The sequence below is a fragment of the Desulfitobacterium metallireducens DSM 15288 genome, assembly GCF_000231405.2.
Taxonomy (GTDB): Bacteria; Bacillota; Desulfitobacteriia; order Desulfitobacteriales; family Desulfitobacteriaceae; genus Desulfitobacterium_A; species Desulfitobacterium_A metallireducens.
In genome coordinates, this window is the sequence record NZ_CP007032.1 from 1,036,423 (window position 1) to 1,093,194 (window position 56,772).

The 56,772-nt window shown below is 42.7% G+C and carries 62 protein-coding genes and 1 tRNA gene (2 of these 63 cut by a window edge); 52 read left to right on the forward strand and 11 right to left on the reverse strand.

The genetic code is table 11. The annotated features are described in order from the left end of the window. The 4 genes in view from DESME_RS04975 to DESME_RS04990 are tightly spaced (at most 43 nt apart) and all read left to right on the forward strand, a layout consistent with a single transcriptional unit that may run on beyond the window. A protein-coding gene (locus DESME_RS04975) for a metal ABC transporter substrate-binding protein (protein ID WP_006714948.1) crosses the window boundary here: on the forward strand, window positions 1–838 show its 3' portion. The gene continues 104 nt to the left of window position 1, outside the view; only the last 838 of its 942 coding nucleotides appear in the window; its start codon lies off the left edge, out of view; its stop codon occupies window positions 836–838. 9 nt (window positions 839–847) lie between these two features. Continuing rightward, a complete protein-coding gene (locus DESME_RS04980) occupies window positions 848–1,624 on the forward strand; it encodes a metal ABC transporter ATP-binding protein (RefSeq protein WP_006714947.1) in 777 nt (258 codons plus the stop codon). Further along, window positions 1,618–2,442, forward strand: coding sequence for a metal ABC transporter permease (locus DESME_RS04985; RefSeq protein WP_006714946.1), 825 nt, complete (start codon window positions 1,618–1,620; stop codon window positions 2,440–2,442). The genes DESME_RS04980 and DESME_RS04985 overlap by 7 nt, the downstream gene beginning before the upstream one ends. A gap of 43 nt (window positions 2,443–2,485) precedes the next feature. Continuing rightward, window positions 2,486–2,932 carry a Fur family transcriptional regulator gene (locus tag DESME_RS04990; RefSeq protein WP_006714945.1) on the forward strand — a complete coding sequence of 149 codons (447 nt, stop codon included), beginning with the start codon at window positions 2,486–2,488 and terminating at the stop codon, window positions 2,930–2,932. A gap of 39 nt (window positions 2,933–2,971) precedes the next feature. Here DESME_RS04990 and DESME_RS04995 read toward each other — a convergent pair whose 3' ends face one another. Both DESME_RS04995 and DESME_RS05000 read right to left on the reverse strand, forming a co-directional pair. Next, the gene (locus tag DESME_RS04995; RefSeq protein ID WP_006714944.1) at window positions 2,972–3,172 is read right to left on the reverse strand and encodes a hypothetical protein; all 201 of its coding nucleotides are present in this window, start codon (window positions 3,170–3,172) and stop codon (window positions 2,972–2,974) included. Window positions 3,173–3,383: 211 nt separating this feature from the next. Beyond that, complete coding sequence (locus DESME_RS05000) at window positions 3,384–3,575, reverse strand: hypothetical protein (RefSeq protein ID WP_006714943.1); 192 nt, start codon at window positions 3,573–3,575, stop codon at window positions 3,384–3,386. Between the two features lie 176 nt (window positions 3,576–3,751). Here DESME_RS05000 and DESME_RS15865 point away from each other — a divergent pair, with 176 nt between their 5' ends. Then, complete coding sequence (locus DESME_RS15865) at window positions 3,752–3,907, forward strand: hypothetical protein (RefSeq protein ID WP_156922759.1); 156 nt, start codon at window positions 3,752–3,754, stop codon at window positions 3,905–3,907. A 103-nt stretch (window positions 3,908–4,010) separates the two neighbouring features. Here DESME_RS15865 and DESME_RS05005 read toward each other — a convergent pair whose 3' ends face one another. After that, window positions 4,011–4,280: a hypothetical protein gene (locus tag DESME_RS05005; RefSeq protein WP_006714942.1), complete on the reverse strand. Its 270-nt coding sequence runs from the start codon at window positions 4,278–4,280 to the stop codon at window positions 4,011–4,013. A 134-nt stretch (window positions 4,281–4,414) separates the two neighbouring features. After that, window positions 4,415–5,317, reverse strand: a complete 903-nt coding sequence (locus DESME_RS05010; RefSeq protein ID WP_006714941.1) for an RluA family pseudouridine synthase — start codon at window positions 5,315–5,317, stop codon at window positions 4,415–4,417. A gap of 100 nt (window positions 5,318–5,417) precedes the next feature. Here DESME_RS05010 and DESME_RS05015 point away from each other — a divergent pair, with 100 nt between their 5' ends. The 6 genes from DESME_RS05015 (at window position 5,418) to queG (ending at window position 11,888) form a co-directional block, all read left to right on the forward strand. Beyond that, on the forward strand, window positions 5,418–6,533 hold the full coding sequence (locus DESME_RS05015) for an aminopeptidase (protein WP_006714940.1): 1,116 nt from the start codon (window positions 5,418–5,420) through the stop codon (window positions 6,531–6,533). 41 nt (window positions 6,534–6,574) lie between these two features. After that, window positions 6,575–7,513, forward strand: coding sequence for a D-2-hydroxyacid dehydrogenase (locus DESME_RS05020; RefSeq protein ID WP_006714939.1), 939 nt, complete (start codon window positions 6,575–6,577; stop codon window positions 7,511–7,513). 57 nt (window positions 7,514–7,570) lie between these two features. Beyond that, window positions 7,571–8,452, forward strand: a complete 882-nt coding sequence (locus DESME_RS05025; protein WP_006714938.1) for a diacylglycerol/lipid kinase family protein — start codon at window positions 7,571–7,573, stop codon at window positions 8,450–8,452. A gap of 23 nt (window positions 8,453–8,475) precedes the next feature. Beyond that, entirely contained in the window at window positions 8,476–10,053 is a 1,578-nt protein-coding gene (locus DESME_RS05030) for a tRNA nucleotidyltransferase/poly(A) polymerase-related protein (protein ID WP_006714937.1), read from the forward strand. Between the two features lie 77 nt (window positions 10,054–10,130). Next, window positions 10,131–10,784, forward strand: a complete 654-nt coding sequence (locus DESME_RS05035; RefSeq protein WP_006714936.1) for a flavin reductase — start codon at window positions 10,131–10,133, stop codon at window positions 10,782–10,784. Between the two features lie 24 nt (window positions 10,785–10,808). Continuing rightward, window positions 10,809–11,888, forward strand: coding sequence for a tRNA epoxyqueuosine(34) reductase QueG (gene queG / locus DESME_RS05040; protein WP_025248674.1), 1,080 nt, complete (start codon window positions 10,809–10,811; stop codon window positions 11,886–11,888). A 130-nt stretch (window positions 11,889–12,018) separates the two neighbouring features. Here the strand turns inward: queG and DESME_RS05045 are convergent, their stop codons facing one another. Then, a complete protein-coding gene (locus tag DESME_RS05045) occupies window positions 12,019–12,249 on the reverse strand; it encodes a hypothetical protein (protein ID WP_006714934.1) in 231 nt (76 codons plus the stop codon). Between the two features lie 168 nt (window positions 12,250–12,417). On the opposite strand from DESME_RS05045, the gene DESME_RS05050 reads away from it, so the two are divergent. Together DESME_RS05050 and DESME_RS05055 are read left to right on the forward strand one after the other, a co-directional pair. Next, the gene (locus tag DESME_RS05050) at window positions 12,418–13,479 is read left to right on the forward strand and encodes a CotH kinase family protein (RefSeq protein ID WP_242837422.1); all 1,062 of its coding nucleotides are present in this window, start codon (window positions 12,418–12,420) and stop codon (window positions 13,477–13,479) included. 15 nt (window positions 13,480–13,494) lie between these two features. After that, on the forward strand, window positions 13,495–13,866 hold the full coding sequence (locus tag DESME_RS05055; RefSeq protein WP_006714932.1) for an SET domain-containing protein: 372 nt from the start codon (window positions 13,495–13,497) through the stop codon (window positions 13,864–13,866). A gap of 237 nt (window positions 13,867–14,103) precedes the next feature. Here the strand turns inward: DESME_RS05055 and istB are convergent, their stop codons facing one another. From istB to DESME_RS05075, 4 genes are all read right to left on the reverse strand, one after another. Continuing rightward, window positions 14,104–14,847, reverse strand: coding sequence for an IS21-like element helper ATPase IstB (gene istB, locus DESME_RS05060; RefSeq protein ID WP_006716269.1), 744 nt, complete (start codon window positions 14,845–14,847; stop codon window positions 14,104–14,106). Beyond that, window positions 14,847–16,388 (reverse strand): IS21 family transposase, encoded by a 1,542-nt coding sequence (gene istA, locus DESME_RS05065; protein WP_025248675.1) that lies wholly within the window; start codon window positions 16,386–16,388, stop codon window positions 14,847–14,849. Before istA ends, istB begins: the two co-directional genes overlap by 1 nt. Window positions 16,389–16,673: 285 nt before the next feature. Continuing rightward, entirely contained in the window at window positions 16,674–17,834 is a 1,161-nt protein-coding gene (locus tag DESME_RS05070) for an aminotransferase class I/II-fold pyridoxal phosphate-dependent enzyme (protein WP_006717979.1), read from the reverse strand. Beyond that, complete coding sequence (locus tag DESME_RS05075; protein ID WP_006717978.1) at window positions 17,831–18,325, reverse strand: Lrp/AsnC family transcriptional regulator; 495 nt, start codon at window positions 18,323–18,325, stop codon at window positions 17,831–17,833. The genes DESME_RS05070 and DESME_RS05075 overlap by 4 nt, the downstream gene beginning before the upstream one ends. Before the next feature lie 173 nt (window positions 18,326–18,498). Between DESME_RS05075 and DESME_RS15590 the strand changes: the two genes are divergently transcribed. The 5 genes from DESME_RS15590 (at window position 18,499) to DESME_RS05095 (ending at window position 22,234) form a co-directional block, all read left to right on the forward strand. After that, complete coding sequence (locus tag DESME_RS15590; protein ID WP_006717976.1) at window positions 18,499–18,717, forward strand: FmdB family zinc ribbon protein; 219 nt, start codon at window positions 18,499–18,501, stop codon at window positions 18,715–18,717. 22 nt (window positions 18,718–18,739) lie between these two features. Next, entirely contained in the window at window positions 18,740–19,201 is a 462-nt protein-coding gene (locus DESME_RS05080; protein ID WP_006717974.1) for a tRNA (cytidine(34)-2'-O)-methyltransferase, read from the forward strand. Window positions 19,202–19,266: 65 nt separating this feature from the next. Continuing rightward, on the forward strand, window positions 19,267–20,289 hold the full coding sequence (locus DESME_RS05085) for a glycosyltransferase family 4 protein (protein WP_006717971.1): 1,023 nt from the start codon (window positions 19,267–19,269) through the stop codon (window positions 20,287–20,289). An 89-nt stretch (window positions 20,290–20,378) separates the two neighbouring features. Then, complete coding sequence (locus DESME_RS05090) at window positions 20,379–21,335, forward strand: glycosyl hydrolase family 18 protein (RefSeq protein WP_006717970.1); 957 nt, start codon at window positions 20,379–20,381, stop codon at window positions 21,333–21,335. A gap of 194 nt (window positions 21,336–21,529) precedes the next feature. Next, window positions 21,530–22,234, forward strand: a complete 705-nt coding sequence (locus DESME_RS05095; protein ID WP_006717968.1) for a metal-dependent hydrolase — start codon at window positions 21,530–21,532, stop codon at window positions 22,232–22,234. A 123-nt stretch (window positions 22,235–22,357) separates the two neighbouring features. Here DESME_RS05095 and DESME_RS05100 read toward each other — a convergent pair whose 3' ends face one another. Then, a complete protein-coding gene (locus DESME_RS05100; protein ID WP_025248676.1) occupies window positions 22,358–23,011 on the reverse strand; it encodes an HAD family hydrolase in 654 nt (217 codons plus the stop codon). A gap of 163 nt (window positions 23,012–23,174) precedes the next feature. Here DESME_RS05100 and DESME_RS05105 point away from each other — a divergent pair, with 163 nt between their 5' ends. The 20 genes from DESME_RS05105 (at window position 23,175) to DESME_RS05200 (ending at window position 43,971) form a co-directional block, all read left to right on the forward strand. Beyond that, window positions 23,175–23,309, forward strand: a complete 135-nt coding sequence (locus DESME_RS05105) for a hypothetical protein (RefSeq protein WP_006717964.1) — start codon at window positions 23,175–23,177, stop codon at window positions 23,307–23,309. 2 nt (window positions 23,310–23,311) lie between these two features. Then, window positions 23,312–23,569, forward strand: coding sequence for an alpha/beta-type small acid-soluble spore protein (locus tag DESME_RS05110; RefSeq protein ID WP_006717962.1), 258 nt, complete (start codon window positions 23,312–23,314; stop codon window positions 23,567–23,569). 115 nt (window positions 23,570–23,684) lie between these two features. Beyond that, window positions 23,685–24,989 carry a DRTGG domain-containing protein gene (locus DESME_RS05115; protein ID WP_006717960.1) on the forward strand — a complete coding sequence of 435 codons (1,305 nt, stop codon included), beginning with the start codon at window positions 23,685–23,687 and terminating at the stop codon, window positions 24,987–24,989. A 76-nt stretch (window positions 24,990–25,065) separates the two neighbouring features. Next, complete coding sequence (locus DESME_RS05120; RefSeq protein ID WP_006717957.1) at window positions 25,066–28,545, forward strand: DNA polymerase III subunit alpha; 3,480 nt, start codon at window positions 25,066–25,068, stop codon at window positions 28,543–28,545. 18 nt (window positions 28,546–28,563) lie between these two features. Further along, complete coding sequence (coaD, locus tag DESME_RS05125) at window positions 28,564–29,052, forward strand: pantetheine-phosphate adenylyltransferase (RefSeq protein ID WP_006717955.1); 489 nt, start codon at window positions 28,564–28,566, stop codon at window positions 29,050–29,052. A 172-nt stretch (window positions 29,053–29,224) separates the two neighbouring features. Beyond that, on the forward strand, window positions 29,225–29,425 hold the full coding sequence (locus tag DESME_RS05130) for a hypothetical protein (protein WP_006717952.1): 201 nt from the start codon (window positions 29,225–29,227) through the stop codon (window positions 29,423–29,425). 7 nt (window positions 29,426–29,432) lie between these two features. Continuing rightward, a complete protein-coding gene (gene accD / locus DESME_RS05135) occupies window positions 29,433–30,341 on the forward strand; it encodes an acetyl-CoA carboxylase, carboxyltransferase subunit beta (protein ID WP_006717950.1) in 909 nt (302 codons plus the stop codon). Beyond that, window positions 30,325–31,407, forward strand: a complete 1,083-nt coding sequence (locus DESME_RS05140) for an acetyl-CoA carboxylase carboxyltransferase subunit alpha (RefSeq protein WP_006717948.1) — start codon at window positions 30,325–30,327, stop codon at window positions 31,405–31,407. The genes accD and DESME_RS05140 overlap by 17 nt, the downstream gene beginning before the upstream one ends. Before the next feature lie 49 nt (window positions 31,408–31,456). Then, window positions 31,457–31,543, forward strand: a tRNA-Leu gene (locus DESME_RS05145). 93 nt (window positions 31,544–31,636) lie between these two features. Beyond that, window positions 31,637–32,551 (forward strand): DMT family transporter, encoded by a 915-nt coding sequence (locus tag DESME_RS05150; protein WP_006717945.1) that lies wholly within the window; start codon window positions 31,637–31,639, stop codon window positions 32,549–32,551. Window positions 32,552–32,812: 261 nt separating this feature from the next. Then, on the forward strand, window positions 32,813–33,742 hold the full coding sequence (locus DESME_RS05155; protein ID WP_006717942.1) for a 1,4-dihydroxy-2-naphthoate polyprenyltransferase: 930 nt from the start codon (window positions 32,813–32,815) through the stop codon (window positions 33,740–33,742). Between the two features lie 309 nt (window positions 33,743–34,051). After that, window positions 34,052–35,311 carry a BaiN/RdsA family NAD(P)/FAD-dependent oxidoreductase gene (locus DESME_RS05160; protein ID WP_006717940.1) on the forward strand — a complete coding sequence of 420 codons (1,260 nt, stop codon included), beginning with the start codon at window positions 34,052–34,054 and terminating at the stop codon, window positions 35,309–35,311. Window positions 35,312–35,314: 3 nt separating this feature from the next. Beyond that, window positions 35,315–36,691, forward strand: a complete 1,377-nt coding sequence (locus tag DESME_RS05165; protein WP_006717938.1) for a sodium-dependent transporter — start codon at window positions 35,315–35,317, stop codon at window positions 36,689–36,691. A gap of 54 nt (window positions 36,692–36,745) precedes the next feature. Then, entirely contained in the window at window positions 36,746–37,384 is a 639-nt protein-coding gene (locus DESME_RS05170; RefSeq protein ID WP_006717937.1) for a hypothetical protein, read from the forward strand. 34 nt (window positions 37,385–37,418) lie between these two features. Then, a complete protein-coding gene (locus DESME_RS05175) occupies window positions 37,419–38,735 on the forward strand; it encodes a DUF2157 domain-containing protein (RefSeq protein ID WP_006717935.1) in 1,317 nt (438 codons plus the stop codon). Beyond that, window positions 38,732–39,301 (forward strand): GDYXXLXY domain-containing protein, encoded by a 570-nt coding sequence (locus DESME_RS05180; RefSeq protein ID WP_006717933.1) that lies wholly within the window; start codon window positions 38,732–38,734, stop codon window positions 39,299–39,301. The genes DESME_RS05175 and DESME_RS05180 overlap by 4 nt, the downstream gene beginning before the upstream one ends. 200 nt (window positions 39,302–39,501) lie before the next feature. Next, on the forward strand, window positions 39,502–41,199 hold the full coding sequence (locus DESME_RS05185; protein WP_006717931.1) for a methyl-accepting chemotaxis protein: 1,698 nt from the start codon (window positions 39,502–39,504) through the stop codon (window positions 41,197–41,199). 166 nt (window positions 41,200–41,365) lie between these two features. Then, window positions 41,366–42,199, forward strand: coding sequence for a deoxyribonuclease IV (locus DESME_RS05190; protein ID WP_006717929.1), 834 nt, complete (start codon window positions 41,366–41,368; stop codon window positions 42,197–42,199). 17 nt (window positions 42,200–42,216) lie between these two features. Beyond that, entirely contained in the window at window positions 42,217–42,996 is a 780-nt protein-coding gene (locus DESME_RS05195; RefSeq protein WP_006717928.1) for an NRDE family protein, read from the forward strand. Continuing rightward, entirely contained in the window at window positions 42,997–43,971 is a 975-nt protein-coding gene (locus DESME_RS05200) for a D-2-hydroxyacid dehydrogenase (protein ID WP_006717926.1), read from the forward strand. 62 nt (window positions 43,972–44,033) lie between these two features. On the opposite strand, the gene DESME_RS05205 is transcribed toward DESME_RS05200, so the two are convergent. Next, the gene (locus DESME_RS05205) at window positions 44,034–44,234 is read right to left on the reverse strand and encodes a hypothetical protein (RefSeq protein ID WP_006717925.1); all 201 of its coding nucleotides are present in this window, start codon (window positions 44,232–44,234) and stop codon (window positions 44,034–44,036) included. Between the two features lie 186 nt (window positions 44,235–44,420). Between DESME_RS05205 and polA the strand changes: the two genes are divergently transcribed. The 14 genes from polA to DESME_RS05280 form a co-directional block, all read left to right on the forward strand. Then, window positions 44,421–47,060: a DNA polymerase I gene (gene polA / locus DESME_RS05210; RefSeq protein ID WP_006717923.1), complete on the forward strand. Its 2,640-nt coding sequence runs from the start codon at window positions 44,421–44,423 to the stop codon at window positions 47,058–47,060. A 45-nt stretch (window positions 47,061–47,105) separates the two neighbouring features. Then, window positions 47,106–47,927, forward strand: coding sequence for a DNA-formamidopyrimidine glycosylase (mutM, locus tag DESME_RS05215; protein WP_006717921.1), 822 nt, complete (start codon window positions 47,106–47,108; stop codon window positions 47,925–47,927). 37 nt (window positions 47,928–47,964) lie between these two features. After that, window positions 47,965–49,836, forward strand: a complete 1,872-nt coding sequence (locus DESME_RS05220) for an ABC-F family ATP-binding cassette domain-containing protein (RefSeq protein WP_006717920.1) — start codon at window positions 47,965–47,967, stop codon at window positions 49,834–49,836. A gap of 69 nt (window positions 49,837–49,905) precedes the next feature. Further along, window positions 49,906–50,565: a sporulation membrane protein YtaF gene (gene ytaF / locus DESME_RS05225; protein ID WP_006717918.1), complete on the forward strand. Its 660-nt coding sequence runs from the start codon at window positions 49,906–49,908 to the stop codon at window positions 50,563–50,565. A gap of 9 nt (window positions 50,566–50,574) precedes the next feature. After that, window positions 50,575–51,180, forward strand: a complete 606-nt coding sequence (gene coaE / locus DESME_RS05230; RefSeq protein ID WP_006717916.1) for a dephospho-CoA kinase — start codon at window positions 50,575–50,577, stop codon at window positions 51,178–51,180. Window positions 51,181–51,220: 40 nt separating this feature from the next. Further along, window positions 51,221–51,796 carry a lytic transglycosylase domain-containing protein gene (locus tag DESME_RS05235; RefSeq protein WP_025248678.1) on the forward strand — a complete coding sequence of 192 codons (576 nt, stop codon included), beginning with the start codon at window positions 51,221–51,223 and terminating at the stop codon, window positions 51,794–51,796. Between the two features lie 74 nt (window positions 51,797–51,870). Next, entirely contained in the window at window positions 51,871–52,164 is a 294-nt protein-coding gene (locus tag DESME_RS05240) for a metal-sensitive transcriptional regulator (protein WP_006717913.1), read from the forward strand. Between the two features lie 548 nt (window positions 52,165–52,712). Further along, complete coding sequence (locus DESME_RS05250; RefSeq protein ID WP_006717912.1) at window positions 52,713–52,955, forward strand: hypothetical protein; 243 nt, start codon at window positions 52,713–52,715, stop codon at window positions 52,953–52,955. Window positions 52,956–52,967: 12 nt separating this feature from the next. Next, a complete protein-coding gene (locus DESME_RS15330; RefSeq protein ID WP_006717909.1) occupies window positions 52,968–53,678 on the forward strand; it encodes a 4Fe-4S dicluster domain-containing protein in 711 nt (236 codons plus the stop codon). Continuing rightward, complete coding sequence (locus DESME_RS05260; protein ID WP_006717908.1) at window positions 53,665–54,597, forward strand: CoB--CoM heterodisulfide reductase iron-sulfur subunit B family protein; 933 nt, start codon at window positions 53,665–53,667, stop codon at window positions 54,595–54,597. Before DESME_RS15330 ends, DESME_RS05260 begins: the two co-directional genes overlap by 14 nt. 14 nt (window positions 54,598–54,611) lie before the next feature. Beyond that, window positions 54,612–55,625, forward strand: a complete 1,014-nt coding sequence (locus DESME_RS05265) for a CoB--CoM heterodisulfide reductase iron-sulfur subunit A family protein (RefSeq protein WP_006717906.1) — start codon at window positions 54,612–54,614, stop codon at window positions 55,623–55,625. Between the two features lie 29 nt (window positions 55,626–55,654). Further along, on the forward strand, window positions 55,655–56,068 hold the full coding sequence (locus DESME_RS15335) for a 4Fe-4S dicluster domain-containing protein (protein WP_006717904.1): 414 nt from the start codon (window positions 55,655–55,657) through the stop codon (window positions 56,066–56,068). Continuing rightward, window positions 56,040–56,624 carry a 4Fe-4S dicluster domain-containing protein gene (locus tag DESME_RS05275; protein ID WP_006717903.1) on the forward strand — a complete coding sequence of 195 codons (585 nt, stop codon included), beginning with the start codon at window positions 56,040–56,042 and terminating at the stop codon, window positions 56,622–56,624. Before DESME_RS15335 ends, DESME_RS05275 begins: the two co-directional genes overlap by 29 nt. Further along, on the forward strand, window positions 56,621–56,772 hold the 5' end (the start) of the coding sequence (locus DESME_RS05280; RefSeq protein WP_006717901.1) for a CoB--CoM heterodisulfide reductase iron-sulfur subunit B family protein. Its footprint extends 715 nt past the window's final position; 152 of the gene's 867 nt are visible here — the first part of the coding sequence; the start codon lies at window positions 56,621–56,623; the stop codon falls past the right edge of the window. Before DESME_RS05275 ends, DESME_RS05280 begins: the two co-directional genes overlap by 4 nt.

A 56,772-nucleotide genomic window follows, 5' to 3' on the forward strand; every position in this document is an offset into this window, starting at 1 on the left:
CTTTGCTTCAAATGGAGATAAGAAACTCACAGTCTACACCACCGTTTATCCGATGTATGATTTAACACAGAAAATCGGGGGCGATAAGATTCAACTTAAGAATCTTGTCCCAGCCGGGACAGAGCCGCATGACTGGGAGCCGACGCCTAGTGATATGGCAGCTTTAGAGAAGGCTGATGTCTTAATTTATAATGGTGCAGGGATGGAACCCTGGTTGGATAAAGTATTAAAATCACTCAACCCTGAAAAATTAGTGACTGTTGAGGCGACTCAAGGCCTTACTTTATTGAATAGCCAGGATGAGACGAAGAAGTTGGCTACAGACCCGCATGTTTGGTTAGATCCAATGCATGCCAAACAAGAGATGGGAGCCATTAAAGATGCCCTTGTCACGGCAGACCCAGCGAATCATGCTTATTATGAAAAAAATTATGTGGAGAATGCTGCACATTTTGATCAATTAGACCAAGAATACAAAGTGGCTGTTTCACAGTTCAGTAAAAAAGATATTGTGGTTGCACACCAAGCCTTTAGTTATTTATGTAATGCTTATGGGTTGAATCAGGTTGCTATTGAAGGGCTTGCCGCCGATTCTGAACCTTCTCCGGCAAGAATGGCGGAAATCGTAAAGTTTGTTCAAGAAAAGCAACTTAAATATATCTTCTTTGAAGAACTGGTCAGTCCTAAGGTTGCGCAGACGATCGCGCAAGAAACGGGAGCGTCCACGGCTGTTCTTAACCCCTTTGAAGGATTGACAGAGAGTGATCAACAAGCAGGAAAAGATTATTTCTCCGTCATGCGGGATAACCTTGAAGTTCTAAAGAAAGCATTGCAGTAGGGAAGAACAATGGAAAAGATAATAGAAGTTAATCATTTGAATTTTGGCTATAATGATAATTTAATCTTAAACGATATCTGCTTTACTGTGGATAAAGGGGATTATTTAGGAATCATTGGAGCGAATGGGACGGGAAAAAGCACTCTAATTAAACTTTTACTTAAGATCATGGAACCACTGAGTGGAGAGATAGAGGTGCTTGGCGAGAATATTGAAACATTCAAACGCTGGGATAAGGTTGGATATGTATCGCAAAAGGCGAACTCCTTTAATAGTAGTTTTCCAGCTACGGTTGAAGAGGTTGTGGCCGCCAATCTTTATTCCAATATTGGTCTTTTCCGATTTCCCAATAAGTCGCATATGAAAAAAGTCTATGCGGCCCTTGAGCTTGTCGGGATGCAGAATTACGGAAAACGATTGATCGGCAATCTTTCCGGCGGCCAGCAACAAAGAGTATTTATCGCGCGTACCCTTGCAAATGATCCGGAGATCTTGTTTTTAGATGAGCCAACGGTGGGGATTGACGCTCGCTCGGAAGAAGCCGTTTATGGTTTATTGGGGCGACTGAATCAAGAATTAGGTCTAACGATTGTGATGGTTACTCATGATATTAGTGCGATCACCATCCACGCCAATAAATTGGTTTGTTTGGGTGAGAATGGCATGTTCATCCATGATCCAAAAGAAGGGATTACTGCAGAGTTTGCGACGGAACTTTATGGTTACAGTGTCAACCTGCATAATCACGATTGTAAAAATTGTTATAGAGGAGTATCTCAATGCTAGACATTTTTCAATATGATTTTATGCAACGTGCTTTTATTACCGGAATTCTAATAGCAATAATTACACCCTGTATTGGAGTCATCGTTGTGCTCAAAAGACTTTCAATGACGGGAGACGCGCTTTCCCACAATTCTCTTGCTGGTGTGGCGGCTGGTTTGGTTCTAGGGGTAAATCCTATTTTGGGGGCAGTTGTGTTTTCTATTGTGGCAGCCTTCGGAATTGAAAAAGTCCGTAAATCCTTCCCCCAATATTCGGAGATTGCGATAGCGATTATAATGTCAACGGGGATTGGACTGGCGGGTATTCTTTCCGGTTTTGTTAAAAATAGCGCCAATTTTAATAGTTTTCTTTTCGGAAGCATTGTGGCGATTAGCGATTTTGAGCTCTATATGGTGATTGCTTTAAGTATCATTGTAATTTTGGCCTTTACCCTTTTATTTAAAGAGTTATTTTATATGACGTTCGATGAGGAATCGGCGCGGCTTGCGGGGATCCCGATCAAAGGGATCAACTTTGTTTTCACCTTGTTGACGGCTGTGACGATATCGGTTTCAGCACGGACAGTGGGAACGCTAGTCATTTCCTCGTTAATGGTATTACCGGTTGCAACAGCAATGCAGATTGCCCAAAGTTATAAGCAGACTGTTGTCTATGCTATCCTTTTCGCGTTGTTCTTCACAATAGCTGGACTCTATATTTCCTATTATGCTAACTTTAAACCCGGAGGTACCATTGTTCTCGTCGGGGTACTGACACTTATTATTGTTTTACTATCTAAGAACGTCTCACATAAAAAGCTTGTCAAAAAAACGGCCTAAGGTTGTCTCTGAAAATCTTTGAATAGAATTTTGTGGAATAGGGATGATTTTGTTGCAGGAAAATAAAAGTGATATTGATGATCTTCTCCTTAAGGAAGGCGTTAAACGCACTAAACATCGTATAGCGATACTTGAAATTCTCGAGCAATCAGAGACGCCCTTAACAGCAGATGAGATCTTTTTAATATTAAAAGAGAATAATACCTCGATTTGGCTTTCGACCATTTATAGAACATTGGAAATGTTGACCGAAAAAGAGGTCGTTCGAAAGTCAACGATCATGGGTGAAGATAAAGCACGCTACGAAATTAAACAGGATGCTCATAAACATTGTTTCGTTTGTGTGACCTGTCATAAGATGATTCCGTTGATGGATTGCCCTCTCGAAGAATTTGAGGAAAAATTAAAGGATAAAATGGATTTCGATGTGACGGGTCATAATCTTGAAATTTATGGCTATTGTCATGACTGCAAACTTATGAAACGATAATAAGGAGAGCTCCGCATCAAGTTGCGGAGCTCTGAGTTTTTACCATTCGATATGCTCGGTGTAGTCCTTAAATCCTCGCGTTTTTCTGCCTATACTTTCTACCCTTGAGTTATCCTCGCTCATTACACTCATTTCACTAGTTCCCCTATTCCTTCTGAGTTCACGAATAAGCAGAACAATCATGATAACAGCCAACTCTGCTTCGATGAGTCTATTTCCTTCAAGAAGATTATCGCTCATCTCTTACACCCCTTTGAACAATCTACCACATCGATTATAGAGTGGTGATATAAGATGAGAGGAGAGGGGTGAGCGTTTTCTTACATATCCTATTTTAGAATATGTACAAGTATAGGTTTGCGTTACATATGTTCTAAGATTTCTTTGGGATAATCAGTTGAACTAAGTTAAGGCCTAGGCATTAGCCTAGGCCTTAACTTAGTTCAACTGATTACCATCTGCTTCCGCTGTCCTTTTTGTCTTTGTTATTATCTTCTTTGTTCTTATTTTTGTCCCTATGGCCGTCTTCCTCTTCAAAAGCATCTTCAAGAAGGATTAAAGTTAATAATACGATAACAATGGCGAGCTCTGTCTCGATTACCCCAAGTTTCGGGTCGCTTTCTTGCTTTTCGTTTTCACCCATAGCGTTCTTCTCTCCTTTATTAAATTGGAATAAAATGGATGCGTCTGGTATATCGTATTCATTATGTCCACACGATGTTAAAGAAAAGGACATATTTTAGGATGAAGTCGCACCAAGTTGTCTCTCCAGACATACCCTAAAGTATCACCAAAGCTCTTTTCTGGGGGGGATTATAAATGGTGGTAGGTTTCTTAATATCATTAAGCGGTTGCCTTCTGTATTGGCTATTAAAACCGCCCGCTTTCCAAGAATCTTTTATTCAGGAAAAAGAGGTAGAATTGCTCAAGCAACCGTTAGTCGATTTTGAAACAGGCTTTGGTGTACCCCAATAAATTTTTTTCGATGATCCCAATTTAGCTGAAAAAGGAGTAGCGTTCAGTGCTACTCCTTTTTCAAATGAAAGGGTAGGAAAAGTTCCTACCCTTTATCTAGGGATTATTGAGATACGAACGTAATCTGTTGAATCGGGATCCGAACAACCGGACGAAGGCCATCAATGGGTTTGCCCATATTGGCAAAAAGTTGTGCATTGGTCAATAAGGCTACTCCATCTTGGATTCCGCCGAAGTTGCCGACCCAGAAACTTGCATCCATACCAATGCCCAATCGAGTACCAATAGGATAGGTGTCAAATAAGCCCACGATTGGTGAAACAGGGCTGAGTGGTAATCCAACAGGTGCTCCGAAGGGTGATCCAAATAGCATATGGTTAATCCCCTTTCTTTCTATTTGCCACAGGAGTGGCGCATAAGATCAGAGGTGGGATTAGATTGGATGCATTTGGAAGATTACGTCTAATTTAGGTTATGTCCGAAGGACTAGAGATGTGACATCCTGGTTCATTGTCCTTTTAGCTTAGCGACGAGATCGATTAGATCCTGTGGCCATGGCGCACGGAAGATGACCCATTCGCCGGTTGCAGGGTGATTAAAAGCATAGAGAAAGGAGTGGAGGGCTTGACGATGCATGAGGAGACGCTCTCCGCCGTATAAGTCATCCCCAATGAGCGGGTGGCCTAAGGCTTGACAGTGAACCCGGATTTGGTGAGTACGTCCCGTCTCTAAACTGAATTTAATTAAGGTTGCCTGGGGATAACGAGCCAGCACTTGATAACGGGTTAGGGCCGGCAACCCATCAGGGGAAATGTTATGCTGAATAAAACTTCCCGGAACCAAGCCGATCGGCAGATCGATAACTCCTCGTTTTTCTTGAACATGTCCGTGAACCATACCGATATAATATTTATGAATGAGTTTGTGCTCAAGTTGATAAGCTAATTGTTGATGAGCAAAACGGTTTTTGGCAATGACCACGATTCCAGAGGTATTTCGATCGATGCGGTGGACGGGACGAAAAGGATGGGGGGTGCCTTTCAAATTCCAATACCCGACGACTGCATTACCTAAAGTTCCTGTAGGATAACGAGGAGTTGGATGGACGACTTGACCGGGCGGTTTGTTCGCGATGAGTAAAAAATCATCCTCAAAAAGAATATCAAGCGGGAGATGCTCCCCAGGAATATTCGGCGGTTCGTCCATTTGAAGCTGCAGAGCAAGGATATCACCAGCCTTCCCCCGAGTGGAAAGGTAAGTAAATTCTTCGTTGACCCATGCTCGTTCACCTTGCTTTAGCTTTTGCAGCAAGTTTCTAGAGAAATGAAATTTGCGCGCAAGGATATCTTGGTATTTTTTCCCTTGGTCTTGTATTTGCAAGGTATACTCCCAAAGATCGTCTTTTAGCATGATAGCTCCTTTTTTAGCAGGAAAATCTGCAATTTAGAGAGAAATATATGGAGAAATAGAGTATTGTCTAAGAAGGGCACATAAGAAGGAAGGAATTCAGATGAAAGACATACGTGTGGAACAATTGGCAGATAACATTATTAACTACTCGATTGGCTTAAAGCCAGGCGAGAAAATTTTGATCGAAGTAAATGGACTGGAGATTCCTTTAGCACAAGCTTTAGTGAGGTATGCTTACCAAGCGGGTGGAGTTCCTTTTCTTACTGTTCATAATCATACCTTACTCCGGGAAATTCTCAAAGGAATTTCCAAAGAACAAGCACAAGCGATGGCTTGTTGGGATTTAGCACAAATGAAAGAGATGCAAGCTTATGTGGGTATCCGGGCAGGAGAAAATGCCAATGAATATGCAGATGTGCCTGCAGATAAGATGAGAATCTATCAATCTTATTATTCAAAACCAGTGCATTCTGATCAACGCGTACCTTATACCCGTTGGGTCGTAATGCGTTATCCGAATGCAGCAATGGCTCAGTCCGCGAATATGAGTATTGAAGGGTTTGAAGACTTCTATTTTAAAGTCTGTAACTTAGATTATCAAAAAATGTCGCAGGCGATGGATCCTTTAAAGGCGTTAATGGATCGTACGGACAAGGTGCGGATTGTCGGCCCAGGAACCGATTTAACGTTCTCTATTAAAGGATTAGACGCGATTAAGTGCGATGGACATTTGAATATTCCTGATGGGGAAGTGTATACTGCACCCGTAAAGAATTCAGTTAATGGACGGATTTCATATAATACTCAGGCGGTTTATCAAGGTTTTACCTATGATTCGATCGTTTTAGAATTTCAAGATGGAAAAATTATCAAGGCGACCGCTAATGACACTGAACGGATCGAAGACGTCTTTAACACGGATGAAGGGGCGCGCTATGTCGGTGAGTTCGCTATTGGAGTCAATCCCTACATTCTCACACCGATGAAGGATACGTTATTCGATGAGAAGATCGATGGCAGTTTTCACTTTACGCCAGGGTCCTGTTATGATGACTGTTCAAACGGCAACAAATCCGCGATTCATTGGGATTTGGTCTGCATCCAACGTCCAGAATATGGTGGTGGAGAAATCTATTTTGACGATGTTTTAATTCGTAAGGATGGACGGTTTGTGATTCCTGAGTTGGAAGGGCTCAACCCGGAAAATCTCAAGTAACAAAGCGCAGGTGAAGTTTTCGAAAGATGGAGGTTATTTTCTTGAAAATCATCAGTACGATGTCACTGAAACCTGAACAGCTTGATCAAGCAAAAGCAGTTCGTTCAGACCTGAATATAGAAGTGAAGAAGCAATTTACAGAGTGTGATGCGCAGGTCGAAGGCTTGTTAACTTATGGTTGGGATGTTACGGAGCAAACGCTAGAGCTCTACCCCAATTTAAAATGGATTCAAGCGATGGCTGCTGGAGTGGATCAACTTCCGCTTCATGCTTTTGCCTCCAAGGGAATTCTCTTGACGAATGTTCGCGGTGCCCATTCCATCCAAATGTCGGAGCATGTGATTTGGTGTATCCTGAACCTATTAAGGCAGGGAAAAACGGTAATGTACCAGCAAGAACAAAAGGTCTGGAGTGCTAAACTTAAAATTGATGAAATGTATGGAAAAACGGTCTGTATCGTCGGCGCAGGGACGATCGGAGCAGCAGTCGCAGAAAAATGCCATGCTTTTGGAATGACGGTTTGGGGGATATCCCAAAGTGGGAAAAGTCATCTGGGCTTTGATCGTGTCGCAAAGTTAGAGGATTCTGAAGCGTTTTTAAAAGAGAGCGATATTGTCGTTGCGCTTCTCCCCCTAACCTCACAAACAAAACATTTTTTCAATGCTGAGCGTTTTAATCAAATGAAGGATGGCGTCTATTTTATCAATGTAGCAAGGGGATCGGTTGTGGATGAAGAAGCCCTCTCAGAAGCTTTGCAAACAGGAAAAGTTCAAGGTGCTGCTCTAGATGTCTTTGTAACCGAACCTTTGCCAGAAACGAGTCCCTTCTGGTCAATGGATCAAGTATTTCTTACCCCACATATTGCGGGAAGATCTCCTCAATATACGCAAAGGATGTTCGAGGTCTTCCTGAAAAACATCAAAGAATACCCCAATACAAGCGCAATGATTAATGCTATCAATCTCGAAAATGGCTACTAAAGCGCAAAGCAGTGATATATCGGCTTCGCGAATAATCCCAATTTAAGGAGTCGGATGATGAGTCAAAAGAAATTACGGTTAATCTACAACCCTTATGCAGGTCGACGAAGGATGGTAAACCAACTGGATGAAGTGATTCGTATCTTTCAAGAAGGCGGATATGAGGTGCGCGTTCACCGGACAAAGTCTCCAGAAGATATCGAACACACTGCGGCCCAATCTAAGGACGTGGATACCCTTGTTATTGCTGGTGGAGATGGAAGTGTCCATCAGGTTGTAAATGGTCTGATGAAAATTCCGGCAGAAAAACGTCCAGTTCTGGGAATTCTACCGGTCGGGACGGCAAATGACCTTGCTTATGCGATAAAATTGCCTAAGTCGATACCTGCGGCGTGCAAAGTGATTGTCCAAGATAAGACGTTTGAAATGGATTTAGGAAAGGTCAATGAACGTTATTTTGTTAATGTGGCCAGCGCAGGAATGCTCACTGATGTTTCGACCAAAGTGGACATCCGTGTGAAGAACAGTCTCGGCCAGTTAGCTTATTATTTAAAAGGAATTGAAACCCTTCCGAGTTTTCGCCCTTTTCACGTGGAATTTGCACATGAAGGACGTAAGTATTCAGAGGATGCCTTACTTTTACTGGCGGTCAATGGCTTATCGGTAGGAGGATTCAGACAACTTGTGCCTAGAGCATCACTAATCGACGGAAAACTTGATTTTCTGCTGGTTAAACTGGGTGGCTGGCCAGAAACGATGCGATTGCTGTTAAAGGTGGTCGGTGGAGGAAAAGTTGAATGCGACAAAATCATTCATTTTCAGACCGAATATGTTCGGGTCACCTGTGATCGTGAATTAAGTTCAGATCTTGATGGCGAATTAGGACCGGATAGTCCTTGGGAAATCGCGATTGGTCCTAAAATAAAGGTCCTCTGTTGAAATAAGCGGAAGGGAGGATTTCAATGACTCCTTCACAAAAAGAGCTTCTGACAAAATTGAGTGAGATCACCCGCATTTATTTTGTCGGAGGAGTAGTACGAGATCAACTTATGGGATTGGTGGCGAAGGATGTTGATGTTGTAACTGAGCTTGACTTGGAGGAACTCAAGCAGAAGTTAGAAAGCTGGGGCTATCATCCACAAAAGATTGGTGCTAAATTTTTAACGGTCAGCGTTTTTTTGGATGGGGAGCGTATTGATTTTACCCATCTCACGCAGAACCTAGAAACAGATGCTCTTCGCCGCGATTTCACAATCAATGCGATTTATCAAGATTGCCGAAGTGGAGAAATTCTGGATCCCCTAGGTGGCCAGCTGGATTTGCGGGAGAAACGACTTCGAGCTTGTGGCAATGCTGTTGAGCGGATGAGGGAGGACCCCATTCGAATCTTGCGGATGGTTCGCTTGAAGGTCAAATACCAGTTGACTCTTGTGGAAGAAACGAAAAAGGCTGCCTGTGAATTGATGGAGACCTTGATAGGGATCGCGAGTGAACGGATTACAGAAGAACTGGGGCGGATCCTGGTTCTTGATTCTGTGGAAGAAGCACTGCGCCTCCTAGAAGAGATTGGCTATTGGCAGTCTTATTTACCGGAACTTGCACGCTTAAAAGGGTTGGTTCAAAATAAATATCATGTTAAAGATGCTTGGGAGCATACGCTGCATGTCGTACGGAATACCCCACCACAAATTCTCTTGCGTTTAGCGGGGCTCTTTCATGACATCGGAAAATGGGAAACAGCCAGCCGAGAATGTTACGTCTGGGGTAAATTAGAAGACTTAGAAAAAGAGTTTTATATCAACGAGTTTCAGATCCTGGGCAAGAAACTTCAGCGGTACCGTGGACAGTATGTGGAAGTTCATGGTGCTCGGCTGGATTACTATCCTCATAAAATTCAAGTTAAACATATTCGCAAAGTTGCAGGAAGAAAAAAAGGGTTCGAATGGGTGGTAGATGGGAAACGGCACTTTCTCGGTCATGAAAAAGAGAGCGCTCGTTTGGCTCATCAGATTTTACCGCGCTTTCGCTTTTCGATGATCCTTGGCGAAGGTCCAGCTGGAGAGAAGGAACTGCTATGGTTAATTGAAAATCATATGAGTGGAACGTTAACATTTATGTCGGAATTAAGAGGAGATCAAAATATTGCTCACCTTCAGGACAAAGTGCGGCGATTTGCTTGGGAAAAAGGGTGGAATGGTCGAGAGTATCAACGGGAACGTGTTTTTCATTTATTGGATTTATGGCGTGCGGATTTTTTCGGAGGAAAACAACGTGAATCTCAAGATGAGGAAATCTTTGATAAACTTCAAGCTGAGATAAGAGTCGCTGTTGAATACTTAGAGCAACGAAAACAGAAATTAGACTGGACTCTTTTAGAGAAGTTTACGCGTGAGAAAAAATTGGTAGGCAAAGCGATTGGTGAGTTTAAAGACTACGTTCTTATTTCGGTTATGCTCAATGAGAGGTATCAACCGGATAATCGAGCTTTTCTAGAAAAAGAGTATCAGAAGTTCAGCTTAAAGAATACAATTGCCTATTGAAAAGGGTATACTTGATTTAACTCATGTTTAAGTTAAAATTTCAATAGATAGAATTATGAGTAAAGGGAGTGGAATTTGTGGAAAAACAGTGGCGGTGTACAGTATGTGGTTATATTCATACAGGAGAAAATCCCCCAGAAACATGTCCAGTATGCGGTGTAGATGCAAGCCTTTTTGAAGAGGTGATTGATTCTCAACCACAAGGACAAGCTCAAGTAAAGGCTCCTCGGGCATCCGAGCAATTGAACATCAAGAGTTTTACCCCTGAAGAGGCTATTCGTAAAGCCCTCTATAAAATTTCCTATGGACTCTATATAATTACTGCTCAATTTGAAGAAAAGGATAATGGACAGTGTGCGAACACCTGCTTCCAAATCACCTCAGATCCAGCTCGTATTGCAATTGGTATTAATAAAAATAATTATACCCACGAGCTCATCTCGAAGAGTGGGTATTTTGGAGTTTCCATCCTCGACCAACAAGGACAGGAATTTGCCCGTAAGTTTGGGTATCGTTCAGGTCGAGACGTGAATAAGTTTGAGGGTGTTTACACCCATCGTGGAGAAACCGGCGTGATGTTATTAGATGATGTAACTGCAACAATGGAAGCCCGAGTGATTGGGCAACTAGATGCAGGCACACATACCTTATTCCTAGCAGATGTAGTAAATGGGGAGCTCTTAAATGAGGGAGAGCCCATGACTTATGCTTATTTCCGGGCGACGAAATAGATTTTCGGAAGAAGGTTAAAGGCGATAGAATTACAAGAACAACTCTCTTGGAAAGCACGTTTCCGCGAGGTAGCAGAAAGCTTAGGTTTCATAAAAGTGGGATTCACGGGAGCTCAACCGCTGCTCGATCTTACTCAATATTTGAAAGGAACTGAAAAAGAGGGATGTTTTACCCCGTTCGTGGAAGCGGATATCACCTTGAGAACAGATCCTCAAGCAGTTTGGGCAGCATGTAAAACAGTGGTTGTTTTGGCGTATCCTTTACCCCTGACATCGAAGTCTCAACCGAACGAAGGCGTACTTGCACGTTCATCAGTAGGGGAGGATTATCACCACGTTTTACACTCAAGATTGGACAAACTCCTTCAAAAGTTAAGAGAAATAAATTGGCCTTCTGAACAGATTCAACTCCAAGTGGATACGGGTCCACTAAATGAACGCGGGTTTGCGCTTCGCTCAGGCTTAGGTTGGGCTGGGCGTAATCAGCAACTAATCGTTCCTGGGGTGGGTTCTTTTGTTGCCCTCGCACTAGTGTTTCTGGACCAAGAGCTTCCTCCAGATGAGCCAATGGATAATCTGTGTGGAACCTGCCAAAAGTGTATCCAATCTTGTCCTGCACAAGTTTTAGGAAAAGAGCATTTTGTAGCTACTCAGTGTTTATCCTTCCTGACGCAGAGTAAAGAAAGATTATCGGACGGGCAAGCAAAAAGTTTGGGTCAGCGTCTTTTTGGGTGTGATACGTGTCAGGAAGCTTGCCCCCATAATCAAGGTTTTTTAAGACGTGAGGAAGAGGCACAGAACAAAGTACAAAGACAAAGCTATAATCGAACTGAAGGTGTCAGCTATAGCGATGAAGCAACGTGTCTGAGACGAGGCGCAGATCTCTATGAAGTTTTGAACTTGACAAAAGCCCAGTTTAACGAGCGGTTCCGTTGGACTGCTGCCGGGTGGCGCGGTAAGGGGATTTTGCAAAGAAATGCCTATCGGATCATGGAGAATCTTCAGGACGAAAGGCGAATTGCCTGGCTAAATGAAAACAAGGATAACCAAACTCTACCTCTCGTTCTGAGGCAGGAATTGATGGGAAAAAATAAAGATAGATAGTGCATTTTGTGTTCCCTCGGGCAGCAGTTCCGAGGGGATTTTTCTGTAGGGGCGCCGTACATTTACGCATAAAAGAGCAGGCTAATGTTTTGCCTGCTCAGAAGTGGGAAAGTTCCTCAATACCATACGATTATCTTTTACCGGTACCTTTACCCTTACCAGTACCTTTACCTTTACCGGTACCTTTGCCCTTGCCGGTACCTTTACCTTTACCGGTACCTTTGCCATTGCCGGTGCCTTTACCTTTACCAGTACCTTTTCTTCTTCTAAAGCCTAGTGCTACTGGGTTTGAACTTAAAAACTCATCAAGGCCATTTCTTTTTAATTGTTCGATTAGCTCGCGTATTTGATCCTGTTGCATTTTACAACCACCTTTATATAAATTCCTTTTAGGTGTTGTATTCTATGAAAATATATATTAGCTTGTTCCAGTTTCTAATGTTTTTTATCAAATGAATCTTCATTCTCATATAATAATTGAAAGACCAGGTGAGGGAATGATGATATGCAACATGACGGCCTTCTTACATTGAATATTTTAATTAAGCCTGCCGACCTTAAAGCATTACAACGTGACGTGTGGAACGAAGAATATTTTCCTTCCAAACTAGTAGTAGATAACATTCCTTATGAAATAGGTATCACTTATCGAGGAGATCACATACGCAGATTCCGCAAAAAATCGTACAGAATCGATTTTGGCGGATACAATAAGGACTTTCAAGGACGTGAAATTCACCTTAACGCTGAATACCGCGATCCCTCATTAATTCGAAATAAGCTATCCTTTGATTTTTTTCAATCCATTGGGAGTATTTCGCTGGAATGCAAGCATATTTTTCTAGAGCTTAATGGAAGGCCAAAAGGCGTTTATTTACAATTGGAATCGGTCGATGATTTGTTTTTACAAAAAAGAGATTTGCCCTATGGTCCTATCTTTTATGCAACGACTTATCATGCTAATTTTTCATTACTAACCCCTAGTAATAATCCGAAACCCTCGCTCCTTTCTGGATATGAGCGAAAAGTCGGGAACGATGAGGACAATTTTGATTTAGAAGCGCTTATATATAAAGTGAATACTATTCCACGAAGCGGTTTTAGTGAAGAAATTGCTAGGCATTTGGATATTGAAAAATATTTATTGTGGTTATGTGGTGTAGTCTGCACGCAAAACTTTGATGGTTTCATTCATAATTATGCCCTATATCAAAATGGGGAAACGAAATTGTACCAGATGATTCCCTGGGATTACGATGCAACATGGGGCAGGGATTGGAATGGAAAAATTATGGAGTATGATGAGGTTCCTATCAAAGGCTTTAATACACTCACTGCGCGTCTTCTTGATGTAAGGGATATCCGCAATCAATACCGGCTTCACTTGGAAGAAATTTTGGAAACCTCGTTCACAGTTGCGGCTTTAGAACCCCAGATTATAAATCTCCATAAGCAATTACGTCCCTATTTATCGTTAGATCCTTATAAAAAAAAGTCCATCAATCTGTTTGATAGCGAACCGGAATTAATCCTTCAATTTATTTCGGATCGAAATAGCTATCTACGGAATCATCTTAACGATTTAATATAAAAGGGGGTAAGTGCGTTGCAAAAGACTACTATGAAAACCACCGAGAAATATGGTCGAGGAATATTCGCAAGCCGTAATATAAAAAAGGATGAATTTATTGAGGAAGCACCTGTAATCGTTTTACCAGAAAACGAGTGGAAACTGATGAAGAAGAGCATACTCTCAAACTACGTCTTCCGTTGGGAAGAGCATAAAGGTCTCGCTCTGGGGTATGGCTCATTATACAATCACTCCTACACTCCTAACGCGAGATATTACACCAATATTGAAAACCAATCGATTGACTTCTATGCATTGGAGGATATTCAGGAGAATGAGGAAATTACCGTTAATTATAACGGGGATCCTGAGGATCAATCTTTATTATGGTTTGAAGTTATAGAATAAAAGGGACGAACAGGATTTCAACATGATAATTAGAAGAAGATGAATATTACGGTTTTAGAGAGCCACTATTCCAGATGTCACTGAGCCATCTCTCTGGAAAAAATGATCCACTGCTCCGGACAGAGAGCCACCCGAATTTCCTTGAGTTTGTGGAGAGTGTGGGCAAGTTCTTTTGAGAAAGACCCAAAAGGGCTTGTCCTCACTCTCCACAGCTCTCTAAACTAGAGTAAGGTTTTGTTATTCCTGTATTCCTTTGCGTTTACGCATGGAATCTTGGCCATCGATCAAGATTGTATAGGAATCATGAACAATTCTGTCCAAGATGGCATCAGCTAAAGTATCCTCACCAATTTTGCCATGCCATCCGGCGGGTGAAAATTGAGAACTGAAAATGGTTGATCCCTTTTTGTGTCTCGCTTCCACGATTTCTAAAAGATCACGTGCTTCACTATTACCCAGTGGAACGAGTAACCATTCATCTAGAATGAGCAGACTGACTTGCTTGTATTGCTTCATTACTTTTTTGTAGATACCTTCTCCTCGTGCTACTGCCAGTTCATTCAGTAAATCGGGAAGCCGAATATACTTCACTGTATAGAAGTTGCGGCAGGCGGCAATACCGAAGGCACAGCTGAGATAGGTTTTTCCTGCGCCGGAAGCACCAAGGATAATGATGTTGTGTTTTTCTTGGATGTAAGTACATGTTGATAACCGAGCGATTTGTGCTTTGTCCAATTTCCTATCCGCATGATATTCAATATCCTCAATGCACGCTTGATTAAAGTAAAGATCGGCTTTGCGGATGAGGCGAGTGAGTTTATTGTTCTTACGCCTTGCCCATTCCGTGTCCACCATGAGCCCGAATCGTTCTTCAAAATTTAATGCGGTATAGGATGGATCTTGAAGTTGTTGGCGAAATGATTCTGCCATAGCAGTGAGTCGCATTTCATTAAGCTTGCCGATTGTTGTTTCGTTAACCATTATGAATTCCTCCTGTAGTAGTCTGCGCCTCGGGTAAAACCAAAGCTGTTAGAGGATTTCTCAGGGTTAACCGGCTCTTCCTTGACGATTTTGTCTTGTCCCGTTTTGATGATGGTCTGAATGCTTTTGTAGCTGGGGTTGGGTGTGTAGGAGAGTGCTTTTTCACAGGCTGCTTCTAAGCGACTAACCGAGTATTTATTTGCTAGTTTGAGTAAACCCATACAGCTTTTGTAGCCTTGTTGTTCTATACGGTGAGAAGACAAGATTGCCTTCACTACCACGGCGGTATGTTTACCAACGTTTTCTGCCCAAAATACGAAGCGTTCGCCATTCCATGCTGTATACTTTTGATGGTCTTCCGGCATATGTTCCGTAACTGTGCTGTATTGTCCGGGACGACCATGCAAGCGAGGATGGGAACATATCCGGTGATTATTAAAAAACACTTCAACTACATAACGGGTGATTCGGACATCGACTTTGTGTTTGATGTATTCATAAGGGACGCTGTAATGCATTTTCTCTACAGTAACATGATAGTTAAATTGGACGGTGGCAACCTTCCAAACTGCTAATTCATAGGGTACTGCGGGAAGAGGTAGTAACAGGGCTTTCTCTTCTTCTCGAAATACGCTCTGACGGCTTCCCGTTTTCTTCTGAAACGGTTTACTGTTGAAGGCCTCCAGTTTCTCTCGTATCGCCAGGTTAAGTTCTGGAAGAGAAAAGAATTGTTGACGACGGAGAGCCGCAACGATCCAGGTGGAAATGGTGCCAACCGTCCCTTCAACACTGGGTTTATCCTTGGGCTTTCTTACCCGAGCAGGAATAACAGCGGTCCCATAGTGCTCGGCCATTTCGTGATAAGACTTGTTGATTATAGGCGTATACCATGAGGAGCGTTCCACACCGGTCTTCAGATTATCCGGTACAAGAATCCGTGTAACGCCTCCAAAATACTTGTAGGCATTGACATGAGCTGTAATCCAGGATTCTTGGCCTTGATTCAGAAAAGCTTCCACATAAGCATATTGACTGTACGGTAGAACAGCTACAAATATGTAGGCAGCAATGCTCTCTCCTGTATCCGTATCCACGAGGCTTGCCGTTTGGCCTGCCCAGTCGACCTCCATTTGTTCGCCAGGCTTTCGTCCGATATGCATGGTCGCTTTGGTCTTCGCCACATACTGCTGATAATGGTAGCAAAACTGAGTATACATGAGGGGAATCTCATTGCTGAGTCTGCAGGATTCGCAGTATTCATTCCAAAGCAGACTGAGCGTTACTCCGCTTTTCGCCATTTCTTTATGAATGTACTCATTATCCGGGCGCTTTCGGGTAGGAGGTAATGTGGATTCAGGATAGAAAAGCTTGTGCAATTCACCATTCGTCCGATCTGGGTTTAACGGCCAAGTAATATTAAGCTCGTTGGATCGTTTCACCACCTTGGCAACAGTGTTGCGTGAGCATTCGCAGCTCACTGCGATGCTGCGTTGACTGATTCCTTGGCTAATTAGCCGAAGAATCTCTCGATAATTGGTCATTTGATGACCTCCTATGAATGTATTTACACTCCTCTCTCGGGTGTATAACTACATTCTAATAAGAAGTTTCATCAAGTGGCTCACAATCCGGAAGGGTGGCTCTAAAAATCCGGAGCTGTGGCTCTCACAGTCCGGAAGCATGGCTCATTTTGCTCCGTAATATTCAGAAGAAAACGAAGAATCTTCCTAAAAGAGAAAAACAGCCTCTTCCTATACTGGAAGGGGCTGTATGCGTTAGTGGAAACGCTTTGCGTTGCAGGTACAATAAAGGGTCTGTAGTAAGCTTTACAGCCTTTTTTGAACGAATCGTTCCATGCGTTTCAACGCTTCTTGTAATTGTTCGGTTGAATAAGCGTAAGAACAGCGAATATGACCTTCACCTGAGGGGCCAAAGGCAGTCCCCGGGACAACGGCAACTTTTTCTTCTTGAAGGAGTTGCTCAGCAAAATCTTCTGAGTTTAAGCCTGTGGAAGTGATATTCGGGAAGACATAGAAGGCGCCAAGGGGCTCAAAACATGTAAGTCCCATCTTGCGGAAACCATGCACCATTAAACGTCTCCGTCGATCATAGGTTGCCACCATTTCAGCTTTAGCGCTTCCAGCGGAACGTAAAGCTTCAAGAGCAGCAAATTGAGCAGTAATTGGCGCGCAAAGCATCGTATATTGATGAATTCGGGTCATCGCTTGAATAAGATCAGGATGCCCTGCAGCATATCCAATTCGCCATCCTGTCATGGCATATGATTTAGAAAAGCCACTAATATGCATAGTCCTGTTTTTCATTTCAGGTAGACTGGCAAAAGCCGTGTGCGTTCCTTCATAAGTCAAATCGGAATAGATTTCATCGGATAAAACAATGAGGTCATGCTCAGTGACAAACTGCGCGATGGGTAGATAATCCTCGCGTGTCATGATGGCGCCTGTTGGATTATTGGGGAAGGAGAGAACCAATAATTTTGAATTTGGAGTATAGGCTTTCTCCAAATCTTTAACTCTTAAACGGAAGCCGTCTTCTGCGTGAGTAGGGACATAATTTATTTCAGCCCCTGCTAACGTAGCACAAGGAGCATAGGATACATAAGCAGGATCAGGAATTAAGACAGCGTCACCAGGACCGAGAAGGGCACGCATGGCAAGGTCAACGGCTTCACTGGCCCCAACGGTAATGAGAATCTCATGATTTGGATCATATTCGACTCCTAGATTATGAGACATAGTATAGGAGAGTTCTTCACGGAGTTCAATAAGACCGGAATTGCTCGTATACATGGTTTTTCCTTGCTCAAGCGAGAATATGCCACTTTCCCGAACCGTCCAGGGGGTTACGAAATCGGGTTCCCCAACGCCAAGAGAAATGACGTTTTTCATCGTTGAGACTAGATCAAAGAATTTTCGAATACCCGAGGGTGGAAGATTTCTCGCGATGGGTGAAAGATATTCATTCATGGAGAAACCACAAGCCGTGCAAGCGCTTCTTCCTCTCCCATGAGTTCAACACCGTCTTGTTTATAACGACGAAGAACAAAATGTGTGGCTGTGCTTTGAATATGCTCGAGCGGAGCAAGCTTTTCGGAAACGAAAAGCGCGACTTCCTGCATTGTTTTTCCTTCAATCATTAGAGTGAGATCAAAGCCTCCGGACATAAGGTAAACCGCTTTAATCTCTGGGTATTTTTGCAAGCGCTTGGCAATTTTATCAAAGCCAAACCCACGTTGAGGAAGAACCTTAACCTCGATGAGGGCAGAGACATCTGGAGCTCCAGTGCGCTCCCAATTCACAAGGGGTCGGTAAACAAGGACCCGGTCGTCTACCCACTGCTGGATACGACCTTCAATATATTCTTTAGATAATCCAGTTTGGATAGCCAGTTCATCTGGAGTTAGACGACTGTTCTGAGAAATAAGCTCAAGTAAGTTACGGTCTTCGTTTGAAAACAAGTTCGGCTCCTCCTTTTAACAAAAACTGAATTTTTAATATATAATTTTATAATATCATGACGTCTGTGCTACTACAAGATAATAGAAAACAAAACTTGGGCATCGAAGCTATTTTGGGGTATAATAGGTTGATGCGTGTGATGACTGCGAATTAATGGAGGTTGGGAAATGAAATGCCAATCTATGAGTTTAAATGTCCAAGTTGTGGAACGAAGTTAACGCAGCTGTGCAAAATGGGTGAATTGGGACAGGACTTAACCTGCTCTGAATGTAAACACCTTGGACTAACGCGCCAACTTTCCGGATTTTCAAGTCCGGGTATTGCTGGAGCAAGTGGTACAGGCGGTTGCTCGACTCACTGCGGGGGTAATTGTTCAGGTTGTCACAGTTAAAAGGAAAGGACTGTCGAAGTTAATGCTAAACATCGTTATGGTCGAACCGGAGATTCCCCCGAATACAGGGAATGTAGCTCGTCTTTGTGCGGTTACCGGGGCGACACTTCATCTTGTTAAACCTCTAGGTTTTGAAATTACTGATAAATATATGAAACGAGCGGGCTTGGATTATTGGGATCAGCTTGATCTTCATATCTATGAAAACTTTGCTCAATTTGAAGAAATGAATCCTTCAGGGCCGCGCTATTTAGCAACGACTAAGGGTTCACGTCCCCATACGGATGTTCAATTTGAACAGAATGGTTATTTCTTATTTGGTAAAGAAACAAAAGGGCTCGCCCCTGAGATTATTGCTAAGTATCCGGAAACGGCGATTCGGTTACCGATGCTTCCGAATGCACGGTGCTTGAATTTATCAAACTCAGTCGCGATCATCGCGTATGAGGCTTTACGTCAGTGGGGTTATCCGGGACTTGTCTAAAGCAACCGAACAATATAGTATGAAACTGGAATCATAATAATAAAACAGATTTCGGAGGATAGATCATGAGTTATGTTTGGACATTTATCCTTGCCCTGTTGATCGCAGTTTTGGCTACTCCAATTTCAATGATTTTAGGTCATCGTTGGGGTGCCATCGCGATTCCGGGAGGACGACATGTTCATAAAAGACCGATACCCCGAATTGGTGGATTAGCAATCTATGCCGCCTTTTGGCTTGCAATCGTGTTTACACAAAGCTGGAATTCAGACCTTTCTGGTTTATTTGTCGGAAGCACGATAATTGTAGGGGTAGGTCTTTGGGATGACATAAAAGACATGCGGCCCTTGACCAAACTCTTTTGGCAAATCGCTGCGGCTTCTGTGCTCGTTTTGTTTGGCTTTTCTATGGATTCCCTGCCGTATTTTGGCGCAATCAAGCTGTGGTGGGTTGGCGCCTTACTTGCGATTTTTTGGGTTATCGGGTTAGTCAATACCGTTAACATTTCAGATGGTCTTGATGGCTTGGCGGCAGGAATCTGTTTCATGGCAGCAATCCTTTTATTCTGGTCAGCAAACCGAATTAACCAGGTTGTGCCGGCACATTTAACGTTAGCCTTAGCGGGTTCAGCACTCGGATTTCTCGTTTATAACTTTCACCCAGCCAAGGTGTTTATGGGGGATACAGGGAGTATGTTCCTGGGGTACATTATTGGCGGGATTTCAATTATGGGATTATTAAAAACAGCTACAGTACTTGGCTTGGTTTTCCCTCTAGTCGTTTTGGGGATGCCACTTACCGATTTAACCTTTGCTATTATTCGCCGTAAAATTCATGGCCAGTCGATTGGACAAGCAGACCGGGGGCATCTCCATCATCGCTTGATTGATGCAGGGCTATCTCAGCGACAAGCTGTGCTTATGCTCTATGCGATGAGCGCATGTTTTGGAATTGCTGCAGTGTTAGGAGCAATGGGTTCATGGATCTGGGCAGCCGTATTATTGATTGCGGATTTTACCTTCATTCTCTTCATTATGCTCCGTCGGACTCAGGCGCTGACAGCATTTGCGCGAAAGCACAGTAAATAATGAGGAAATAATTAAGATAGAACAAAATAATAAAGAGGAACATTCCCCCCTTTCTGGTGCATAAACTGCTTGGAGAGGGGGGAAGATTTATGCCTCTAAGTCTTTTGGGTTTTTATAACGGCTTGACGGAACGAGAAAGAGCTTATCCCTATTTTCAACGCTATGGATATCTTCTTGATGAAATCGCCTTCTTCCAGATTTCAATTCAGGCCAATGGGGACTTATCAGCACATCCGAGTCGCCAACTAATCGCTGAAGCTCATCAGAAGGGGAATAAAGCGTTGCTCGTGATCTCAAATCTTACGCCGAAAGGGCAATTTTCGACGGAGCTGCTGTCGCAACTTGTGCGTAATCCATCGTTTTCTAACCGTGTTGTCCAGAATATACGCAATTTATTAAGCCAATATCGCTTGGATGGTGTTAATTTCGACCTCGAGAAAGCAGCCGTTCAGGATCGAAATCTTTACACACAACTTATCTATAATTGGACCATGCAGTTGAAACGGGAAAACTATCGAGTAACTATGGATGTGCCAGCAAAAACGGGGGAAGATACAACCGATGTCTGGAAGGGTGCGTTTGATTATCAGGCATTAGGACAAATCGTTGATGAAATTGTTTTGATGACCTATGAAGAGCATTGGCCGGGAAGCGCACCGGGATCTGTTGCTTCTTTACCCTGGGTGAATCAAGTCTTGGATTACGCTTTAAGAACTATTCCGGCTCAAAAGATCATGATGGGAGTTCCTCTATATGGATATGACTGGGTTCAAGGAAATGGGGCAAAAGTGATAAGCTATAGACGCGCGACGGAGTTGGCACGTCGCATGGGTGCACCTCTGCGATGGGATGCCCAACAACATTCGACCTTCTTCACCTACGCCAGTGAAGGCAAACGTCATACAGTCTACTTTGAAGACGTACGGAGCTTGAAGGAGAAATTAGATCTGGCTATCCGGCGAGGAATTCGAGGCGTGGCCCTTTGGGAAATGAATCTTAGCTATCCAGAGTTATGGGCGACGTTACAAACTTATAAGCAAGGTTAGTTTTTTATAGCATAACTGCTCATGCAGCAGTAAGATTGTTGCGTGTTTTCGGTCGGTGAGCCACTCTCATGTGACTCACCCCGCTAAGGTAGGCGCAGTTCTGCCCAAGATTAGTATCTGCTCAACGTATAGTCCTTACTTACTCTAATCATAATTTTGCATACACTCTGCGTACATATGGGAGGAAATTCTGCATGGAAATTCGTTATCATGGCCATTCCTGTTTTGAAATTGTAGGGAATGAAGGGCGACTCTTGATTGATCCGTTTTTGACAGGGAATCCGAAAGCAGATATCAAAGCTGAGGATATTGAAGAATTGGATGGGATCCTTGTCTCGCATGGTCATGCAGATCATTTGGGGGACGCGATTGAGATTTCGAAAAGGACGGGTGCGCCGATTATCGGGGTTTATGAATTAGCATTGCTTTGTGAGCGAGCTGGAGCGAAAACGCATGCGATGCATATCGGCGGTAAATATCAGTTTGGCTTTGGCATGGTCCGCTTAACACAGGCTCTGCATGGATCGTTTTTTGAAGTTCCAGAGAGTGAAAACGGTTTCGTATATGCCGGTCTTGCCTGTGGTTTTCTTCTGCAAATGGAAGGTAAATGGCTCTATCATGCTGGGGATACTGGTCTTTTCGGAGATATGGAGCTGATTGGACGTCGGCATCCTTTGGAGCTGGCGATGCTTCCAATTGGGGATAATTTCGTCATGGGTCCGGAAGAGGCAGCTTATGCAGCAACGCTTCTGCGGGCCAAACGTGTGATTCCGATGCACTATAATACCTTCCCGAATATCAGGCAGGATGAGGCTGAATTCACTGAGCTCTTAAACCGTAAATTCCCGGAAAGCCAAGGGATAGCGTTGAAACCGGGTGAAGTACTTAGAATTGACTAAAATAATTACGAACAAATTCAATAGTAAAAAACTCGGGAAATTCATAGAGTGAATCACCCGAGTTTTTCTTTGTAAAATTTCATTAAGCGAGGATCGCTATATCGGCGAATGATAGCTAATGAATTAAAGTAAGATTTTTCTCAAATCGTCCACTGTATTTGCTAGGTGAGTTGGATTTTCTCTTTCAAGTTCAGTTTGAGAACCATACCCATATAACACACCAATGGAATCAATTCCGATTTCCCTGGCGCCGATCAGGTCGAATTTCCGATCTCCAATCATCACCGCATTAGAGCGGCTTTTTACTTGGCTTTCCTGTAAAACATAAGCTATAACTTCGCTTTTCTTTGTACGGCTCCCGTCGAGATTACTCCCGCCTGTAAAAGAAAAATATTGTTTCAAGTTAAAATGATCTAAGATGCGCTGAGCAAAATCCGTAGGTTTCGAAGTGGCAAGAGCTATTTTTTTGCCTTGGGCGGATAGCTCTTTAAGCAACATCGGAATTCTCGGATAAACTGCATTTTCGAAGATGCCTTTCGTCGCAAAATACTCTCGATATTTATCAATGGCATGGAGGGCTAGCTCTTCATCAAAGTGATAATACTCCATAAAAGAATCTTTAAGCGGAGGTCCAATAAATTTTATTAACCGTTCGCGATCGTTTTCTCTAATGCCAAGGGAATTTAAGGCATACAGAATTGAGTTTACAATTCCTAGTTTGGGATCAGTCAGGGTACCATCTAAATCAAATAGTATTACGTCATAGTTGCGTTTCATCGTTCTCAACATTCATTCCTTTGCTTTACTTATTATTTTACCTGATTTAATACGCTGTTCTCATTCTAACCTTTTTTAACTTAAAAATGAAAGTTAGCTCATTGAAAGATGGGTATTTTTTTTGTAAATTCGGCAAAAATGGAAATAAAGGAGTTGAAGGAGTATGACACAAAAAATGTGCGCAGCGAATTGCCTTTTTCATGTTGATGGACGTTGTCGGTTGGAGCACCGGCACGGTGAAAAGACACCCGTTTGTCCGCATTATTTAGGACAAGGGATCAGCAGAGGAGGACTTTGATCATGAATGATGAAGAAATTGTGAAAAGTGATCCATCTTTAAAGAAAAATTCATTGAAAAAAGATAAAAAAGAAAAGAAACCGAAAGTAAAGCGAACAGATCCGTATGAAGCTTTGAAGATGGAGATTGCGGCTGAATTAGGCTTAATGGATCAAGTCCGCGATGAGGGGTGGCATTCTCTCAGCGCGAGAGATGCGGGAAAAATTGGTGGAATCATGACTCAACGCAAGAAAAAACAGAAGACCGAGAATAATATTTAATTGACGGTTGATAATATCTATTTGACTTGATGGTTGTAAGTGAATTCTTATGTTATAATGCAGTTAAAGTTTAAAATCTATATTTTTCCGATGAAGAGTGGGGAGCGTAAATACTTTGAGTCAAACAAAACATCAACAGATTTTGAGTTTTATAGAAGACCTTGCTGTGGGAAGCAAGGTTTCTGTGCGTTTTATTGCACGGGAATTGGATGTCAGCGAAGGAACGGCTTACAGGGCGATTAAAGAAGCTGAGAATAAAGGCTTTGTTCGTTCTATTCCAAAAGTCGGGACGATACGAATTGAAGGGGTCAAAGAACGCCAGATTGAGGACTTAACTTTGCGTGAAGTCTCTCAAATCGTGGAAGGCATGGTCCTTTGCGGAGCGGAAACTTTGGATCATTCTCCTAATAAATTTATTATCGCTGCGATGGAACTGGATGCCATGGAACGTTATCTTGAAGAAGAAGGACTCTGTATTGTGGGAAATCGTCATGATGCCCAACTGTACGCTTTGAATCAAGGGTCACCGTTGCTGATTACGGGCGGGTTTGAACCCCAACAAGATGTGATAGATTTAGCTCGTCAAAAGAATTTGGCGGTTATCGAATCACCCTATGATACATTTGCAGTAACGACGATGATCAATAGGGCTTTGTATGATCGATTAATTGAGAAGGAACTCGTACTCGTCGAAGATATTATGGTTAAGGATGTTCATTATTTAACGACGAAAGCTACGGTTCAAGATTGGTATGAACTTGCTCAGAAAACGAGCCATAGCCGATTCCCTGTGGTTGATGAAGAAATGATTGTGGTTGGGATTATAACGGCTGTCGATCTCGCAGGAGCGGATATGAAGACTTCAGTCGTCGATGTCATGAATTCGAAGCCCTATGTCGTAGGTCGAGATGATTCAGTGACTCATGTTTCCCGGATCATGGTGTGGGAAGGATGGGAGATCGCCGCTGTTGTCGAGCAGGGAAAATTGATTGGGATCATTAGTCTTCAAGATGTGATCGAAGCCTATCAGCAGGTGCAAAAACAGCCTCAATTTGGAGAAACCGTCGATAATCTCATTTTAAGTGGTTTTCGTTATCTCGAAGATTCGGAAAACCTCACGATCGAGGGCGAAATCACCCAATTTATGATCAATGAATTTGGCTCAGCAAGCGTTGGTGTATTGGTTACGGTTATGAATATGGCGGGTTATATTGCTTTACGTAAACAATATCGATTAGATGCCATCACAGAGAATTTTACACTTTATCAGTTGCAACCGCTTGCAGTAGGTACTCAGGTGCGAATTACTGCAAAACTTCTTTTAGTTTCTAAAAAACATAGCAATATTGAAATTGATGTTTATGCTGAAGATTCACTCGTAGCTAAGGGTCTAATGTCAGCGCGAATGGGACATAAATAATCCCTTGCACTAAAATAAATAATTGGCCTTGATTTACGAAATCAAGGCCTTTCCTATATAAAGAGGAGAGAAAACGATGTTTACCCACTTACATGTCCACACAGAATACAGTTTGCTCGATGGTGCCGCCCGGATTGATAAAGTTGTAAAACGGGCAATGGAACTCGGGATGACGTCTTTAGCTATAACCGATCATGGCGTGATGTATGGTGTGATCGACTTTTATAAAGCATGTCACAAAGTGGGAATCAAGCCGATCATTGGGTGTGAGGTTTATGTTGCTCCGCATGGACGGAAGGAACGTATTCCGGGCAGAGATGATAAAAACCGTCACCTGGTCTTACTTGCGGAAAATGAGGAGGGCTATCATAATATTGTCCGTTTGGTGACCCTTGCCCAGGTGGAAGGCTTTTATTATAAGCCCCGTGTAGATAAAGCCTTGTTAAAGGAATATAGTAGCGGCATAATCGCGCTTAGTGCGTGTTTGGCAGGAGAAGTTTCAGAGTATCTTTTAGGGAATCAATATGAAAGTGCTTGTAAGGCAGCTTTAGAGTATCAAGAAATTTTTGGAAAGGGAAATTTCTACTTAGAAATCCAAGATCACGGGATTGAGGAGCAGCGTCGGGTTAATGCAGGCATGTATAAAGTTCATAAGGAGACAGGAATCCCCTTAGTAGCGACGAACGATGTTCACTATATCAAACAGGAAGATGCGTTTGTCCAGGATGTACTCCTTTGCATTCAGACCGGAAAAAGCTTAACTGATGCTTCACGTATGAGTTTTTCCAGTCAAGAGTTTTTCTTGAAATCCGAACAAGAGATGAAACTACTTTTTGGGGAACACCCGGAAGCCCTCGAAAATACGGCACGGATTGCAGAACGTTGCCAGGTGGATTTTAAATTTGGGGACCACTATTTGCCTGTTTTCCAGGTTCCGGAGGGGTATACGCTCGATACCTTTTTACGCCAAGAATGTCTGGAAGCCTTCCCTAAGTATTATCCTGAGCAAACGGAGGAACAAAAAGAACGCTTGGAGTATGAACTTGGGGTTATCTCGCAAACAGGCTTTTCAGGATATTTTTTGATCGTTGCCGATTTTTGTCAGTATGCGCGTACGCATGGTGTAGCGGTGGGACCGGGTCGTGGGTCAGCGGCCGCAAGCATGGTCGCGTATCTCATGGAAATTACCACCGTTGAACCGTTGCAACATGATTTGCTTTTTGAACGTTTCCTTAATCCGGAACGAATCAGTATGCCGGATATCGATATTGATTTTGACCCTGAAGGGCGAGAGAGTGTCATCCATTACGTGACTGAAAAATATGGGGCAGATAAAGTCTGCCAAATTATTACCTTCGGAACGATGGGGGCTAAGGCTGCGATCCGTGATGTTGGGCGGGTCTTGGCGTTACCCTTGGCCCGGGTAGATAAAGTGGCCAAAGCGATTCCCAGCGATCTGGGAATGACTTTGGAGAAAGCGTTAACAGCATCTCCGGAATTGGTTAAGATGGTCGCTGAGGATCCCGAAATCAAACGCCTTTATGAGTTGTCTCAAGCGGTTGAAGGGATGCCACGTCACGCTTCAACTCATGCAGCGGGCGTTGTGATTGCGAAGAAACCCTTAATGAGCTATCTACCACTGCAAAAGACCTCAGACGGAAGTTTCCTCATGACCCAATTTCCGATGAAAACTGTAGAGGAAATTGGACTTTTAAAAATGGACTTTTTGGGCTTGCGAAACTTGACGATCCTCCAAGTTGCTCAGCGTATGATTGAAGAGACACGGGGTATTGAGTTAAATTTTCGGACTCTCCCCCTTGAAGATGAGGCAACTTATGAATTGCTTTCCACGGGGAATAGCACCGGCGTGTTTCAGCTCGAAAGTGGGGGTATGCGTGCTGTTCTAAAAGACTTAAAACCGACCTGTTTTGAGGACATTATTGCAGTGTTAGCCCTTTACCGTCCAGGCCCGATGGACCAAATTCCTGAGTTTATCCGACGTAAGCATGGGGGTAAAATTACCTATCTGCATCCTAAGCTTGAACCGATTCTGCGCTCAACCTACGGAATTATCGTCTACCAGGAACAGGTCATGCAGATTGCCCGAAATTTAGCAGGCTACTCACTGGGGCGAGCCGATTTGCTACGTCGGGCGATGGGAAAAAAGAAAAAAGAAATCATGGAAGAAGAGCGACAGAATTTTGTCCATGGGTTACAAAATGATACCGGAGAATGGATTATTCCCGGTGCGTTGCGGTTAGGACTCACAGAGCAAGAAGCCGGAGAGATCTTCGATTTGATGGCTAAGTTCGCAGAATATGGGTTCAATAAAGGTCATGCAACGGCTTATGCCGTAATTTCATATCAAACCGCCTTTTTAAAAGCTCATTATCCTCAAGAATTTACGGCTGCGCTACTGAGTACGGTCATGAATTCTTCAGATAAAGTATCCTTTTATATTCAAGAAGCCAAATCACTAGAGATTCAAGTCCTTCCACCGTCTGTGCAAAAAAGCGGAGTTGATTTCAGCATTGAAGGGGACGGTATCCGATTTGGGTTAGGGGCGATACGCAATGTGGGTGCAAATGTCGTTGAGAAAATTATTGAAGCACGTCAAGAAGGTGCCTTTACTTCTCTTTATGATTTTTGCATTCGGGTGGATAGCAAGGTATTAAATAAACGTGTTTTAGAAAGCTTATTAAGAGCAGGGGCTTTTAGCTCGCTCTGTGGCCGTGCTCAGGGCCTTTTAGGGTTAGACCGGGTTCTGGAAATGGCTCAGCAGCGACAAAAAGATAAAGAAAGTGGACAAATTTCTCTTTTCGATTTTGGTGATTCTGTGGATGAAGGCGTGACTCTGCAGGAGGTGCCAGAATTCCCAGAACGAGAAATACTTAATATGGAAAAAGAGTATTTAGGGCTCTATCTCTCCGGACATCCACTTTCAAGCGTTCAGGACAAGCTTAAAGCGGCCATTTCTTCTGATGTAATGACCTGTCTTGAGCTTGAAGAAGATCAGAGGGTTATTTTAGGTGGCTTAGTTACGGGATATAGAACGACTCTTACCAAAAAAGGGGAGATGATGGCTAGCTTTGTCCTTGAAGACTTGACTGGCACGATCGAAGTTCTCGTTTTTCCGCGTGTTTTTGCGCAAATATCGGGGCTAGGCGATGATCAAATCTCGATTATTGAAGGAAAATTCAATGTCCGCGAGGATGAAAAGAAACTTTTTGCTGAAAAAATTTATGATTTAGAGCATTTACCTGAGCATCGAACTTCGAAGGGTTATTTAAGTACGCCTACGATCCCAAATTCGAATGAAACGCTTACTCAAAGAAAGCTTTTTCTGAGATTTGCTCAGGAGGGTACCCCTCTTCTAGAACAAGTTCTATCCGTATTACAAAAGTATACGGGTCCTTGTCCAGTCTATTTTTTTTATGAGGAGAATAAGAAACTGATCCAAAGTAGACAAGAATATTGGGTGAAGGATTTAGAAGCGCTGATAGGAGATCTTGGCCAAATTTTAGGACAAGAGAATGTGGCGTGGAAGGTTAGTTGAGTTGAGGAGAAGTGAGATATGAATGTAAAGACAGCTATTTATCCAGGTACATTTGACCCCGTGACCAATGGTCACTTGGATATTCTAGTCAGAGCATCGGAGATTTTTGATGAAATTATTATAGCGGTCGCGGTCGATAGCCAAAAAAGTACGCTTTTTTCCCTTAACGAACGGGTGGCTTTTCTGGAAGAAGCGACGAAAGACTTAAAAGGGATAAGCGTCAAAGGCTTTGAGGGACTCACGATCGAATTCGCCAGGCAGTGCGGGGCAACCGCTATCATTCGTGGTTTGAGAGTTACAGGAGATTTTGAGTACGAATTACAACTTGCTTTGATGAACAAGAAACTCGCTCCAGATATTGAAACCATCTTTCTGATGACGAAGAGTGACTATTCCTTTATCAGTTCGAGTGCGATTCGTTGGGCAGCCAGTCTTAAAGGCGAAATTTCGGAATTTGTGCCTTCTCATGTCAAAAAGGCGCTATTAGAAAGATATCCACTCGATTGATCTATCATGCTCCTTTCTTGCAGAAACAAGGGTGACATGATATGATATTTCTTACAAACGTATGTTAGCTATTATTTTGTTAGCTGGTCATAATTATGAACTCAGTAACGGTTAGAACATATCCGTCCAAGTAGGGTATGTTTCTCTTTTTGAACAAGGAGGAATCAGTGTTATGTGGACCGTTATTTACATTGCACCAAATAGAGCTATTGCAGAGAAGTATAAGAAAAATTTAACGGATGAAGGGATGCTGGTTCAACTCAGACCCATTGGTTCAGCCCATTTGGGAGAGCATGCTTCTGTTGAAATTCTTGTTCCGGAATCGGAAGCAGAAGAAGCGCATGAAATTGTAACTAGCTTGATGGGGAGCTAGTTAGAGTATGTTCAAAGATATATTTCATAAAACAAAATATGTAACCATTCAATCCACGGAGCCAGTACAAAACCAACCCCAGAAATCCTCCGTCACCGCCTCAAGTCGGAAAGAAATCCCAGACGGTGTTTGGGTGAAGTGCCCAGAATGCGGGGAGACTCTCTATAAGAAAGCAGTATCAGAGAATCTCGAGGTTTGTCCACTCTGTAGTTATCATTTTCGAATCACTTCGCGGGAACGTTTAGAATCGATCGCTGATCCCGGAAGCTTCGAGGAATGGGATGTAGAAATCCATACGAATAATCCTTTAGAATTTCCTGGTTATGAAGAAAAACTGGCAAAAGCTGAAGAGAGCACGGATCAGACGGAATCCGTACTCACAGGAAGAGTGACCGTTGAGGGCCTTCCGGTTGTTTTGGCGCTCAATGAAGGAAACTTCATGATGGGGAGTATGGGTTCGGTGACAGGAGAGAAGATTACGCGGGCGATTGAACGCGCCATCGACCTACGTTTACCCGTGATCATATTTTCGACGTCTGGTGGAGCACGGATGCAGGAAGGCATTTTGTCCCTCTATCAAATGGCAAAAACAAGTGCTGCACTATCTCGCTTGTCCGAAAATCACTTGCTTTATATTTCCGTTATGACCGATCCTACATTTGGAGGAGTCACTGCAAGCTATGCTTCCTTGGGAGATATTCAGATTGCAGAACCAGGAGCACTGATTGGCTTTACTGGTCCACGCGTGATTAAACAAACCATGCGGCAAGAACTTCCTCCTGGAGCACAGACGGCTGAATTTAACCAAGAACATGGACTTATTGACCTCGTGGTTGAGCGCTCACAGATGCGTTCTGTTTTAGCTCGTTTGTTGCGTTATCATCAGGAAGGGGCAGATTATGGCACAACACTTTGAATTTGAAAAGCCAATTCTTGAACTCGAACAGAAAATAGCTGAACTGCAAGCATTTTCTCGAGAAAAAGAGATTGATTTGACCCAAGAGATATTTAAATTACAACATAAACTTATACGTCAGAGAAAAGAAATCTATAGTCATCTTGAACCTTGGCAAAAGGTGCAAATTGCTCGACATGCGGAACGACCTAACTTCTATGACTACGCGCCCTTGCTCTTTGAGGATTTCATCGAGCTAAAGGGGGATCGCTTTTTTGCCGATGATCATGCGATTGTCGGAGGTATTGCGAGTTTCCATGGGATTCCTGTGACGGTAGTGGCCCATGTCAAAGGGAAAGATACGAAGGAAAATATCCAGCGTAATTTTGGAATGCCTCATCCGGAAGGCTACCGTAAAGCCATGCGCTTAATGGATCAAGCGAATAAGTTTAATCGACCGATTCTGACGTTTATTGATACTCCCGGGGCAGCGTGCGATCTCGCGGCTGAAGAACGGGGTCAGGGTGAAGCAATTGCTCGTTGCTTAGAGGCCATGGCCGGTTATGGGGTACCGATTATCAGCACAGTCATTGGGGAAGGTGGCAGTGGTGGAGCGTTGGCTCTGGGTGTCGGAAACGTTGTTCTGATGCTGGAGAACTCGTTCTATTCTGTTATTGCTCCGGAAAGTTGTGCATCGATCCTTTGGAAGGATCCCAGCAAAGCGAAAGAGGCAGCTTCTTCTTTGAAGTTTACAGCTCAAGATCTGCTTTCGTTAGGGGTTGCTGATGGAATTCTGCGCGAACCCTTAGGGGGAGCTCATAAGAATGTCAAAAAAACGGCCGATGAGATCGCGAAAGGGATAGCACAACATCTGATTAAACTCCGAGAACAATCTCCCGAAGCATTAAAGCAACAACGCTATAAAAAGTTAAGAGCGATTGGGCAATTTGAAGTGCGAGCCAGTCAAGAAGCGACGGAGTGCTCTGAGGTCAGTGAGGTATCAGATATGCAAGAGTTGATTGGGGCGACTGAGGATGCTGAAGGCATGAAGCCAGCTGTGACATTTCAGGAAGAAGTACTTGACTAATTTTTTGAGAAATGATATTATAACACACGTCATCTGATTCGTAAGCTTTGCGAGTGTGGCGGAATCGGCAGACGCGATGGTCTCAAAAACCATTGGGTGAAAGCCCGTATCGGTTCAAGTCCGATCACTCGCACCATATATGATTTTAGAGAAGAGCCTGCGAGGGCTCTTTTTTATGTAACTTTCTACTCCATATCTTCTATTAACGAGATGAATAAGGATTGAATTTATGAAGATTACAAAACGAATGGCGAATATGGTGTTACTCTTGATTTCGGCACTTTGGGGTTCGGGTTTTGTCGTTACAAGAATGGCCTTGGATGCCAATGTCTCCGCAGGGTTTATTAACTTTGCGAGAGGATTAATTTTTGCTTTGTTGGTGCTCCTACTTTTTCATCAAAAAATCTTTCGAATGACCTTTAATGATTTTAAGATTGGGTTGATTGCTGGACTCCTCAATTTTGGAGGCTACATTGCGCAGACGGTAGGCGTGAAATATACGACCCCTTCTAACAATGCGTTTATTTCAGCAACTTATGTTGTCATAGTACCGTTTATGGCTTATCTTGCATTTAAGAAGTCTCTTAAGATTAAAAGTTTTATAGCGATAGCCTTTTGCTTATGGGGGATGGCAATACTTACGGGCATAATGAGGAGAGGGTTCGTGCTCAATATTGGTGACGTTTACTCCCTCATTTGTGCATTTTTTTATGCCGGTTCGATTACGTATATAAGTTATGGCGCGAGGGAAACGGATGCGACGATTGTTGCATTTATGTTGGCAATAGTACAAGCAATCGGTGGATTGGGATATTTTTTCATAGCCGATGGAGGTCAGCTCGTTAATGTGAATTGGCAAGCAGCAATTCTTCCGCTCCTCTATATGGGTGTGATGTGCTCCTTTGTTGCGCAGACGTTGCAGGTTATTGCTCAAAAACATACTTCAGCAACAACTGCAGGGCTGATTATGATGCTTGAGGGCCTTTTTGGAAGCCTATTTTCAGTTGCTTTCCGCTTTGAACCTTTTACCTCCAGCATGGCAGTGGGAGGTACCATAATTATGCTTGCTCTTATTTTGATGGAAGTGAATATTGAACAGTTGCGTAATAAAACTAGTCCGATCTCGGAAAAAAGAATTGAGTAAAGTGTTTCGGTTATTTGGAAAAAATGATTAAAAGTGATGCACAAATATATTGATGTAAGTATGAGTTGAGCATCATCTCATATTTTTACGAGGGAAATTAATGCTACTATACAATCCTTTAACGTTTGGGTAGAATATTAAGTAAGGCAAAAAAATATCTAAAAACGGATTCGATTCTATTCCCCAAAACCTGATGATAGATATGCAAGGTATATTGATGCAAATGAATGATGTATTAAATAAATAGAGGAGAAAAGAAATATGCAATTACAATATAATACTCAACAATCGCTTCCGAATACGCGGAGTTGGAAAGTTTGGTGGGAATTAATACGGCCACATACCTTAACTGCTGCTTTTGTCCCCGTTCTTCTGGGAACAATATTAGCCCTTCTCGAAGGTAAGTCGAATGGATTACTTTTTGCGGCAATGATGCTCGCTAGCATTCTCATTCAAGCGGCGACGAACCTTTTCAATGAATATTACGATTTTAAACGGGGTTTAGATACTGAAGAATCTATAGGTATTGGTGGGGGAATTGTCCGACATGGTATGACTCCCCAATTGATTATGAATCTTGCCTTAAGTATGTACGGGATCTCTCTTTTATTAGGGATCTATATCTGTGCTGCATCGTCCTGGTGGCTTGCAGCAGTTGGATTAGTGTGTATGTTAGTGGGTTACCTTTATACAGGAGGCCCACTGCCGATTTCGAGAACTCCTTTTGGAGAGCTGTTATCTGGTTTATTCATGGGCTTTTTGATTATTTTGATAGCCTTCTTTATTCAAACAGGATATGTCTCGAATATAGCTGTTCTTGTGGCTGTACCCAGTGGAATTTTGGTCGGCCTCATTAATCTCAGTAACAATCTTCGTGATCATGATGGAGATAAAGCCAATGGTCGTAAAACTCTTCCCATCGTACTTGGACCTAAGAAGGCAACTTACTTCATGGGAATTATGTTCTCGGTTTCTTATTTATGGGTTGTCGGACTCATTGTAACAAAGACTGCAACGCCGTGGATACTCCTAGTCTTTCTAAGCCTACCTAAAGCTGTTGCAGCAACCAAAGGGTTTGTGGGTAAAACTGAACCAATAACCATGATGCCAGCAATGAAGGCAACAGCACAAACAAATACCTTCTTTGGTTTTTTTATGGCCCTTGGATTATTTATTAGTTATCTAATGTAAATCTTGACCGCTTGCTAAGATGATTTAGAAATGACAGCAAAAAGACACGGGAATTCATATGAAATTCCCGTGTCTTTTTGCTGTCAATTGAATCGTGTTGATATTTCAATTCTCATTCTTTCTGTAATTTCCTGTTTTTAACTGGAGAAGAGTGGGTGCTTTTTGAGGAGGAACAGAGAATTTTGAAAAGAGAACGTATGATATAATACTTCTATGTATTAGTTAACAAGATTATCAATCAAATGACTTTCCTGAAATTTGAATAGTGTGTAGATTGGGTAGACTAGGTTTGACATAAGGGGGATTACAATGCCTAAAGGTGAACATATGAAGGTTGCTGTAGTTGGAGGAGGGGCAGCGGGTTTATTTGCTGCTGTGATAGCGGGCCAGAAAGGGGCACACGTGACTATTTTAGAGAAAAACCAGCGTGTGGGTAAGAAGATTTTAGCCACAGGTAATGGTCGATGTAATTTAACGAATATGGATATACATATCACTCATTTTCATGGCTCTAATCCTAAATTTGCGTATAGTGCCCTGCAGGAATTTGATAATTTTCAGGTTATCGATTTTTTTGAACACTTAGGGATTACCCATAAGGTGGAGGATGGAGGAAAGGTTTTTCCTTTTTCTAATCAGGCGTCGAGTGTATTAGATGTGCTTCGCTATGAGGTGGAGCAGTTAGGTATCGATACCCTGGTTGAAACGGAAGTGAAAGAGATTCGAAAAACATCCAAGGGCTTTGATATTTTCATGAAGGATGGAACTAAGTTTTTTGCACACCGCGTTATTCTTGCACCGGGTGGTAAAGCAGCCCCGAATTTAGGCTCTAATGGAAGTGGTTATACTTTAGCTGAAAAACTGGGCCACCATCTGATTGAACCCTTTCCGGCTCTCGTCCAGCTTAAGTTAGATGAGCCCTTTCTTAAACAAATTAAAGGAATTAAATTTGAAGGAGAGGCAGAGATTATCGTCAGGGAAAAGGTATTAGCTAAGGCACAAGGCGAAATTTTATTTACGGAGTATGGTATTTCGGGGCCGCCTATTTTCGATTTGAGTCGCACGGCCGCAGAGCAATTGAAGAGAAATCAAGAGGTATGGGTTAAGACCAGGATCATCAATCACTTATCCAAGGATGAACTTAGCAACTATGTGCTCAAACGTTGGCATGATAATCCTGAAAAAAATGTGTCCTTTAGTTTTGTAGGCTTTCTCAATAAACAACTCGTACCTGTATTACTCAAACAAGCGGGGATTGTTGACATTAATAAACCTGTGATACAATTGACCGCTCAGGAGAGAGAAAAAATCATAAATATCCTTCAAGATTGGCGCTTTAAGGTCATAGGCACGAACAGCTGGACTGCGGCGCAAGTTACCGCAGGGGGAATTGATGTTCGAGATATTAACCCGAATACGATGGAATCGAAGATAGTCCCCGGTCTTTTCTTTGCTGGAGAAATCTTGGATATTGATGGCGATTGTGGGGGATATAATCTGCAGTGGGCCTGGTCTTCGGGTTATGCGGCGGCAAAAAATGCGGTAATACCTTTGAGGAAGGATGAATAGGTGATGCAAGAAACGCAACACGATAAACTCCAACGTGAAGGATTTTCTAGTAGTTTAGGGGTAATTGCTGCCACCTTGGGTTCGGCAGTGGGTTTAGGTAACATCTGGAAGTTCCCGTATGTAACCGGTCAAAATGGGGGAGCAGCCTTTATCTTGATCTATCTGATTGCTACTCTGCTCATCAGTATGCCAGTCATGCTGTCAGAATTGATGATTGGACGGAAAACCAACGCGAATGCAGTGGGAGCACTTCGTAAATTAGCCCCGCAGGAACCCTGGTTTTTACTCGGAGTTTCAGGAGTTCTGAGTGCTTTTTTGATTATGGCCTTTTATACGGATGTAGCGGGTTGGGTATTTTCATATATTTTCAAAGCGGCAGTTGGAACGATTCACTCAACGAGTCCTGAACAAACTTATGCTGTTTTTCAGGGTTTAGTAAGTGGAGTAGGGGAACCTCTATTTTGGCAGATCTTTGTTCTCGTAGTTACGGGTACTATCATTATGTCCGGGGTTGCCAAAGGAATTGAGCGGGTGACTAAAATCTTAATGCCCGTTTTGTTTGTCCTACTCTTTATCGTTGATATCCGGTCTCTGATGTTACCCGGTGCCTCGGAAGGGTTGAAATTTTTGTTTGATCCGGATTTTAGCAAGATTAGTTTTAGCGTGGTGTTAGCAGCCTTAGGATTAGCATTCTTCAAGTTAAGTGTTGGGATGGGGACCATGACGACCTATGGCAGTTATATTGGGAAGGAAGAGGATCTTCCCCGAATAGCCCTTAAAGTGATGTTGTCAGATACTCTCGTTTCTATTATGGCGGGGATCGCAATCTTTCCCGCTGTTTTCGCTTTTGGATTTAAGCCAAATGACGGGCCTTCTCTTTTATTTATCACGATTCCCATGGTATTTAGTTCGATGCCTTTTGGACGTCCTTTTATGGTTCTATTCTTTATCCTTGTTGCAGTCGCAGCAACGGGAGCCATGCTTTCCTTGCTTGAAGTCCCGGTGGCCTATCTTGTAGAAGAGCACAAACTCACAAGACGTGTGGCGACGCTGGGAACGATTAGTGCGGTAGCTTTAGTGGGTTCGACGGCAACCTTGTCCACCAGCTTGCTCTCGGATGTGATGTTTTTTGGAAAGAATATGTTTGATTTTTATGATTTTCTGACGTCCAATATTTTGTTGCCCTTAGGGGGTATTTTCTTTGCTCTTTTTGTCGGCTGGCGTTGGGGATATCAAAGAATGTTTACTGAATTCAGCAATGATCGCCATTTAAAAAATGAGGGGTTTGCCAAGATTTATTTCTTTCTCGTTAAGTATGTTGCTCCCATTGCCATTATGCTTGTTCTTTTAGCTGGGTTAGGATTTTTAAAACTTAAATAATACAATGAAAAGTGCCCAACAAAAGAATATCAAACGAATGAGGTCGTGTGAAATATGACTACAAAGTCTTTATCTAATCTTGATTTATTTAAGATTTTAGATAAAACTACGAATCAATCGTATTATGGCTGCCACCAACTTTGGTATCCTAAAAAGTGGCAGCGCCTTTCAGGATGCGGACCCACTGTGGCGACAAATCTCTTTTTTTATCTCAGTCATAATCAAGCTTTGCTGGAGTTAGAAAAGGCCTCCAATAGTAAAGAAAATTGGATAGCTCTCATGGAGGAAATATGGGAGTATGTTACCCCGTCTATGCGAGGGGTTCATACAACCCAGATGTTTTATACCCCCTTGCGTGCTTTCATGGAATCTAAGGGACTAAATGTTGAGTATCGCTTTTTTAATATACCAAAAGAGAAATCTCAACGCCCTGAGTTCCATCAAATATTGAATTTTATCGACGAAGCACTAACCCAAGATGTTCCGATTGCCTTCCTTAATTTGGATAATGGTGAAGCGAAAAATCTGGATCGTTATCATTGGGTTACGCTCATTTCGCTTGAGTATACAGAGGATGGAACCCATTCTTTTGTAAACATTTTGGATGAAGGCCGGATTAAAAGAGTTGACCTATGCTTGTGGTTCCAAACGACAACCCTGGGTGGCGGATTCGTCTATTTTAAGATAAACTGAAGTTGCTATCGGAACGTTTGAAGGGAGGGCTTTTATGAAAGACCGAAATATCAAATGGCTTCATGAAGAGATACCGAAGTGGGTCGCCAAAGATGTGGTTAGTGAAGAAACTGGAATTAAAATCCAGAACTATTACGGTGAGGTTGAGGAACCCAATGGATTGAAGATGGCACTCGCAATTTTTGGAACTCTTGGAGCAGTTCTGATCGGGAGCGGGATTATTCTCTTGTTTGCTAAGAACTGGGATAATTTTTCGCTCACCTTACGAACGGTTCTGTCTTTGCTCCCCTTGATCCTCGCTCAAATACTGACAGGATGGGTTATCTTCACGGGGAAGAATTCACCCGCTTGGAGAGAGGGAACGGCGGTCTTTCTCTTTTTAATGATCGGCGCTTCGATTTCCTTGATCGGTCAGACATATCATATTCCCGGTGATACGCCACAGTTTATTTTGACATGGATCTTGCTTTCCCTTCCGATAATCTATCTATTAGAGGTGACAGTTCCCGCGATCCTCTATATTTTGGGAACTGTTATTTGGGCTGGGGTTACCCGTGGTGAAGGGGGATATACGTTCCTTTACTGGTTGCTCCTTGCTTTAGTTAGTGGCTTTTTGTATAAAATGTTCAAATATTGGAGATCTTCTAATCATTTCCTATTCTTAGAGCTGGCCTTGATCCTGAGTTTGTGTATTTCCTTAAGCATCGTTCTGGAGCAGGTGTTACCGGGAATTTGGATTATTGTATACAGTTGCTACTTTACGATTCTTTTCTTAATGGGCTGGATAGATTGGAAGCAATCTGAATCGGATTGGCAAAAACCGCTGCTTTTGATTGGGCTTATGGGTTCGCTGATTTTCTCGATCGTTCTTTCTTATAAAGGAATTTGGGAGCAGGTGGGTTGGAAATATTATGGCCAAGATTATTATCACAATACATTAAATGCAACTCAGGATTATATTTTAATGGCGTTAATGGGGGTAGGAGTAGGCTATCTGCTCAATAAATTTTTCAAGCAGAAAGATACGTTAGGACTGATTTTTTCCGCGTTACCGGTTCTTGCTATTTTGGGTTTCCTTCTTGCATCTTTTCAAGGGGCTGGCATATCCGATTTACTCTTCGATGCGTATTTGCTTATTTTGGGAATATTTATTGTCATTCGGGGTTTGAAAATTCATAGTCTGGGATTGACCAACGGTGGAATGCTCATTCTTGCCGTGCTTATTATATTGAGGTTTTTCGACAGTGGGCTGGGTTTTCTCGAAAAGGGAATCGCTTTTATCCTTGTAGGCTTAGGCTTTTTACTGGCCAATTATGTGTTGGTTAGACGCCAGAAAGGAGGAGAACAATGAAGAGAAATGTGAAAATGATCATCTTCATTGGTATGGTGATTCTCCAATTGGCTGTGCCAATCTCGATGATTCAGGATCATCAGTCAATCCTGCAACAAGGGCAACAATATAAATTTAAGGCAGCGCCGGTAGATCCTTATGATGCATTCATGGGGCGCTATCTTAATATTGATATTGAAGAACAGCGGGTACCGGTTGAGGATATTCAAAAATACCCGCCGGGAAGAACGGTCTATGCCACGCTTGAAAATAACGCTCAAGGCTATGTGGAGGTTTCCAGCATAAGCTTTAATCATCCAGCTAATGAGGCTTATTTTAAGACAAAGATTGCCTTTACCGAGGAGTTGAATTCTCAGTCGGGGAATGTTGTTCTGAAAATTCCTTTTAGCCGTTATTACATGCCTGAGGATCAAGCGCTAAACGCCGAAAAGGAACTCAATACACGTTTTATGGAAAGAATCAATGATGTATATATAACCGTTAGAATCCATAACGGAAAGGCTGTCATGGAAAGGGTTTATGTCGCGGGAAAAACAATCGAGGATTATCTGAAGGATAACCCTTAAAACAGAAAATTATAGGCATGTACTTCTTAGCGCCAGCAGCTCTATTTGAAGAGAAGCTGGCTTTTAATTGTTTAGAAATAAATCAAAATTTACGACTAATTTCGACACAAATCATGTATAGCCGTGATATAAAATCATATTTAGATAGAGCTATTATTGTAATTGGAGAATAGGCATAGAATGTATTAGGAGCTGATTTAATGAAAAGTGGTGTTAGATTTAAGTTATTGTTATTAGTTGCAGTTTTTTTCCTAATTGGTATCACTTCTATTGGTGTATATTCGGTCCTTAGATTTAATAATGAAGTCATCAATTCTTCTCATGAAAAATTAAAGTCTGACTTAGGATTAGGCAAAGCATATTTAAGTGAGAAATTGCCGGGAGAGTGGTCAATCAAGGATGGTAACCTGTATAAAGGAAATGAAAAGATAAATGGTAATTTTACAGTTGTTGATGAAATTGGTTCATTGGCTGGAGATACAGTTACAATTTTTCAGGGCAATACACGTGTGGCAACGAACGTGAAAAAATCTGACGGGTCGCGAGCAATTGGCACAACAGTTGCTGCAAATATAGAGCAAATAACTTTGAAAGAGGGCCAAAGTTATTTTGGTGAGGCAGAAGTCGTCGGGATTATATATCAAACCGCTTATGAGCCGATAAAAAATGCTCAAGGGGAAATTATCGGGATGTGGTATGTTGGAGTACCCAATACTCCTTATGAACAGATGACAGTTAACATGCGTAATAGTGTTATTATTTTAGGATTGGCGGAACTGTTGATCGCATTAGTATTAATGTGGTTGATCATTGGGCGGAGTATTAGATCATTACTGAGTGTCAATGAATCCATTGGCCGAGTTGCTCAAGGTGATTTGAGTTCAAACAAGTTAACGACCAAATCAAATGATGAAATCGGTCAAATGGCTAATGCGATAAACAGTATGACCGATTTTCTTAACAATCTCATTAAGCAGTTAATGGACCGCTCCCAACAAGTTACTTTAATGAATGCTACTCTTTCTTCTTCCGTGAGAGAAATATATACTCAGACTCAAATGATTAATGCTACGAGCCAAGAAATTGCAGCAGGTATGGAGGAAAATAGTGCAGCGACTGAGGAAGTAACAGCAGCAAGTCAGACTATTTTAGATTTGACAAAGGACTTGGTGGAACAGGCCAATGTTGGTTTTAACAATGCTAAAGAAATTTCCGAGAGGGCCAAAGATACAAAGGTCAAGTCGCTTAAAGCATCCGAAACTACCAATCAACTCTTTGAAGAGAAACAGATGAGTATCCTTCAGGCGATCGAAGAAGGAAAAGTCGTTCAAGAAATTGAAATTATGGCTGGAGTTATATCTGATATCGCAGATCAAACCAATCTACTTGCCTTAAATGCGGCTATTGAGGCTGCGCGCGCAGGGGAACAGGGTAGAGGGTTTGCTGTAGTTGCGGATGAAGTACGGAAATTAGCAGAACAATCGGCGAATACAGTTTCGGAAATACAGTCCGTTATCAAACAAGTGCAAGAAGCGTTCAGAAATCTGACCGGAAATGCCCAGGACGTGCTTCAATTTATCAATCAAAATGTTAGCAATGACTATCAAGCGATGATAAATATTGGAGCGCAATACGAACAAGATGCGGAATTCGTGGCTCAATTGGTACACGACTTTGCAGGAAGTTCCGAACAAATATCGGATTCTATCGGACAAATTTTAGAAACCATAGAGTCTGTGGCAGTATCTGTAGAGCAAGGAGCTACTCAATCACAATTAATAGTGACTTCGATCGATGAAACATCTAAGGCAGTTGAAGGAGTAACTGAAATCGAAGAGAAACAAAATGGTTTAGCCCAAAGCTTAAATGCATTGGTACAACGATTTAAAGTTGAATAATTTTAATGTTTTAATGGGACAAATAAAGAATCACAAAATTTAACTTAAAATCAACAAAACCCGCTAAATGCGGGTTTTGTTATAATGGCGACTGAAGGCGGGTGTATAATTAAAAGGCTTATCAAAGTGTAGTGGATATTCAGAATTTGAAAGTGAGGAAATAGTTATGTTGAATATCGGGTGTCATCTATCCGTTTCCAAGGGCTTTGAGGCTATGGGGAAAGAGGCCTTGAAAATAAATGCGAATACGTTTCAGTTCTTTACTCGGAATCCCAGAGGAAGTAAAGCTAAGGCGATTGATCCTAAAGACGCTGAGGGATTGTTGGAGATTGTTAAGAAAAATCAGTTTGCCACTCTTTTGGCTCATGCTCCTTACACCCTCAATCCATGTTCAGCTGAAGAAAAGACACGAGAGTTTGCGGCTCAAGTAATGGCAGACGATTTGGCTCGAATGGAGTATTTGCCCAATAATCTTTATAACTTTCATCCTGGTAGTCATGTTGGCCAAGGCGTAGACGTCGGCATTGAGCTAATCACGTCGTTACTCAATATGCTTCTGAAGCCTGAGCAGACCACTACTGTTTTGCTGGAAACGATGGCAGGTAAAGGGACAGAAGTGGGTCGCACCTTTGAAGAATTGAAACGGATTTTAGACGGAATAACTTTGTCTGAAAAGGTGGGCATTTGTCTGGATACGTGTCATGTTTATGATGGTGGTTATGATCTCGTTAACGATCTTGAGGGTGTGTTTGAGAAGTTTGATCAGGTTATCGGTTTGGACAAGCTCCGAGCAATTCACCTTAATGATGACATGAATCCGATGAGCAGTCATAAAGATCGCCATGCCAAAATCGGTGAAGGTTCTCTTGGACTGGAAGCTATTACGCGAATTATCAATCATCCCAAACTTCGCCACTTGCCTTTCTTCCTTGAAACTCCTAACGACCTCGCAGGCTATGCGAAGGAGATTGCTTTACTTAGAGGCGTTTACAAGGAATAAGGGGGTAATCCATAGCGATGTGTCTGATTCTTTTTGCATATGATTGTGATCCCCGATATAAACTGGTGATTGCGGCTAATCGAGATGAGGCCTATAAACGACCAACTTTGCCTGCAAATTTCTGGTCAGATAATCCTTCCATTTTAGCCGGAAGGGATTTGGAACAGGGTGGAACCTGGATGGGGATTGCCATGAACGGTCGATTTGCCGCTCTGACGAATTACCGAGATCCTTCTCAAGATAAGGCTAAAGCTCCGTCACGGGGAAACCTGGTTCGAGGTTACCTTGAGAGTGATCTTTCTCCAGACTCCTACTTACAAGTCCTAAATGAGGAGCAGATAGAGTATAATGGGTTCAATCTGCTGGCGGGAACGACTCAGTCACTTTATTACTACTCGAATAGGGAAAAGGTTATCCGTCAAGTTGAAAAGGGCTTTCATGGGCTGAGCAATAGCTTGCTCGATGAGGCTTGGCCTAAAGTAAAAAAAGGAGTAAATGCATTTAAAGGCGGTTTGAAGGAAAATAAGATTAATGTGGAGCATTTATTTGAAATAATGGCCGATCAGGTACGGCCAGACGATCAAGAGCTACCACAGACGGGGGTGAGTTTAGAATTGGAACGCATGCTTTCTCCCCTGTATATTGTGAGCCCTGATTATGGTACACGGTCAACCACAATTCTGCTTGTGGATAATTATAATCATGTTCAGTTTTGGGAGCGCCGTTCTTTGCCGGTAAGGTCGGAAATGGGGAACGAAGTTTTCTATGAATTTAATATCAAAGAGGGTGTTTCTTAAATGAAGATTGTTGTATTAGATGGCCATACCCTTAACCCAGGTGACCTCTCATGGAGGGAATTGGAAAATCTTGGCGAAGTAATTGTCTATGATCGTACAACCTTTGATCGAAGCGGTATAAATTTAATTCTTGAAAGAGCAAAGGATGCGGAGGTTATTTTTACCAATAAAACGCCCTTATCAAGAGAAGTTTTGGACCTGCTGCCTCGTTTAAAATATATAGGTGTTCTTGCAACAGGGTATAATGTCGTAGATATTGAAGCTGCCAAAGAAAAAGGTATTGTGGTCACGAATATTCCTGCTTATGGTACTGATTCTGTGGGTCAGATGACTATCGCCCTTTTGTTGGAGCTATGTAATCATGTTGGGGCACATAGCGAATCGGTAAAACAAGGGGAATGGACGAATAATGTGGATTGGTGTTACTGGATGCACCCCATGATTGAGCTTTCAGGAAAGACCATGGGTATTATTGGATATGGAAGAATTGGTCAAGCTACAGGCCGGATAGCCCAGGCTTTTGGGATGAAGGTCATCGCCTATAATCGCCATCCCCATAAAGAGTTAGAAAATGAAACGATGAAATATGTAGATCTCGATACTTTATTTTCAGATTCAGAGATTATTTCACTCCACTGTCCGCTCTTTGATGATACAAAGGGCATGATTAACAAAAAAACAATTGCCCAAATGAAAGATGGAGTTTTGATAATCAACACCTCTAGGGGGCCGTTAGTTGTGGAAGAAGATTTAGCGGAAGCCTTAAACAGAGGAAAAGTAGCTGGAGCTGCCTTAGATGTTGTTTCCACCGAACCGATTAAAGCAGATAACCCACTGCTGACCGCTAAGAATTGTCTTATAACTCCTCATATCGCATGGGCACCTGTGGAAACAAGACAAAGATTGATGGATTTCGCCATTGATAATTTAGAAAAATTCCTTGCGGGTATTTCAGTGAATGTTGTTACTCAATAATGATCTGTAAATAAGATTTAGAAAGCGTTCTCGAGGTAGAGAACGCTTTCCATGATAATGGGTTAAGTGGTAGGAACAAGTCCTGCTGCAATAATCTCACTGATTACTACATTTGCCAACGTAACAGCAATACCATTAATTGTCGCATCAGTAAGGGTAAGCAAATCCTCGCTAATGATGGCAATAGCACCCGTAATTATGCCACCTGCAGTCTGGAGGCCGATTGAAGTTCCTTGAGCCCAATTATCGAGCACTCCATTCATAAAGTCACCCCTCCTTTGCATGATAATTTGAGTGTGAGTCAGGGCTTGTCTCCCTGTACTAGTATCATATTCATCGAAGTGGGCAAGTGTGAACGCTGAAGTTGCCTTATCACATCAACTCCCTTCTTATTTGGCACAATCTGTATCGATATGGTATAGTAATGTTGGATAGAAAGGGGTATTTTTATGCCAAAAATCCTAATTCTTGATGGAAACAGCCTAGCTAATCGGGCTTTTTATGCATTACCCATGCTGACCACGACCGATGGTAAGCCAACGAATGTTTTACATGGATTCATGACCATGCTTCTTCGACTTCTTGCGGAGCAAAAACCGGATTATTGGGTCGTTGCTTTTGATAAAACCAAAGCCACTGTTCGCATCGAGCAGTATGCGGAGTATAAAGGGACTCGAAAAGAAACGCCCGAAGCGTTAAAACCTCAGTTTGACTACTTGAAAGAAGTACTTACTGCTTTTGCTGTACCGTATATTGAATGTGCGGGGTATGAAGGGGATGATCTAATTGCGACCGTGACCACGCTTGCGGAAGTACGTGACTGGGAGGTTCAGATCTACACCGGAGATCGGGATGCACTTCAACTTATTTCACCAAAAACGACTGTTTTTTTAACGCGTAAAGGGATCAGTGAAGTGGATGCTTACAATGAAGAAGCGCTTTATGAGAAGTACAAACTCCGTCCTGCTCAAGTCATTGACCTAAAAGGACTGATGGGAGATGCTTCCGACAATATTCCGGGTGTACCTGGAGTCGGGGAGAAAACTGCGCTGAAACTGCTTGGAGAATTTGAGACGATTGAAAATGTATTGACTAATATCGAGAAGGTCTCAGGGAAGAAGCTTCAGGAAAAGCTTAGTACTTATACTAATCAGGCTCTTTTGAGTAAAAAGCTAGCGACAATGTTACATGAAGTACCGCTAGAAATGGATTTAGATACTTTTATTTATAAGCGCCCAGAGGAGACTACCTTCGCGGCAATTCTTGATAAATATACGTTGAAAAGTGTGGCACGAATTTGGCAACAACATCATGCGGAAGGCACGAAACCCAAGAATCAAACGAGTGGAGTTGAAAAAGCTGTAACGAACGATACTCTTACGCCTTGGCTAGTTAAAACCTTAGGCACTAAGGAATGGCTCCAACAGATTGAGGACTGGCGTAAAGCGAAAGCTCCTGTTACGCTTGCGTACCGGATAACTCCTGGAAACCCTCACTGGAGTCAAATCCGTGAATGGGGAATTGCTGCTCAGGGAGAATCGTTTAGCTTAATTTGGGAGGAGGCTGATTCTTCAGTCAAACGAGATTGGATATCCTTCTTAGAAGACCCGGATGCCTCTAAGGTAGTTGGTGAAGGAAAAACTCTTTATAGTGTATTATTGAATGAAGATATTACATTAAGAGGTGTTAGTCTCGATTTAAGCTTGGCCGCTTACTTAATTAATCCTACTCATAATAAGTTTGAAGCGGTAGAATTGGTGCGTGAATATGCACCAGGATATCCTGATTTTGGGAGCACTGCGGAGGAAGCGTCTCTTCTCGCGCAAGTTTCGAGTCGTTATACGGAAACGCTCAATGAACTTGGTTTGGTTGCTCTCCTACACGAAGTCGAGGAACCGGTAAGCATGGTCTTGGCTCAAATCGAGAGAGTCGGTATTGGTGTGGATGCAAAGCAATTGGAGACTTTTGGTCAGGAGCTAACCTGGGAACTGCAACATCTCGAACAGGAAATCTATGCGTTAGCCGGAGAAACGTTTAATCTCAATTCTCCGCATCAGCTGGGACATATTCTTTTTGAGGCCCTAGGATTACCCCCGGTTAAAAAGACAAAAACCGGTTATTCTACTGACGCAGAAACGCTGGAGGAATTGCGATTATCTCACCCGATCGTTGATAACGTACTCAATTATCGACAATTAAGTAAGTTGATGTCCACTTATGTGAATGGCTTGCTGGGACAAATTCGGGAGGGAAAAATTCATACCACCTTCCAGCAGACGGTGACCGCTACAGGACGGTTATCGAGCACGGAACCCAATCTTCAGAATATCCCGATTCGACTGGAACAAGGCCGTCTGTTGCGTAAGGTTTTCCAAGCGCCACACAAGGATTGGGTCTTGCTTTCGGCCGATTATTCCCAGATTGAGCTCCGGATTTTAGCGCATTATTCCAAGGACGAAGTCCTTTCAGAATCGTTTGCACTGAATCAAGACGTGCATACCCGGACGGCTTCGGAAGTTTTTGGGGTCCCTATGGATCAAGTGACAAAAGACATGCGACGAAAAGCAAAAGCGGTCAATTTTGGCCTTGTGTATGGCTTAACGGAGTTTGGACTTTCTCGTGATTTAGGAATTCCGCGGAAAGAATCAAAGTATTATATTGAGAAGTATTTTGAACGGTATGCTGGAGTAAAACGATATTTAGCCGAGATTGTTCTTCAAGCGAAAGAATATGGAGAAGTTCGGACGCTGATGAATCGGCTCAGGAGAATTCCTGAATTGCGTCATCCCAATAGGAATCAGCGCCAGTTTGGGGAGAGAATTGCGATGAATACTCCAATTCAAGGAACGGCTGCTGATATCATGAAACTTGCAATGCTTAACGTGGCGCAAGCTTTAGAGCCTTATCAAGCAGATGTTCTGTTGCAAGTCCATGACGAACTCGTGGTTCAGGTTGCCCCTGCGGAACTGGAACGGGTTGCAAAAATCGTTCAAGAGGAAATGGAGAATGCTTTCCCACTTTCTGTACCCTTAACCGTTGATTGCAAGACAGGACCGAACTGGTATGAAATGATGTCCCTTGTTCTCTAAGAAACATGCTTAAATATTTTTTACTTAAAAGTGAGGCGAACTGTTATGCCAGAATTACCCGAAGTCGAAACGATTCGCCGAACACTTTGTCAACACATCCTGCAACAAACGATTGAAGATGTTCTGATTCGTTGGCCTGGAGCGGTTAAGGGATGGGACATATTCCCGTTTGAGCAGGGTGTCAAAGGACGTCGTATTCTGAGTGTAGATCGTCGAGGTAAGTATCTCTTGTTCCATTTGGATGAAGATTGGTCTCTTCTTGCGCATATGAGGATGACGGGACGGTTGAACTTTTATGGTGAGCTTCGAGAGCCTGAAAAGCATACCCATGTGGTATTTAAGTTATCCAATGGAGAACTGCATTTCACCGATACACGTAAATTCGGAAGAATCATGCTCGTCCCGACCCAGGAATGTTCGCAACATCCGTCGATATGTATCCTCGGGCCTGAGCCGCTGGAAGAAGATTTTACCCCCCAAGTGCTTGGTGAGCGCTTAAAGAAAAGAAGTGTGGCTTTGAAAATCGCCTTGCTTGATCAAAAGGTAGTTGCCGGGTTAGGTAATATTTATGTGGATGAATCGTTATTCCGGGCTAAGCTATCCCCAGAGCGTGCAGCCAATTCCTTATCACGCAAGGAGCTTAAGGCTTTACATGCGGCTATTCGTATAGTACTCCAAGCCGGAATTGATGCTCAAGGGACCTCGTTCCGCGATTATCGAGATGCCAATGGGGAAAAGGGGAACTTTCAAAGGGCACTCCAGGTATATGGACGCGGTGGGGAGAAGTGTACCCATTGTGGAAGCTCACTGGTTAGGATACGTTTAGGTGGGCGAACGACTGTTTTTTGCACACATTGCCAAAAGTAGAAGCGTAAATTGAAAGAAGCGAGGAGTTTATTCGAACATGAGTATACTTTACTGCCGGAATTGTGGAGTGGATATTTCAGGTGAACCTCTTTTCCGGCAAGTGACGTTTGGAATAGAACCGGGTGATAAAATCGGTCTTGTGGGACCGAATGGTGCCGGTAAGACAACCTTATTGCGGGCCTGTCTGGGGGAACTACGCTTAGAAAGCGGACAGGTTCAAATCACGGGAACGTATGGCTATCTTCCCCAAAATCCGATGCTTGCCGAAACAGGGACTGTTTGGGAAAGCATGTTAGAAGAGCGTTCCGAAATTATCCAGATGCGGGAGCAACTAAGGACACTTGAAGAACGGATGGCTGAAGCTCCTGAGGAGAAAGTATTTGAACAATATAGTACGCTGACGGAGAGTTATGAACGTTCGGGAGGATATGCGTTAGAAGCTCAGATTCGGAAGATCCTTTCCGGTCTAGGATTAGAGAAAGAAATCCAAACTCCAGTGGCTCGTTTAAGCGGTGGACAAAAAACACGCTTGGCGTTAAGTAAACTTTTACTGAGCGGACCAGAGCTTTTAGTGTTGGATGAACCGACAAACCATCTTGATATGGAAGCACTCGAATGGCTAGAGAGTTTTCTGCACGGGTATGCGGGAGCAATCCTTGTGGTCTCCCATGATCGCTATTTCTTGGATCACGTGGCTCAGAAAATTCTTCATCTTGAAAGTGGAAGTCTAAAAACGTATCCAGGAAATTATTCCGAATACGAGCTACAGCGAGCGGTTGAAGAGACGACGCTTGCTCGAGAGGTAGAAAAGCTGAGTAAAAAGATTAGCCGTCTTGAAGAATATATCCGTCGGAACAAAGCAGGTGTTAATGCCCGGCAAGCTCGGGGGCGAGAGATTCAGTTAAACAAGCTTAAGCCGATCCAAACTGGGAAGTCATCAACAGAGGTGCATTTTAATTTACAAACGGGGAAACGGAGTGGCGATAAGGTTCTCATGCTGGAAAAGGTCGGAATCCGTTTTTCGGAACGGACGCTTTTCAGGGATGTTGACTTAGACTTACGCCGAGGAGATCGAGTGGCCCTTTTAGGTAAAAACGGGGTTGGCAAGACGAGTCTGCTCAAGGCGATCTCACGAAAAGTTACCTACCAAGGCGAAATCCGTCTTGGAGCCAATGTACAACTGGGGTATTATTCTCAGGAGCATGAAGATCTGCACTTGAAGGGGACTATTATTGATGAGATCCGCGGGGATTCTGCGCTGAAAGATCCGGAGATTCGCAGCCTCTTAGCCCGTTTTGGATTTACGGGAGAAGAAGTCTTTAAACTGGTGAGCGTTTTAAGTGGAGGGGAGAAGAGTCGACTCGAACTTGCTAAGCTATTTTTAGCGCAGGGCAATCTTCTCCTTTTGGACGAGCCGACAAATCACTTGGACACGCAGATGCGCGATGTGTTAGAAGAAGCTTTGGCTGATTATGAAGGGACGTTGTTCATCGTTTCTCATGATCGCTATTTTTTAGATAGAGTGGTCAACAAAATTGCGCATTTAACTCCATCCGGTCTGCAGGTTTATGAAGGAGATTATAGTGATTATAAAGCTCAAGTTCAGGAGGAGGTCATGGAAGTTTCTGTAACCGCTAATGCTAGAAATTCTGCGATGACGCTAGCGCCTGGATCTGAAAGAGGAATTCGGGATCGCGAGCTTCAAAAAAAGCTGAAACGTGTTCAGAGTCTTGAAAAACAGATTGTTGAAATTGAAGATCAGTTGCAGGAAATTGAGAGTAAGCTTGCTCAGACCGTATCTAATTATGAACGGGCGATGGAATTGCAGCAGGAATATGACACTGTGAAAGAGAATCTAGATTCAACGATGATAGAATGGTTGGAACTTTCAGAGGGGTTAACTAACTGAACAGGTAGGAAAAGCACTCTCCCGAGCCGTACCCCATATATTATCCTAACCGTAAAAAGGGGGATGATTATGGGGATCGCGATAATGTTTGCTATCGCTTTAAGCCTGGATGGATTCGGAGTGGGAATGTCATATGGGTTGAGAAGAATTCGAATTCCATGGGCGTCGATGCTGATGATTGCGTTTTGTACTGTTGTGGCAATGAGCTTGGCCGTTTTATTTGGGGGGTGGTTTGTCCAGTGGGTTCAATTTCTTCCGCCGAATATGCTGGGAGCTATAATTTTACTTAGCTTAGGAATTTACCAAGTCGTTCGAGCTTTAAGTCAGAAATACGATCCGGAGGAAGAAGCGATCGAAGTTTCAACCTTTGGAGCAGTGGCTAGAGTCCCTGTTATTAAATTTCAGTTCGAGATCTTAGGGATCGTCATTCAAGTGCTTAGGTATCCAGAACAAGCTGACTTGGATGGATCAGGAATAATTACGATTAAGGAAAGTGCGTTACTTGGTACGGCTTTATCCTTGGATGCATTTGCTTCCGGTCTCGCTATTGGATTTTCATCCGGGATCATTCATTCTTTTCCTGTCATTTTACTGGTGGCACTGACACAGGTATTGATGTTGCGGATTGGTCAGGTCGTGACAGGATTGGTGCCGAGAGCGATTTTAACACGAATTGGGTTCTTGCCTGGAACGCTACTTATTTTGATTGGATTGGGAAAACTTATATGAGGTGGAAACATGCGGGTTATTGGTCTGACAGGAGGAATAGGGAGTGGGAAGTCCTCGGTCGCGAGCTGGCTAAAGGAACACAATATCTCAGTTTTGGATGCGGATCAAACGGTACATCAGTTACTGGCAGAGGATCAGACGACGATTTCCCGTGTGGCTCAAACCTTTGGTGATGATATTTTAGATTCGCAGGGAAAGATTGATCGCAAGGGTTTGGGGGCTAAGATTTTCCGTAATGATGAAGCCCGAAAACGTTTGGAGGGGATTCTACATCCCTTAGTTAGAGGTAAGCTGTTTTCTGATCAAATGGCTCTGGCTGCAGCTGGGGTAAAGGTATGCGTCTGGGATGTACCCCTTCTTTTTGAAGCGGGTTTTAATACAGCGATGGATGAAGTTTGGGTGGTCTGGGTTTCTCCTCAGGTCCAACTTGAACGGGTCATGAAGCGTGATTCTTTCACTCGTGCTGAAGCGGAACTTCGAATTTCAGCACAATGGTCCTTAGAGGATAAAACAAAATTAGCAGATGTTTTGATCGATAACTCGGGAACCTGGGAGAATACAGTGGATCAATTGGAAGAACTTTTGGTTAGAATAAAGGATAGAGTTTCCCTATAAAGATAGAGTGTGAATTGATAAAATTGATAGGGAGTTTGAATTGCGAAACAAACGGTCTAGAATTCAAAAACTGAAGAGAAGGTTATTTGTTTTTCTAATCTTCATTATAGGGATAGGATCACTGCTACAGATGCCATTGGCTCAGAAGATATTTTACCCTTATCCTTATCGCCCAACTGTTGAAAAGTATGCGCGAGAGTACGGGGTTGATCCTTACTTAGTGATCGCAGTGATCCGAGCGGAAAGTAGTTTTATGCCGCAGTCGGAGTCTCATAAGGGAGCTTTGGGATTAATGCAACTCATGCCAAACACAGCGAGTGATATTGCCGAGAAGATGGATGATAAAAGCTTTACGCAGGAGGAATTAAAGGATCCTGAAAAAAATATTCAGTATGGAACGTGGTATCTTGCCAATTTGCAGAAAGAATTTAATAATATTGCCTTGACTGTTGCTGCCTATAATGGAGGAAGAGGGCATGTGAAGGAGTGGATTAGCACACAACAGATAGACCCTAATAATTTACAGATCGCGGATATTCCTTTCCAGGAAACGCGTCAATATGTGCAGCGTGTTTTACAATTTTACGATAAATATAAAGAACTTTATGGTTATTAAATTCAAGCAAGCCGAGTAGGATAGAGTTTATTGAGGAGAGCATTAGCGGGATATAGAAGAAAGCAGGGAAACAAATGGACGAAGATATTCTAAAGTATATTGATCCAGAGGAGCAAAATAAGATCCTCACACGTCTAAAAACAGTTAAAGGGCATGTCGCAGCTGTTGAACGAATGGTTGAAGATGGAAAGAGTTGTGAGGAAGTTCTGCATCAATTGATTGCGATAAAATCCGCAGTTCAAAAGGTTTCAGTGGTTATTGCGCAGCAGTATGCTAATATTTGTTTGGTAGAAGCGATGGAAAAAGGCGATGATAAGAAGGAAGTCATGAGTAAAGCGGTTGAAACGTTAATGAAATTAAATCAGTAACATTAACACCCTATAAATAGGTTTCAATTTTAAAGGTGCTTCGTAGAAGCATCTTTTTTTATACCGTTGACTAAGGGATAATAAAGGCATATTTCATAATCAATTGTGTCGAAATAAGGGGATAAATAATCTATCAAAACATATTGACGCAGAATTAAAATGGAGTTATATTTGAGTCGAACAATCCCAGACCCTTGGGGGAGGGGGTGCAAAACTTGCTTGAGTGTTCTCATTGTGGTCAATTGATCTCAGAATTCAGACCCAAGTTCTTTATGGTTCTAGAAAAAGTGGATCCTTTACCGCCAAATGTGAAAGAAATACTATGCCCAAAATGTCAAGGACTCAATTATGCTATCAATTTAAACTACTGTTCTCAGTCGTGCGAATTTTTCAAACCCCTTATTAATCCTATGAATCCAGCCCAAATTCTCAACCTAGGTTGCCGTGGGCAATGTATGAAAGACTATTAACGTCTTTCAACTTGTTTATTTCATAAAATAATTTTTTGTGAAGTTCTTAACTAACCAGATTATTGGGAGGTGGACCTTATGGCTGACAACTATCTAGAAGAGTATGGAAAGGAAACAAGTCAAGATGCTGGTGAACGTACGCTCAATTACTTTAGCGAACTTTTCAGTATGGAGATGCCTTTGTCTCGAATGATGAAGATGATGCCCGGGATGGTCAAATTCATGATGGCTGGAAAAGACACACGAGAAGATTTGATGAGTTTCATGCCTCAAATGATGCCGATGATGAAGCAAGCTATTACGGGTAAGAAAGAGGAATAAGGGGGGAACACCGTGCTCGAAAAAACCAAGGACTGGAGCGATGATTTTTACGAGAGATGGAAGCCAATTGCAATGGGCTTCGTCAATGAAGCTGAAAAATGCTTACAGTGTGGGAAGTGTACGGGTCAATGCCCAGCTGCTGCTGTGACGCCGAGTTATAATCCTCGTAAATTGATCCGGGATTTAGTGAATGGCAATATTAAACGGCTCTTATCTAGTGTAGAACTCTGGCAATGTTTCTTTTGTAGCGGATGTTATTCAACATGTCCAATGGATATAAACTTTCCCTTCTTCATCTTTATGTTGCGGTTAGGTGCGATGAATGAAGGCTATGGCTGGGAGGATGTTAAACAACTCGAAGCCTATGCAGAAAAGGATTATTTGAAAACCGGGACCACGGTTTCTTCCTTTGAGAGAAATCCCTTTGTGGTGGAAACGCTAGGAGATATAGGTGAAATCCGTGAGGCAGCAGGGCTGCCTAGGAAACGCCAAGTCAGCGATCGAGGAATAGCAGAAATTAATATGCTATCTGACTTAACCGGGATGACTTCTTTTATGAAGAAAATCGGTGGGGTCGAACTTTTAGATTGCAAGACGTGTACTTCCGAACAGGAGAAAAAGTGCAAGCATAAACCGATGCCATCACGAGTCGGAAAAATCAAGACCCATTTACGTTTTTATAATTACGGAGAACCGGGAGGGAAAAAGAATGCCGAGGCTTGATAAAGTTGCTCAGATTCCTAAACCTAAACAAATCTTTTTTTTCAAAAGCTGTGTAGCGAGTAATAAATATCCGGGTATTGAATCCTGCGGGAAGGAGGCACTTGAGATTCTTGGTGTTGAACCGGTAGAATCTGATGAACAGACTTGTTGCGGGGGCTTTGTTACCTTTGCCAATGTGGCTGCTCCTACCGCTTCCATGCCAGCAGTTGCACGTAACCTTGCTCTTGCTGAGGAAAAGAACCTCGATACCTGTGTTCTCTGCAATGGATGCTGGACGTTTCTTAATGAGTTTGGACATTTTATGGCCCATAATGAGGAAATCAAGACGAGTATTAATATGATGATGAATATGATGGGCCGAGAATTCAAGGGAACGAGTAATGTTTACCATATTGCTGAGATGTTTTATCGGCTTAAAGATGATATCGCCAAGAATGTAAAACGACCGCTTACAGGAGTTAAGATTGCTACACACTATGGTTGCCATTACCTGGGCGGCGGTAAGTATTCAGCAATTGACGATGCCCAAATGCCAACTTATATGGAAGAATTGATCGAGCTGATGGGAGGGACCGTTGTTCCCTACACTGCTAATCGCGAGTGCTGTGGTACCGGCTTTACCCAAATTATCAATGGTAAAGATTTATCGCTTGAGCACACCCAGCACAAACTAGATTCTGTTAATGAAGCAGATCCAGATCTATTGATCGTTCAATGTCCTTACTGCCATAGTCAGCTTGACCGTGTTCAACAACAGTTGAATTATCGTCAGAATACAAATGATTATCAAACTCCGGTGATTCATATTGCTCAGCTTGTGGGGTTAGCCTTGGGACTCGACCTTCCTAAACTTGCCTTTGCAGCCCATATAAGCGGGCGTGAACGGTTGGAAAAAGTTCTCGACAAGATCGGTCGTTAGAAGGAGGAAAGAACGTGAAGAAAACGTTAGTTATTGGCGGGGGAATAGCTGGAATTACCGCTGCAGAAAAACTTGCTCAAAATGGCGGTGAAGTTATCCTTGTTGAAAAGGAAAAAGAACTTGGCGGGAATTTTGCTAAGTTAACCTTCACTTTTCCGGTACTGGGTGATGCAAATTCACTACTTAACAAAGAAATTGATACCGCTCAATCTCTTAAGGGAATCGAGATTTTGAAAGAAACAACACTACAGAGTGTCAGCGGAAGTGCTGGGAATTTTACGGTAGAGCTAAGTACTCCAGCGGGTAAACGATCAGAAAATGTTTCGTCTATTATTGTTGCTCCAGGATTTCATTATATGGAGCCAACAGCCTATACTGAATATTACTATGGCCACAGTCCTAAGGTTGTGACGAGCCTTGAATTCGAGAAGATGGCAGCAGAAGGCCGTTTACCGAAGGGCAAAGCACGAGTGGTTTTTGTACACTGTGTTGGCTCTCGGGATAAAGCCAAAGGGTACCGTTATTGCTCAAAAATCTGTTGTTCTTACTCAGCAAAGCATGCCATCATGATGAAGAAAGCAAATCCAGAATCGAAAAATTATGTTTTCTATATTGATATTCGCGCTTTAGGCAAGGGCTATGAAGAATTTATTCGCTCAGCAATGGAAGAGTACAATGTTCGCTATATTCGCGGACGTGTTGCCAAAGTGCTCCCTGAAGGAGATAGACTTCTCGTCCGAGCAGAGGATTCTTTAATGGGCAATCCTGTTGAAGTTGAAGCAGATTTAGTCGTTTTAGCTTCGGCGATGGAGCCGCCCGTGGGTTCACGTGAGCTCGCTCAAATTCTAGGGATTGAGACCGATGAATATGGATTCTTCCAAGAGATTGAAGCAAACGTTCGTCCCTGTCATTCAACAAAATCGGGAGTATTTTTAGCTGGAAGTTGTACTCAACCCATGGAAATTGCCAGTGCAGTTGCAATGGGCGGTTTAGCTGCAACAGAGGCTCTGACTCTGGCACAGCAATAAGGTAGTGAATCTGTAAGGAAGTGAATTGGATGCGCTTACGTATTCATGAAGATGGAATTCGGAATGAGGTCGAAGCAGGGATCCAAAGAACTCTAACGGCTTGTCTTCAATGCTCAAAGTGTGGAGGGGGCTGTGCTCATACTGAAGAGTTCGATCTTACGCCACGACAAGTCATCGAATCATTGTTAGACTGTCAGGATGATCAGGTTTTAGACAGTCGAACCATTTGGCTATGCGGACAAAATTGTTCTGGATGTCAGATAATCTGCCCAGTGGGGCTGCCCCTAAATGAAATCATGGCAGTGCTTAGAGTAGAGGCGGATAAACGGGGTATTGAGCCGAAATATCAACAACCGTCGCTGATCTATCATAAATTTAACCACTGTGCGAAACACCGAAGAGAGGGTGAAGCGAGTGAAAGTATGGATGGACGAGAAGCATAGCTTCTTGGAAGAGGTTGAAGCCCGTAGTGGGCAGAAGATTCAGGAATGTTACCAATGCAGTAAATGTTCAGGAGGATGCCCATTTTCTGGGATTATGGACTATGCTCCAAATTCCATTTTGGAAATGATTGTTTATAATATGAAAGACCAATTACTTTCAAGTAAAGCAATTCAGATGTGTATTCAATGTGGAACATGTGGAGCTCAATGTCCAGCGGGTTTTGAACTTTATGAAGTTATGAATGTCCTGAGGGCGATGGCAAAAGAAGATGGATATACCACAAATGAGAAAAAAATTCCTAAAATGAATGGTATTTTTCTTGGCGAAGTGAGGAACATTGGGCGTATGCATGAAGTAAATTTGATGCTCAAAAATATGCTCAAGCAAGGCCAATTTGTGAAGGATGCAGTTTCCTTAATCCCGATTGGACCGCCTATGTTTTTAAGAGGAATTATGGGACCGGGCGATATACTGCCCCATAAGATTGAAGGGCAACGTGCTGTAGCTAAGATCTTTGAGAATGTCGAGAAAATGCAAGGGGGACATGCAAGATGAAAACTGGATACTTCCCGGGGTGCTCCCTTCATTCCACCGCTAAAAACTATGAATCTTCAACTCAAGCCGTGCTAAAAACATTAGGGGTTCAACTCGAAGAAATTCCAGATTGGAACTGCTGTGGATCAACTCCTGCGCATCAAACAGA

Bases quoted from the DNA above. Each gene is read 5' to 3' on its own strand.
- DESME_RS05200 (WP_006717926.1), top strand. From the start codon at position 42,997: ATGAAGATTGTTGTATTAGATGGCCATACCCTTAACCCAGGTGACCTC.
- coaD (WP_006717955.1), top strand. From the start codon at position 28,564: ATGAATGTAAAGACAGCTATTTATCCAGGTACATTTGACCCCGTGACC.
- DESME_RS05240 (WP_006717913.1), top strand. From the start codon at position 51,871: ATGGACGAAGATATTCTAAAGTATATTGATCCAGAGGAGCAAAATAAG.
- accD (WP_006717950.1), top strand. From the start codon at position 29,433: ATGTTCAAAGATATATTTCATAAAACAAAATATGTAACCATTCAATCC.
- DESME_RS05130 (WP_006717952.1), top strand. From the start codon at position 29,225: ATGTGGACCGTTATTTACATTGCACCAAATAGAGCTATTGCAGAGAAG.
- DESME_RS05260 (WP_006717908.1), top strand. From the start codon at position 53,665: ATGCCGAGGCTTGATAAAGTTGCTCAGATTCCTAAACCTAAACAAATC.
- DESME_RS04985 (WP_006714946.1), top strand. From the start codon at position 1,618: ATGCTAGACATTTTTCAATATGATTTTATGCAACGTGCTTTTATTACC.
- DESME_RS05190 (WP_006717929.1), top strand. From the start codon at position 41,366: ATGTTGAATATCGGGTGTCATCTATCCGTTTCCAAGGGCTTTGAGGCT.
- DESME_RS05100 (WP_025248676.1), bottom strand. From the start codon at position 23,011: ATGAAACGCAACTATGACGTAATACTATTTGATTTAGATGGTACCCTG.
- DESME_RS05205 (WP_006717925.1), bottom strand. From the start codon at position 44,234: ATGAATGGAGTGCTCGATAATTGGGCTCAAGGAACTTCAATCGGCCTC.
- DESME_RS15335 (WP_006717904.1), top strand. From the start codon at position 55,655: ATGCGCTTACGTATTCATGAAGATGGAATTCGGAATGAGGTCGAAGCA.
- DESME_RS05030 (WP_006714937.1), top strand. From the start codon at position 8,476: ATGACTCCTTCACAAAAAGAGCTTCTGACAAAATTGAGTGAGATCACC.
- DESME_RS15590 (WP_006717976.1), top strand. From the start codon at position 18,499: ATGCCAATCTATGAGTTTAAATGTCCAAGTTGTGGAACGAAGTTAACG.
- DESME_RS05150 (WP_006717945.1), top strand. From the start codon at position 31,637: ATGAAGATTACAAAACGAATGGCGAATATGGTGTTACTCTTGATTTCG.
- DESME_RS05095 (WP_006717968.1), top strand. From the start codon at position 21,530: ATGGAAATTCGTTATCATGGCCATTCCTGTTTTGAAATTGTAGGGAAT.
- DESME_RS15865 (WP_156922759.1), top strand. From the start codon at position 3,752: ATGGTGGTAGGTTTCTTAATATCATTAAGCGGTTGCCTTCTGTATTGG.
- DESME_RS05155 (WP_006717942.1), top strand. From the start codon at position 32,813: ATGCAATTACAATATAATACTCAACAATCGCTTCCGAATACGCGGAGT.
- DESME_RS04990 (WP_006714945.1), top strand. From the start codon at position 2,486: ATGATTTTGTTGCAGGAAAATAAAAGTGATATTGATGATCTTCTCCTT.
- DESME_RS05120 (WP_006717957.1), top strand. From the start codon at position 25,066: ATGTTTACCCACTTACATGTCCACACAGAATACAGTTTGCTCGATGGT.
- DESME_RS05165 (WP_006717938.1), top strand. From the start codon at position 35,315: ATGCAAGAAACGCAACACGATAAACTCCAACGTGAAGGATTTTCTAGT.
- DESME_RS05185 (WP_006717931.1), top strand. From the start codon at position 39,502: ATGAAAAGTGGTGTTAGATTTAAGTTATTGTTATTAGTTGCAGTTTTT.
- DESME_RS05015 (WP_006714940.1), top strand. From the start codon at position 5,418: ATGAAAGACATACGTGTGGAACAATTGGCAGATAACATTATTAACTAC.
- DESME_RS05175 (WP_006717935.1), top strand. From the start codon at position 37,419: ATGAAAGACCGAAATATCAAATGGCTTCATGAAGAGATACCGAAGTGG.
- polA (WP_006717923.1), top strand. From the start codon at position 44,421: ATGCCAAAAATCCTAATTCTTGATGGAAACAGCCTAGCTAATCGGGCT.
- DESME_RS05070 (WP_006717979.1), bottom strand. From the start codon at position 17,834: ATGAATGAATATCTTTCACCCATCGCGAGAAATCTTCCACCCTCGGGT.
- DESME_RS05090 (WP_006717970.1), top strand. From the start codon at position 20,379: ATGCCTCTAAGTCTTTTGGGTTTTTATAACGGCTTGACGGAACGAGAA.
- mutM (WP_006717921.1), top strand. From the start codon at position 47,106: ATGCCAGAATTACCCGAAGTCGAAACGATTCGCCGAACACTTTGTCAA.
- DESME_RS05085 (WP_006717971.1), top strand. From the start codon at position 19,267: ATGAGTTATGTTTGGACATTTATCCTTGCCCTGTTGATCGCAGTTTTG.
- DESME_RS05005 (WP_006714942.1), bottom strand. From the start codon at position 4,280: ATGCTATTTGGATCACCCTTCGGAGCACCTGTTGGATTACCACTCAGC.
- DESME_RS05180 (WP_006717933.1), top strand. From the start codon at position 38,732: ATGAAGAGAAATGTGAAAATGATCATCTTCATTGGTATGGTGATTCTC.
- DESME_RS05140 (WP_006717948.1), top strand. From the start codon at position 30,325: ATGGCACAACACTTTGAATTTGAAAAGCCAATTCTTGAACTCGAACAG.
- DESME_RS05170 (WP_006717937.1), top strand. From the start codon at position 36,746: ATGACTACAAAGTCTTTATCTAATCTTGATTTATTTAAGATTTTAGAT.
- DESME_RS04980 (WP_006714947.1), top strand. From the start codon at position 848: ATGGAAAAGATAATAGAAGTTAATCATTTGAATTTTGGCTATAATGAT.
- ytaF (WP_006717918.1), top strand. From the start codon at position 49,906: ATGGGGATCGCGATAATGTTTGCTATCGCTTTAAGCCTGGATGGATTC.
- DESME_RS05045 (WP_006714934.1), bottom strand. From the start codon at position 12,249: ATGCAACAGGATCAAATACGCGAGCTAATCGAACAATTAAAAAGAAAT.
- DESME_RS05110 (WP_006717962.1), top strand. From the start codon at position 23,312: ATGAATGATGAAGAAATTGTGAAAAGTGATCCATCTTTAAAGAAAAAT.
- DESME_RS05080 (WP_006717974.1), top strand. From the start codon at position 18,740: ATGCTAAACATCGTTATGGTCGAACCGGAGATTCCCCCGAATACAGGG.
- coaE (WP_006717916.1), top strand. From the start codon at position 50,575: ATGCGGGTTATTGGTCTGACAGGAGGAATAGGGAGTGGGAAGTCCTCG.
- DESME_RS05195 (WP_006717928.1), top strand. From the start codon at position 42,217: ATGTGTCTGATTCTTTTTGCATATGATTGTGATCCCCGATATAAACTG.
- DESME_RS05160 (WP_006717940.1), top strand. From the start codon at position 34,052: ATGCCTAAAGGTGAACATATGAAGGTTGCTGTAGTTGGAGGAGGGGCA.
- DESME_RS05105 (WP_006717964.1), top strand. From the start codon at position 23,175: ATGACACAAAAAATGTGCGCAGCGAATTGCCTTTTTCATGTTGATGGA.
- DESME_RS05000 (WP_006714943.1), bottom strand. From the start codon at position 3,575: ATGGGTGAAAACGAAAAGCAAGAAAGCGACCCGAAACTTGGGGTAATC.
- DESME_RS05250 (WP_006717912.1), top strand. From the start codon at position 52,713: ATGGCTGACAACTATCTAGAAGAGTATGGAAAGGAAACAAGTCAAGAT.
- DESME_RS05010 (WP_006714941.1), bottom strand. From the start codon at position 5,317: ATGCTAAAAGACGATCTTTGGGAGTATACCTTGCAAATACAAGACCAA.
- DESME_RS04995 (WP_006714944.1), bottom strand. From the start codon at position 3,172: ATGAGCGATAATCTTCTTGAAGGAAATAGACTCATCGAAGCAGAGTTG.
- DESME_RS05025 (WP_006714938.1), top strand. From the start codon at position 7,571: ATGAGTCAAAAGAAATTACGGTTAATCTACAACCCTTATGCAGGTCGA.
- istB (WP_006716269.1), bottom strand. From the start codon at position 14,847: ATGGTTAACGAAACAACAATCGGCAAGCTTAATGAAATGCGACTCACT.
- DESME_RS05220 (WP_006717920.1), top strand. From the start codon at position 47,965: ATGAGTATACTTTACTGCCGGAATTGTGGAGTGGATATTTCAGGTGAA.
- istA (WP_025248675.1), bottom strand. From the start codon at position 16,388: ATGACCAATTATCGAGAGATTCTTCGGCTAATTAGCCAAGGAATCAGT.